Source organism: Streptosporangium sp. NPDC049248, from assembly GCF_040678965.1.
In the GTDB taxonomy this organism is placed as follows: domain Bacteria; phylum Actinomycetota; class Actinomycetes; order Streptosporangiales; family Streptosporangiaceae; genus Streptosporangium; species Streptosporangium fukuiense.
This window is the reverse complement of record NZ_JBFAQY010000030.1, coordinates 57672-115342: the sequence shown is the minus strand read 5'-3', so window position 1 is coordinate 115342 and position 57671 is coordinate 57672. Positions and strand designations below refer to the sequence as shown.

Below are 57671 nucleotides of genomic sequence, written 5' to 3'. Positions count from 1 at the left end.
CAGCAGCACGACCAAGAGGTTCGTCCCCGAGCCGCTGCGCTACAGCTACCTGTACGAAGGCCAGCTCGGTGAGCTGGACCACGCCCTGGTCGGAAAGGACCTGCTCAAGCGGGTGACCAGCGCGACGATCTGGCACATCAACTCCGATGAGAGCCGGATCTACGACTACAACCTCGAGTACAACCCGCCGGGCCTGTACAGGCCCGACGCCTTCCGCGCCTCCGACCACGACCCCGTGATCGTCGGCCTCACCCTGTAGACCGGAGGGAACCGGCGGATGGTGGCCCGGTGCCGATCGGCACCGGGCCATTCGTCCGTTCTCACCCCCGAGAGGTCGGCGAGCCGGACAGCTCCGCGGCGACCATCGTGTTCCCGTACAGCTCGGCGAAGCGCGGGGAGCGGCTGTCGGTGAGCACCTGGGGCGGCGACCTCCCGGCTCACCCGGTTCGAGAGGGGGGCAGGCCGCGGGGATGGAATGCGCGTGGACGGGAAGTGGTTATGCCAGCCACACAGACGTGAACGACAGAAGGAGCCACCGGTGGCCACCATCGAGGTAACCGAGAAGAACTTCAACGACATCGCCGATGAGGGGATCGTCCTGCTGGACTTCTGGGCGGCCTGGTGCGGACCGTGCCGCACCTTCGGGCCGATTTTCGAGAAGTCCTCCGCGAAGCACACGGACATCAAGTTCGGCAAGATCGACACCGAGGCCGAGCAGGCCCTCGCTCAGGGATTCGAGATCACGTCGATCCCGACGATCATGGCCATCCGGGATGGCATCGTCGTCTTCGCCCAGCCGGGCGCGCTGCCCGAGCCCGCTCTCGAGGACCTCATCGGCCAGGTCCGCGCACTCGACATGGACGCGATCCGCGCCGAGCTCGCCAACGAACTCGGCGTCCAGAAAGGCTGACACGACACGGGACAGCCCCGCGCCCGTCCGGCGGCGCGGGACTCGCCTCTGCTCGAAGACCGCCTCCGCGGGCCGGGAACGGCCTCGCGGTTTCTCGATCGTTCGGGTGGCCTCGACCTCCGCGCGGCCCGGGACCCCGTAAGAAGGCCGGGACCGCGCGGGGGCGGGGGTCAGACCGAGCGGTAGAGCTCGGCCACCCGGAAGGCCAGGTCGAGTGACTGGCCGCGGTTGAGGCGCGGGTCACAGGCCGTCTCGTAGCGCCGGGCCAGGTCGTCCTCGACGATCTCGGCACCGCCGCCCACGCACTCGGTGACGTCGTCGCCGGTGAACTCGATGTGGACGCCGCCCGGGTGGGTGCCGAGCGCGCGGTGCACCTCGAAGAAGCCCGCCACCTCGTTCAGGACGTCGTCCAGGCGGCGGGTCTTGTGGCCGCTGGGCGCCTCGAAGGTGTTGCCGTGCATGGGGTCGCAGATCCACGCCACCTGGGCGCCGCTCGCGGTCACCTTCTCCACCAGCTCGGGAAGGTGGTCACGGATCTTCGACGCGCCCATCCGGGTGATGAAGGTCAGACGCCCCGCCTCGTTGTCGGGGTTGAGCTTCTCGATCAGCGCGAGGGCGTCCTCGGCGCTGGTCGTCGGGCCGAGCTTGACGCCGATGGGGTTGCGGATGCTGGCGAAGAACTCGACGTGCGCGCCGTCGAGCTGGCGGGTACGCTCGCCGATCCAGACCATGTGCGCCGAGACGTCGTACGGCCGGCCGGTCCGCGAGTCGATCCGGGTGAGCGCCTGGTCGTAGTCGAGGATCAGCGCCTCGTGCGAGGAGTAGAACTCCACGGTGTGGAACTCCTCGGGCTCCGCCCCGCAGGCGCGCATGAAGGCCAGCGCCTGGTCGATCTCGCGGGCGAGCTGCTCGTAGCGCTTGCCGGCCGGGGACTCGCCCACGAAGTCCTGGTTCCAGGCGTGCACCTGGCGCAGGTCGGCGTAGCCGCCCTTGGTGAAGGCGCGGACCAGGTTGAGCGTCACCGCGGAGGAGTGGTAGGCGCGCAACAGCCGCCCCGGGTCGGGGATGCGGGAGTCGGCGGTGAAGTCGAAGCCGTTGACCATGTCGCCCCGGTAGGCGGGCAGCTCGACGCCGTCACGGATCTCGGTGTTCTTCGAGCGGGGCTTGGCGAACTGCCCGGCCATGCGGCCGATCTTCACCACGGGGACCTTGGCCGCGTAGGTGAGCACGATCGCCATCTGGAGCAGTGTCTTGAGCTTGTTGCGCACGTCGTCGGCGGTGGCGCCGGCGAAGGTCTCGGCGCAGTCTCCGCCCTGCAGGACGAAGGCCTCGCCCCGTGTCACCGCCGCCAGGTCCGCCTTGAGGTTGTCGCACTCGCCCGCGAAGACGAGGGGCGGGAGTCCCTTCAGCTCGGTGACGACCTTGTCCAGCTCGCCACGGTCAGGCCACACGGGCTGCTGCGCCGCAGGCAGCTGCCGCCAGGAATCGAGGTTGATGCTCACGACATACCAGGCTATTGCAACCGGCTGTGCGAACGGACCCGATTGTCCACATGGTGAGAAGGTCTTTATGCCTGGTGAGACCCGGCGGGATCGGCGACGTGCTCGGGCAGGACGCCCAGGCCGATGAAGCGTCTGGCCAGCGGGCCCAGCACCGGAAGACGGGAGACGTCGCGCGGTAGCCGCACCGGGCGGGTGCGCTCGGTCAGTGCCGGCCGGATCAGCCTGTTCTGGACGACACGCTGGGCGAACTGGGTGATCACGGTGGGCGGGGTGCGCCGCCGCTGGACCCTCGCGAGCAGCGACTCGGGGATCTCGGCCCCGGCGGCGAGCGGTCCGGCCAGCAGGTTCGCGGCGGCGACCGCGTCCTGCACGGCCAGGTTGATGCCGACGCCGAAGACCGGCGACATGGCGTGCGCGGCGTCGCCGATGACCAGCAGTCCCGGCCGGTGCCAGCGGCGCAGCCGGTTGAGCGCGACCGACAGCACACTGACGTCCTCGAAGCCGGACAGCAGTCCGACCCGGTCCGCCAGGAAGGGCAGGAGCCTGGCGACCTGCTCGCGCAGCGTCGCCATCCCCGCCGAGCGCAGTGCCTCGAAGCCGTTCTTGGGGATCACGTAGGCGAGCTGCCAGTAGGTCTCGCGGTTGATCGACACCATCAGGTGACCCGCCGACATTCGCAGGAACGTCGCCTCGGAGTCGGTGGGCTCGCGCGGCAGCCGGAACCAGACCACGTCCATCGGGGCACCGTGCTCCACGGGGACCAGCCCGGCGGCCTCACGCACGTCGGAGCGGCGGCCGTCGGCGGCCACGGTGAGCGTCGCGCGCAGCTCGTGCTCGCCGGAGGCGTCCCGGTAGCGCACCCCGCGCACCGTGTCGCCTTCGCGGATCACTCCGTGCACCTCGGACTCCATGAGGAGGTGGAAGTTCGGATACCTGGCGGCGGCACCGGTCAGCAGGTCGAGGAACTCCCACTGTGGCACGAAGGCGATGTACTGATATTTGCCTTTAAGTCCTGACAGGTCAGCGATCGGCACCGTGGTGTCGTCGGTCTGGATCTCCAGCCCGTACGCCTTGCGGTGGGGGAGCCGGTGGAATTCCTCGGCCAGGCCGAGCTCGTCGAGGATCTGCAGGGTGGACGGATGGATGGTGTCGCCCCTGAAGTCGCGCAGGAAGTCGCCGTGCTTCTCCAGGAGCGTCACCTCGACGCCGGCCCTGGCCAGCAGTAGCGCGAGCATCGCCCCGGCGGGACCGCCACCGGCGATCACACATGTGTTCCGAGCCATAATTCATCACCCCATGAAATTCTGGCACGGGATGCCGCCGAAGAGAACAGCGGGCGTGGTCTTTTCCTCGTGGGCACGCGGCCGGTCCGGCTGGGCCAAAGTTGGCATATGACCATTTATCAGACCGAACGCCTCGTCGTTCGCGAGTGGACCCACGACCGGGCCGACCTCGACCGGATCACCGACATCTACACCCGTGACGAGGTCACCCGCTGGCTGCCGCCCCGAGACTTCGAGGCGACGGCGACGGTGGATCGCTGGCACGCCCTGAACCGGCGGGACCACGGGTTCGGGGTCTGGGCCGTCGAGGTCCGGCGGAGCGGGGTCGCGGTCGGAACCGTTCTGTTCCAGCCGATCGTCGGCGGGGACGGTGAGATCGAGGTGGGCTGGCACCTCCACCCCGACTCGTGGGGGAACGGCTACGCGACCGAGGCCGCCAGGGGTGCGGTGGAACGCGGCTTCGCCTCCGGAATCAAGGAGGTGCACGCCCTCGTCATGCCGGGCAACGACGCCTCCATGGCCGTCTGCCGCAGGCTCGGCATGACCACGGTCGGCCGGACCGGCCGCTTCTACGGCGTCGAACTGGAGATGTTCCGCCTCGGCGCGCCGGCCGGGATCTCCTCCGGTCAGCGAATGCCGACGTAGAAACGTGTCTGGTCGCTGCGGTGCAGCGCGTAGTAGGCCTCGAACCGTGTGCCGTCGGGCATCCAGGCGACCGACTCGATACCGAGCAGCGGCGTCGAGATGGAGACCTCGAGTAGCGCGGCGTCCTCGCGGTTGGGAAAGGCGGCCTCGATCCACCGGTCGGCGGCGGCGGGCTCGATCCCGTAGCGCCGCCGCAGCAGGTCGTACAGTGACTGGTTCTCCAGCACGGCGCGCTCCAGGCCGGGCACCAGACGGGCGGGCAGAGCGGTGTCGACGAGCAGCCAGGGCTGCCCGTCGACGCGCCGGAGCCTGCGCAGCCTGACGACCTGTTCCCCGGGCGGGATCCGCAGCAGGGCGGCCTCCCGCTCGTCGGCCTCGCCGAGCGACTGGCGGATGGTCCGGGTCGTCACGCGGCGGCCGGACTCCCGCAGGTCGTCGGCGGAGCCGGACATCGACCCGATGAAGTTCAGTTCGGTCTTGCGCGGTGAGACGAAGGCGCCCCGTCCCTTGATCTTATAGATCAGGCCCTGCTGCACGAGCTCGCGCAGGGCCTCCCTGACGACGGTTCGGGAGACCCCGAACATGTCGGTGAGCTCGGCCTCCGACGGCAGCGGCCGGTCCGCGGCGAACTCGCCGCTCTCGATGGTCGCCCGCAGTGCGCGCATCAGCTGCATCCACAGCGGCTCCGTTCCGTCGCGGTCGAGGCGCGGATACGTCATCGTCACGGAAACCTCCTCGGGGGGCGTCCAGGAAAGCATTTCATATGGGCAGACCTGTCATGACAGGGTGGTGATCCTGTCGTGACAGGAATCCGGCGGCGCCGCACAGATTCCCGTCTATCTACCTACTGAGCAGGAACGAAAGAGGCCCTTGACATCCACGTAACGTGGATTTAGCGTACCTGTCACTACAGGTCTGTAATGACTACGCCGCTACGCCCCCTATTGAGCGATGAGTTCACGGCCTCGACTCGCACCGCCTCGGCGGACCTGCCTTCTCTGGAGACCATGATGCGTATCCGTCCCACATCCCGGCACTGGCGTGCGGCCTCGGCGGCGTCACTGACCGCCCTCGCGGTCCTGGCGGCCGGTTGCGGCGCCGACGACTCCGGCACCTCCGGAACCTCCGACACCGCCGCCGCGCAGACCGCCGGCGAGAAGCCCTTCATCGCTCTGAGCAACGGCTTCATCGGCAACGGCTGGCGCCAGACGATGATCGCCAAGTTCGAGGAGGCGGCGGGCAAGGCCCAGGCCGACGGCCTGATCAGCAAGTACAAGGTCGTCAACGCGCCGGGAGAGAACTCCGCGACCGAGCAGGTAGCCCAGATCAAGAGCCTCCTGCTGCAGAAGCCGGACGCCCTGCTCATCGACCCGGCCTCGCCCACCGCGCTCAAGCCGGTCATCCAGCAGGCGTGCTCCGCGGGCGTCACCGTCGTGGTCTTCGACTCCGCCATCGATTCCGAGTGCGCCTACGTGCTGCAGAACAGCTTCGTCGACTGGGCCACCTACGCGGCCAAGCCGCTGCTCGAGGGCATCGGGGGCAAGGGCAACGTCATCGTCAGCCGGGGTGTCGTCGGCTCGCAGCCCGAGGCCGAGATGCTGGAGACCACCAAGAAGATCCTCGGCGAGTACCCCGGCGTGAAGACCGTCGCGACGGTGAACGGGATGTGTGACGGCGCCACCGCGCAGAAGGCCGTGCTGGGTGTGCTGTCGAGCGTGCCGAAGGTCGACGGCGTCGTTGGCTGCGGCGACGGCTACGGCGTCGCCCAGGCCTTCACCACGGCGGGCAAGCCGGTTCCCGCGGTGACGTTCGAGACCAACGGCCGCGCGCTGAACTACTGGAAGGACAACAAGATCGACAACGGTTCGGTGGCGGTCATGTCCGACCCGGGCCAGTCGGTCGCCGCGCTGTGGCAGGCGCTCGACCTGCTGGAGAAGCGGGACATCCCCAAGCAGATGACCTTCCCGATCGTCCTGGTCGAGCAGAAGGACCGTGACACCTGGGCGAGCATCCTCAAGCCCGACGAGTACGCCGCCTGGCCCTGGACGCGCGAGCTCTTCCGCGAGCAGGTCAAGGCCGTGCAGACCGGCGGAGCGCCGGTGCAGCCGCCGATCCCGACGGCCGCCGGATAGGCGGGGAAGGCACAGGGGAGGCTGCCTCATGCACGTCGACAACTTCGCCGCGAAGCCGCACGCGGCCTCGCGGAAGGAAGGCGGGAGACCGTCCGGGCAGCGGCCCGTCGTGATCGCGAGGGGCGTGACCAAGACGTACGGGCGCACCCGGGCTCTCACCGGTGTCGACCTTGAGGTCCGGGCCGGCGAGGTGCTCGGCCTCGTCGGCCACAACGGAGCCGGCAAGAGCACGCTGATGCGGGTCCTCGCCGGGCTGGAGGCCTGCGACGAGGGCACGGTCACGGTGTGCGGGCGCGACGCCTCCTCGGGCGAGGCCGGGCCGCGGGCCGGGGACTTCCGCGGCGTGCGGATGGCCTACCAGGAGACGTCGCTCTGCCCCGATCTCACGATCGCGGAGAACATCTGGGTCTCCTCACGGCACTGCCTTCCCCGGATGGGCTGGCGGCGGGCGGCCGGTAACGGCGCCCGGCGCAGGCTCGACGAGATGTTCCCCGGCCACGGGGTGACACCGGGCGACCGGGTCGAGGACCTGTCACTGGCCCAGCGCCAGATGGTCGAGATCGTCCGGGCCAGCCTGGTCGACCGGCTCGACCTGCTGATCCTCGACGAGCCCACCGAGTCCCTCGGCCCGGACGCCGCGCGCTCGCTGTACGACTACGTCCGAACCCTCACCGCGGACGGTGTCGCCGTGCTGCTCATCTCGCACCGCATCCGGGAGATCCTCTCGGTGGCCGACCGCGTCGCCGTGCTGCGCGACGGGGCGGTCATCGCCGAACGGCCCGCGAGCGGACTCGGCGAGCACGACGTACTGGCCCTGATGGGGGCCGAGGTCGCCGCCAAGACCGAAAACGAGCGGGTCACGGCCGAGGGCGCCGCCGGGGACCGGCCGGTGCTGGCCGAGATGCGCGGCACCACCGCTCCCGGACTGCGCGACGTCTCCCTGCAGGTCGGCGTGGGCGAGGTGGTGGGCCTGGCCGGGCTGGCCGGTCAGGGCCAGCAGGAGGTGCTCGAACGCCTGTGGCGCCCGGTACGGCGCGACACGAAAGTGCGCGGCACCCGGGCCTACGTGCCGGGTGACCGGCAGCGCTCGGGGGTCCTGCCGCTGTGGAGCGTGGCGGAGAACCTCGTGGTGAGCGCGATGCGCGGTATCGCGCGCCGTGGCCTGCGCCGCCCCGCCGAGGAGCGCGCGGTCGTGCGCGACTGGGTCGAGCGCCTCGCGATCCGGGGCGGCCCGGACGCGGCGATGACCGACCTCAGCGGCGGCAACCAGCAGAAGGTGATCGTCGCGCGGGCCTTCGCCTCGGCGGCCGACCTCGTCCTGCTCGACGACCCCTTCAGGGGGGTCGACGTGCACACCAAGACCGATCTCTACGGCCTCATCCGCCAGGAGGCGGCCCAGGGCCGGAGCGTTGTCTGGTACTCGAGCGAGAACGCGGAGATGGCCCACTGCGACCGGGTCTACGTCTTCCGGGCCGGCCGGGTGGTCGCGGAACTGACCGGGGCGGAGATCTCCGAGGAACGGATCATCGCCGTCTCGTTCGCCGAGTCCGATGGAGCGCAGAACCATGAGTGAGACCCTCGTGCCGGCCCTGCTGCCGAGCCGGGCGCGGATGCGCCGGACGGCCCCGGCCGTGGTCAGCGCCGTCGCCATGATCGCGATGATCGCCGTCTGCGCGTCGCTGCAGCCGGACGTGCTGAGCGTGTCCGGGCTGTCGCTGGTCCTCTCGGCGACCGTGCCGCTGGTCATCGCGGCCCAGGCCCAGATGACGCTGATGGCGGTCGGTGACATCGACCTCGGCATCGGCAACTTCGTCGGCCTGATCACTGTGATCACGGCGACCAAGCTGGTGACCGACCCGCTCGTCGGGGGCTTGATCCTGCTCGGGCTCGTCGCCTCCTACGCGGTGCTCGGCGTTCTCATCCACCTGCGCAAGGTGCCGTCGCTGATCGCCACCCTCGGCGCGTCGTTCGTCTGGCTGGGGCTGGGCATGTTCGTCCTGCCGACACCCGGCGGAACGACCCCGGAGTGGCTGGCGGCCTTCGGCATGTGGCAGCCCGCCGGGTTCCCGGCGCCGCTGCTGCCGATCCTCCTCGTCGCCGCGCTGGTCTACCTGCTCAGCGCGCGCAGCACCCTCGGGGTCCGGATGCGCGCCCTGGGCAGCAACCCGGTGGCCCTGGAGCGGGCGGGCCTGCGCCCGCTGGCGTCGCGGGCCATCGCCTACACCGCCGCGGGCGCGCTCGGCGTGCTGTCCGGTCTCGTGCTGGCCTCCCAGACCGGGGGCGGCGACGTGTCGTCGGCCTCCAGTTACACCCTCATGACGGTGGCGGCGGTGATCCTCGGCGGCGGCTCCTTCTACGGCGGCAGCGCGGTGCCGTGGGGAGTGGTGATCGGCGGCGTGACCCTAGGCCTGGTCAGCGTGGTCCTCAGCCTGCTCGATGTGCCGACCAACATGCAGTCGGCGGTTCAAGGCGTGATCGTCCTGGCCGTGCTCGCCGGACGTGTCCTGGTCGGAAAGGTGCTGCGATGAACATCCGCGCGCTCGTCGCGCGTCCGTGGATCTGGGGGTTCGCCGCCGCGGCGCTCGTCTGGCTGATGATCTTGGCCATCTCCGGGCAGGGGGGCGGCCAGACGGTCTCCCTGGCTCTGTCCCTGGCGCCCTACCTGGTCATCGTGGGACTCGGGCAGATGCTCGTCGTCACCGCCGGCCCCGGCAACATCGACGTCTCCGTGGCGCCGATCATCTCCCTCGCCGGATTCGTCTCGGTGCTGGCGGCCTTCTCCACCGGCTCGGCGACGGTGGGCGTCCTGGCGGGTGTCGGTGCGGGCCTCGTCATCGCGGCGATCAGCACGGTGGCGATCCTCGGCCTGTCCGTTCCGCCGATCATCGCCACGCTGGCCGCCGGGCTCATCGCCTCCTCGGGCACGCTGTCGCTGGCGAACGGTTTCAGCGCGGTGCCCGACCCGGGGCTGCGGAGCCTGCTCAACCTGCGACCGGCGGGCATCCCCGTCCTCGCCGTGGCCATCGTGGTCGTGACCGTCCTGGTCATCGCGCTGCTGCGCGGCACGACCTACGGCCGTTCGCTGATCGCGGTGGGACAGAACCGCCGGGCGGCCGAGCGCGCCGGAATCCCCGTCGCGCGGATCATCGCGGTGACCTACCTGGCCAGCGGTGCCCTGGCCGGCCTGACCGGAGCCCTGCTGGCCGCCTACATCGCACCATCCGCGGACCTCGGCACGCGCTACCTGCTCGACTCGGTGGCCGTCGTCGTGATCGGCGGAACGCTCATCTCGGGCGGACGGGCCGTGCCCGTCGGCGTCTGGGGAGCCGCACTCTTCTTCATCCTGCTGGACGGCCTGGTCAACCTCGTCGGCTGGAGCAGCGCGGCGCAGAACATCCTCAAGGGCGGTCTGGTGCTGCTGGTCCTCTTCCTCGCCGGTGGCGGTGACCGTGTCGCCGGCGCACCCTCCCGTTTCCGACGACGGCCGCGACCCGCGGCCGTCACCACCACAACCACTGGAGAGAACACCCATGGCTGACACCGACGGTCTGCTCGACGCCCGCGACTTCGGCGGCGCCGCCTCCGGGACCGGCGGCTTCCACGTCAAGGGCGCACAGGCCCAGGACTGGGGCCTGCAGAACCGGCTCGCGCGCATCTTCAAGGCCGACACCGGCCGGACCGTGATGCTCGCGTTCGACCACGGCTACTTCCTCGGCCCGATGGCCGGCCTTGAGCGCATCGACGTCAACATCGCCCCGCTGGTGCCCGACGCCGACGCGATCATGCTGACCCGGGGCGTGCTGCGCACCAGCATCCCGCCGGCCACCGACGCCGGCATCGTGCTGCGCGCCAGCGGCGGCCCGAGCGTGCTGCGCGACCTCTCCGACGAGCACATCGCCCTGGACATGGAGGACGCGGTACGGCTCAACGCCGCGGCCGTGGCCATCCAGGTCTTCGTCGGCAGCGAGAACGAGTCGCGGTCGATCGCCAACCTCGCCGCGCTGGTGGACGCCGGCCAGCGGCACGGTGTCGCCGTGCTCGGCGTCACCGCCGTCGGCAAGGACATGGTCCGCGACGCCCGCTACTTCCGGCTGGCCACCCGGATCAGCGCGGAGATGGGCGCGCACATCGTCAAGACGTACTACGTCGAGGAGGGCTTCGAGACCGTCACCGCGAGCTGCCCGGTGCCGATCATCGTCGCGGGTGGCAAGAAGCTGCCCGAGCTCGACGCCCTGACGATGGCCTACCGGTCGATCCAGGAGGGTGCCGCCGGTGTCGACATGGGCCGCAACATCTTCCAGAGCGAGAACCCGGCCGGCATGCTCGCGGCGATCCGCGCCGTCGTGCACGACGAGGTGAAGCCCGAAGAGGCCTACCAGCTCTTCAAGGACCACTCGGCCGCCGGCACCGCGTCCTGACCCTCTCTGGGGCTCGGGCCCCGGCGTGAGACCGCCGGGGCCCGGTCCCGTCATCTCCCGGGAGCTCCCATGTCGCAACAACCAGCCGGATCTGACGACGTCGTAGACCTCGCCGTCATCGGAGCCGGTATCAACGGGCTCGCCATAGCCCGTGACGCCGCCACCCGTGGCCTGCGTGTCGTCGTCGTCGACCGCGCCGACGTGGGCTCGGGAACGTCAAGCACGTCCAGCCGGCTGATTCACGGCGGGCTGAAGTACCTCGAACGCTACGACTTCAACCTCGTGCGGGAGTCGATCCGCGAGCGGCACCTGCTGTTCCGCAACGCCCCGCACCTCGTTCGCGACTACCCCATGCTGATCCCCTCCTACGCGGGTGACAGCAGGCCCGGCCCGCTGATCCGGCTCGGGCTGGCCGCGTTCGACGTCCTGTCGGCGGGGCGCAGGAAAGGCCGCAGCCGCAGCGTGCCCCTCCGCACGGTGGCCCGCAGGTGGCCCACGCTGTCGAGGCGTGGCCTGCGCGGGGCCTCGCTGTTCCGCGACGCGCAGGTGCCGTGGGCCGAGCGGCTCTGCGTCGAGTTGCTCCTCGACGCCCGACGGCTCGGCGCGCGGGTGCTCACCCACACCACGGTCACCGGGCTGGTCGTGGAGAACGACCGGGTCGTCGGGATACGGGCCGAGGACAACACCTCCGGCGCGCGAACCGAGATCCGGGCCGCGATCACGGTGAACGCGGCCGGTCCGTGGATCGACAGGATCCTCGACGGGCAGGTGGCCAGCCGACGCCTCAACGGCGGTACCAAGGGCAGTCACATCATCGTCGACGCCTTCCCCGGCGCACCCGACACCTGCATCTTCTTCGAGGCGGCCGCCGACCATCGGCCGATCTTCGTCCTCCCCTGGGAGGGCCGCTACATGCTGGGCAGCACGGACCTGACCTACGAGGACGATCTCGACGAGGTCGTCACCAGCGACGAGGAGATCGACTACCTGCTCGCCGAGACCAACCGGATCTTCCCGAGCGCCGGCCTCACCCCCGGCGACGTGCTCTACAGCGTGGCCGGCGTCCGGCCCCTGCCGTACACCGCCGGGGTCTCCGACAACGCCAAGATCAGTCGTGGGCACACGGTGCACAGCCACGCCCCGGCCCACCCGGGGCTGTTCACGGTCATCGGCGGCAAGCTGACCACCCACCGCGCCCTCGCCGAGGACGTCACCGACGCGGTGCTGCGCGTGCTCGGCCGCACGCGCCGGCGCTGCCTCACCCGCTCCCGGGCCTTCCCCGGAGCCGACACCGCCGACTGGCCGACCTTCAGCGCGGACTTCATGCGCTCCTCGCCGCTCACCCCGGCGCAGTCGCGCCGGCTGCTCGACGTCTACGGCGTACGGGCCCGCAGGGTGCTCGAACTCGCTGAGACGGACGACACACTCGCCGAGGTCGTCGACGAGGAGACCGGCGCGCTCGCCGCCGAGGTGGTCCTGGCGGTGCGCGAGGAGGGCGCCGTGACGCTGGGGGACATCCTGCTACGACGTACCCTGATTGGACTCGGTCCCGACATGGGCCTGAAGGCGGCCGCGGCCTGCGCCGACATCGCGGTACGCCACCTCGGCTGGGACGAGGGGCGGGCCCGCGCCGAGGTCGCCGGCTACGAGGCCGAACTGCGGCGCTTCAGGCCCAGGGTCCTGGACACGCCGGTCAGGACGGGAAGCAGCGACAGGAGGACCTCGTGACAGCCCCGGGCACGTGCTACATCGGCGTCGACATCGGCCTGACGGCCTCGAAGGTCGCGGCCTTCGACACCGAGGGGCGGGAGCTCGGCGTCGTGCACGCCCGCACCCCCCGCACCAGCGTGACCGCGCACCGCCACGACGTCGACATGCTCGGGCTGGCCGACACGGTCATCTCGCTGCTCGGCGAGCTCACCGGGAAGCTGGCCGCCGACGGATACATCCCGGCGGGCATCGGAGTGGCGGCCCACGGTAACGGACTGTATCCGGTCGACGCCGCGCTGAGGCCGGTCGGGCCGGCCATCGCGTCGTCGGACAGCCGGGCCCAGCGGATCGTGGACGCGATCCCGGAGCGGGAGGCCAAACGGCTGGCCAGGGAGACCGGCTCCATCCCGTGGGCCGCGCAGCCCGCCGTGCTGCTGCGCTGGCTGCACGACGTCGAGCCGGAGAGCTACCGGGCCACCCGGTGGGCACTGTCCTGCAAGGACTGGGTCACCGCGCAGCTCACCGGCGTGCCGAGCGCCGACTACAGCGACGCCAGCGCCTTCGGCATGGTGGCCCTCGACACCCGCGCCTACACCCCGACGGCGCTGGAGCTGGTGGGGCTGCCGGCGAGCGACCTCGACCGGTTCCCCTCGCTGCGCCAGTCCAGTGACGTGGTCGCCGGGCTGAGCGCGGCGGCCGCGGCGCGCACCGGACTCCCCGAGGGACTGCCGGTGATCGCCGGTTGCATGGACTGCGTGGCGGCGACGCTCGGCGCCGGGGGACGCGGCCTCGGGGACGTGACGATCATCGTCGGGACATGGGCCATCAACGGGGCCGTGGTGCCCGCCCGCACCCCGGCCCCCGAGGTCACCTTGAGCGCGCTGATGCCCGACCCGGCCACGATGCTGGCCATGGAGGTCGCGCCGACCTCGGCCGCCAACCTCGAATGGCTGGCGTGCGCGTCGGCGCCGCACGACCAGGTCGGCGGCCTGCTCGCGGTGGACCTTCTCAGGGAGGCGGCCATGGTGCCGCCGGGCGCGGAGGGCCTGCTGTTCCTGCCCTTCGTCAACGGAGCCCCCGAACACCCCGCGGCGTCGGGGACGTTCCTCGGCATCTCCGGCGTGCACCGCCGCGGGCATCTCACCCGCGCGGTCATCGAGGGGGTCGCCCAGTACCACCGGGTCCAGCTCGACCGGGTCCTGGCCAGCGGAGCCGACATCGGGGACCGGCCGTGGCGGCTGGCCGGTGGCGGTGCCCGATCCGAGGTCTGGGCGCAGATCTTCGCCGATGTGCTGGGGCGGCCGGTCCGCCGTCAGCTCACCAGCGAGCTGGGAGCACGCGGCGTCGCGTCGCTGCTGCCCGCCGCGCTCGGCCACGATCTCCAGCCGTGGTCGGTCAGTGACGAGGACGACCTGTGCGTGCTGCCGGGCCCCCGGCGGGAGGCGTACCTGCGGCACTCGCAGGTCTTCGACCGGACGCTGGCCGGCATGTCGTCCGCCTGGTCGGAGGTCGATCGGTACCGTACCGCCGGTCCCGCCGACGCCGAGTAAGGCCGGCCGGTCACGGCCGCCGCGGGGAACCCGCCCGGGGACACGGGCACCGGGCCGTGACCGGGTCAGGGTGAGGCGCGGAGCCGCCGGGACGCGGGCGGGGCGGTGGAATCCCACGGCCCCGCCCGCGTCGTCGTGCTACCGGCCGAGGCCCGACTCCGACTCCGTCCCGCCCGGCTCGCCGAAGGGGCCGCCTCAGGCGGAGGACCGCTCGACCAGGTGGGTGTCGAGTATCACCACCGGCTGCTCCAGGTGCTCGCCGTTGATGCGGGAGACGAGGAGGTGGGCCATCTGCCGGCCCATCGACTCGGTGGGCTGGTGCACGCTGGTCAGGGCGGGGGAGGAGTGCGCCCCGGCGGGCGAGTCGTCGAAGCCGATCACCGCGACGTCGCCGGGAATGCTCTTGCCCTCCTCGCGCAACACCCGCATCGCGCCCAGCGCCATCGGGTCCGAGGCGGTGAAGACGGCGTCCAGGTCGGGGTTCTCGGCGAGCAGCTTGCGCATTTCGGCCATGCCGCTCTCCTCACTGAAGTCGCCGTACGCCACGATCTCGCTCAGGCCGGTCGCGAGCAGCGCGTCGCGGTAGCCCGCGAGCCGGTCCACGCCCACGCCCATGTCCTGCGTTCCCGCGATGGTGGCGATCCGGCGGCGACCCCTGCCCAGCAGGTACTTGACCGCCTGTCTGGCTCCGGCCCGGTTGTCCACGTCGACGTAGCTGTAGGGGGTGAGGCCGACAGGGCGGCCTCCGATGACCGTCGGCACGCCCATCGCCTCCAGCCTTCCCGGCAGCGGGTCGGCGCCGTGCAGGGAGATCAGCAGCACCCCGTCGACGTGCTGTCCGGTCAGATAGTGCTCCAGCCGCTCGTGCTCCTGCTTCGACTGGGCCATCGCGAGGATCAGTTGCAGCCCGGTCTCGGACAGTGCGGAACCGATGCCGCGGATGGTTCCCGCGAAGTACGGCTCGTCGAAGACCCGCAGCTCGGACTCCGAGACGACCAGCGCCACGGTGTCCGTACGCCGGGTGACCAGCGCGCGCGCAGCCCGGTTGGGCACGTAGCCCAGTTCCTGGATCGCCTGCAGCACGGCGTCACGGGCCTTCTCGCTCACCTTCGGTGAACCGTTGATGACCCGTGACACCGTTCCTCGGCCGACTCCGGCCAGGGCCGCGACCGCCTCAAGCGTCGGACGACGGTCGCCGTTCATGTGTTTCAGCCCCCCGTGGTGAATTCGCCGGCCTCTATTCTGTCGGACCGTTCAGGCCTCCGCGCCTGATGGTCCCGGCATACCAGAGAGCGCTCTCTTTGGGAACTCTAGTTTGCGTCTCATAGTCGACATGCACCAGTCCGAACCGCTTTCCGTACCCCCACGCCCACTCGAAGTTGTCCATCAGGGACCAGGCGAAGTAGCCCTCCAGCGGGATCCCCGCCTCGATCGCGGCGTGGCAGGTGCGCAGGTGGGCGTCGATGTAGTCCACCCGGTCGCGGTCGTGGACGACGCCGTCGGGTCCGACGATGTCGTCGAAGGCCGCGCCGTTCTCCGAGATGACCAGTGGGACACGCGGGTACTCGGCGGCCAGCCGCTGCAGGATCTCCAGCAGCCCCGAGTCGTCGATCTCCCAGCCCATGGCCGTCACGGGACGTCCGCCCTCGACGAACGAGACGTGCTCGCTGCCGACCCAGGGGGACCCGGTGTCGGTGGGCGCCGCCGCGGCCGACGCCGCGCCGCCGGGGGTACCGGAGACGGTGAAGCGGCTGTAGTAGTTGATCAGCAGCTTGTCCAGCGGCGTCGAGATGATCTCCATGTCCCCGTCCTGGACGAGCCCGGCCGGTCGGCCGAGGTCCTCCAGCACGTCGGCCGGGTACTCGCCCTTGAGCAGGGCGTCCAGGAAGAAGCGGTTCTGCAGCCCGTCGATGCGGCGGGCGGCGTCCTGGTCGGCCTCGGAGGCGGTCTGCGGCGTGATCGCGTACAGGTTGACGCAGCCGCCGATGACGGTCTCCGGGCGCTGGGCCCGCATGGCCTGCGCGGCCAGGCCGTGCGCGAGCAGCAGGTGGTGGGCGGCGTACACCGCCTTGTCGGGCTCGCGCCGCCCGGGGGCGTGCTCACCCGAGGCGTACCCGAGGAACGCCGAGCACCAGGGCTCGTTGACGGTGCTCCAGTTGCGGACCCGGTCGCCCAGCGCGTCGTGCACGGCCGCCGCGTAGTCGGCGAAGCGCTTCGACGTCTCCCGTGACGGCCAGCCGCCCGCGTCTTCCAGGGGCTGGGGCAGGTCCCAGTGATAGAGCGTCACCCACGGGTCGACGCCCCGGGAGAGGAGCTCGTCGACCAGGCGGCTGTAGAAGTCGACGCCCCTGAGGTTGACGGGGCCGTGCCCCTCGGGCTGGATCCGGGGCCAGGAGATGGAGAACCGGTACGCGCCGAGGCCGAGTTCGGCCATCAGCCGCACGTCGTCCCGGTAGCGGTTGTAGTGGTCGATGGCGACGTCGGCGTGCTCGCCGTTCACCACCCGGCCCGGCTGCTTGACAAAGGTGTCCCAGATGGAGATGCCGCGGCCATCCTCCGAGACGGCGCCTTCGATCTGGTAGGCGGAGGTGGCCGCGCCCCAGACGAAACCTGTCGGGAACACCAGATCCGAGGTCTGAATCTGCGTCTCTTGCGTGGTCACGCTTTAACCGCACCTTCCATGAGTCCGCCGACGATCTGACGGCCGAACGCGATGAAAACGATGAACAGGGGGAGGACCGATGCCGCGGTGCCGGTGAACAGCATCACGTAGTCGGTGCCGTGGGCCTGGTTGAGCGCCGCGATCGACGTCTGGACTACCGGGTTGTCCGGGTTCAGCACGATCAACGGCCACATGAACTCGTTCCAGGTCTGCATGAAGACCAGCAGTGCCAGCACGGCCATTCCCGGTCGTAGCGCCGGCAGGATGACGTTCGCGTAGATGCGCATGGTGGAGGCGCCGTCGACGCGGGCCGCCTCGACCAGTTCGTCCGGCACCGCCTGGGTGGCGTACTGGGTCATCATGAAGACCCCGAAGCCGTTGACCAGGAAGGGCAGGATCACCGCCTTCAGCTGGCCGGTCCAGCCGAGCGTGACCATGAGCTCGTACAGCGGCACGACGCCCATCTGCTGGAGCGGGACCATCATCGTCACCAGGATCAGGCCCAGCAGGATCTTGGCGCCCCGGAAGCGCAGCTTGGCGAAGGCGAAGCCGGCCAGGGTGGAGATGAGCACCACGGAGAGGGTCACGGTGACCGAGACGATGGCCGAGTTCACCAGGCCGGTCATGAAGTAGGCGTCCTCGGTGGCCAGGAGCCGCGAGACGTTCTCGCCGAGGTGGCCGCCGGGGAGCAGCGGCGGCGGTACGTCGATGGCCTCCTCGTTGGTCCGGGTGGCCATGATGAACATGTAGTAGATGGGGAACGCCGACAGCACGAGCGCGAAGGCCAGGACGACCTTCGTCAGCGGGCCGGCGTCCCAGATGCGGTTGCGCGCGGCCGGCTGGCCGGAAGACCGTCGTGAATGCGCCGGGGGCCGCCTGGACTGGATGGCCGTCACTTGGAACCCCCGATACGGCGGGTGAAGGAGTAGTTGATGAGCGTCCCGACCAGGATCAGTGCGAACAGCATCCACGCGGCGGCCGAGGCGTAGCCGAAGTCGAAGTCGCGGAACGCCTCCTTGACGATGAACATGGCCACGGTCTGGTACTGGCCGGTGGCGCCGCCGCTCATCGTCGGGTTGCCGTCGAACATGACCGGCTCGGTGAACAGCGTCAGGCCGCCGATGGTGGAGATGAACACGATGAAGATGAGCGTCGGGCGCAGCATCGGGATGGTGATCTGCCAGAACTGCCGCCTGGCCGTGGCGCCGTCGATGGAGGCGGCCTCGTAGAGATCCTTGGGGATGGTCTGCATGGCGGCCAGCAGGATGATCGCGTTGTAGCCGGTCCAGCGCCAGTCGATCATGGTGGAGATCGCGATCCACGCGGACCACTTCTCGTTCTGCCAGTTGATCGCGTCGGTTCCGAAGAGGCCCAGGAACCAGTTGATCATGCCGTAGTCACGCCCGTACAGCTGGGTGAAGACGACGGCGACGGCGACGACGGAGGTGATCAGCGGCAGCAGCACGCCGAGGCGGAAGAAGAGCCGTCCCCGGATGCGCTTGTTGAGCGCGTTGGCCAGCACGAGGGCGAGGACGAGCTGCGGGATCGTCGACATGACGAACATGCCGAGAGTGTTGATCACCGCGTTCCAGAAGGCCTCGTCGGTGATCAGCTCGATGTAGTTCTCGAGGCCGACGAAGGACTTGTCCCCGGCGAGCTCCCAGTCGTGCAGCGAGACCCAGAGGGTGTAGCCGAGCGGGAAGACGCCGAAGATCGCGAAGAGGAGGAAGTACGGGGAGACGAGGAAGTAGGGGGTCGCCCGGAGGTCGAACCGGGCCCATCCACCGCCTCGCTGCGGTCCGCGCGCCCCCGCCGACCGGCGGGGGCCGGGCTGTGGAGGGGCGGCCGGGGAGTCGACGTGCAGTGTCATCAACGGAGCCTTTCAGCGGGGGCAGGCGACCGGCCCGGCGGCGGGATCACCGCCGCCGGGCCGGTGCGGGTCGGTACGGGGATCAGCCCGCTGCCTTGACGCCGGCCTCGACGAACTTGGTCCAGGCCTGGTCATAGGGGACCGAACCCTGGTCCATGCCCTCGAGGACCTTCTCCACCGCGGTCTTGACCTGGGCGTGCTTCTCGCCGAGGAAGACGGGAAGCAGGTCCTTGACCGACGCGCCGAAGATCTGGCCGGTCGGCGCGTCGTTGAAGAACGGGTTCTTCAGGTCGGCGACCGCCGGGTCCTGCTGCGCCGGGATGGAGCTCGGGAAGGCCGCCGCCTCCTGGAAGGCCATGACGTGGCCCTCCTTGCCGGTGAGGTAGTTCAGGACCTCGGCGGCCTCCTTGGGGTGCTTGCTCTGCTTGGGAACCGCGAGGTAGGAACCGCCCCAGTTGCCCGCACCGCCGGGCACGGACGCGACGTCCCACTTGCCCTTGTTGTCGTCACCGGCCGCACCGGAGACCACACCGAGCATCCAGGCCGGGCAGCCCATGGTCGCGAAGCCGCCCTTCTTGATCGCGGCGTTCCACGGCGGGGTGAAGGAGGCGAGCTTGGCGGTCAGGCCCGCCTCGCTGAAGTCCTTCACCGTGTCGAAGGAGGTCTTGATGGCGGGGTTGCTCTCAAGGACGAGCTGGTTGCTCTTGTCGAAGTAGGCGATGTTGCCGTTCTTCGGCGCCTCCTGCGACAGGATCACGTTGTAGAGCGTGTTCGGGCCGTCGAGGAACTTGGGGTCGCTCTTGCCGGGGTTGGCGGCCTTGAACTTCTCGCCGATCGCCTTGAAGGCGTTCCAGTCCGGCCAGAGCTTGCCGACCTCGTCGCGCTCGGTGGGCAGGCCCGCCTTCTCGAACAGGTCCTTGCGGTAGCACATGGTCATGCCGCCGATGTCGGTGCCGAGAGCGAAGAGCTTGTTGTCGGCGTTGATGCCGTTGTCCCACTTGGCCGCGGGGAAGTCGGCCTTGCGGCTCTCCAGCCCGTACTCGGCCAGGTCGGTGAAGAACTGCGGGCGGGCCTTCATGAGGCCCATCGCGCCCTCGTCCAGGGCGATGATGTCGGCCGCGCCGCTGCCGGCCTGCAGGCGCTGGAGCAGTTGCGGGAGGTAGACGTCCTCGAACCGGTCGGTCAGGTTCTGGTACTTGACCTGGATGTTCGGGTGTGCCGCGTTCCAGGTCTCCACGGCCTTGTCGTAGCCGAAGTTCTCGCCGCCGCCGAAGGTGTGCACGGTGATGGTCACCGGCTCGGCCGCGGCGGAGGCACCGCCGTCGCCCGCGGCGGGCTTGGCGGGCTCGCTGGAACTGCACGAGGTGATGGCCAGGGCGGTGGCCGCCATGACCGCTACGGCGGCGAGCTTGCCGTGCCGCTTGTCGTTCAACATTTCCGGACCCCTCTCAGGTGGTCGCCCGAATCATTGGGAGGTGACACCGGGGGCCGGTCCCCGACAAACACGGCCTCGCGGTGCGGTAGTTCCTCAATGTGCTTTGGGAGCGCTCCCACGAAGAGTGGACGATGGGCAACCGGGACGTCAATATGCCGAAACTCAACCGTTACATCTGACTGGTTTGCGGGGGACTAAGAGCTTGAAAAGGTGATATACCTCGCATGAGGGCATTTGGGAGCGCTCCCATCCCACGGACATACAGTCGGGGCATTAGTGCCCGGGTCAGGCGGCAGGGCGCCGGGGGCGGAACGCCGTCAGGGGCGCCGCTCGGTCGAGCGGCGCCCCTGACGGCGTTCGAGCCGTCCGGTGGTCGCCGGACGGCGCGCACCGCCTGGATCGGGCGGGTCCAGGCGGTGCGGAGTGGCCGCGTCACCGGGGGACGGCGCGGGCGAGGGGTGGATCAGTCGGCGTAGACCGGGTAGCCGTAACCCACGACCTGCGAGGTGGGCCGGACGCGCTGCTCGACGTTGCCGTTGCCGGTGTTACCCTCGATCGTGGTGATCGTGCCGTCTCCGTTGTCCTTCTTCACGAAGCCGACGTGGTCGATGCCGTCGAGGTCCTTGCCACCGGCCCAGTCGAAGTAGACGACGGCGCCGGGGGTGGGGGTGGTGCCCCAGTGCTGGTTGTTCTTGAACCACTTGGCGTGGGTGACGGTGTAGGCGTCCCAGCCCATCGTGGGCCGGATGCCGGCCATCTCGCCGACCCAGGAGACGAACATCGCGCACCAGGGGGCGTTGGCGTAGCCCTGGATGCTGCCGCCGTCACGGGCGACGGTCTCCTTGGCGCGCGGGGAGGACATGTACCACGAGTGGAACTTGGTCCCGCCGCCCTGGGAGTTCTCGCGGACGCCGATCTGCTTGGCGGCGAGGTCCAGGACCTGTGCGGCGGAGACCTTGGGCAGCCTCTCGGCCGCGATCTCGAGCGGGGTGCTCGCGGGCCTGTTCTGCGAGACCTCGGAGACCTTCGCGTCGGCGGGCGGCGTGTTCAGGGCGGGACGGCTGTCGGCCAGGGCGGCGGAGCCCACGGAGCCGGTCGCCAGGACGACGCAGGCGCCCAGGAGGGCGCTCGCCACGCGGGGGGCGCTGAGGGTGGGGGTGAGGCGGTGCTTGGTCATACCGGGGTCGACTCCTTGCTTCGCTTCCATACCGCCTACCGGGTTAGCTGACGGGTTCGGGCTGGGAAGTGCCCTACGGCGCGAGAACGCGCTGATTCACCCCAGGAACGTGGTTCCCCGGTTCCGCAGACTTCGCGGATTCGGCGGCCGTGCTCACCGCGGGCGGAGGGGCTCCGCCCAGGTGGAACACGGTCGGGCAATGTGACGGCAATGCTTAGACCTATACAGACCCAGACATTTGCCACGAACAGGACGAACGTACGTCACTCGGACAGACGATTACAAGTAGGACACATTGCCCTGACTTGGTAGTACGTCCAGATCGAGGGGGTAGGACGGGGGGTCGCTTGGCCCGGGGAGGGGGTGGGGTGCGCCCGTCCTCCGGCCGGCCGCCGCGGCCGGGGTCGCGATCTCGCCGCGGGCGGAATCCCCTGTTCCCTCGGCGATCCGGGCGAGTGGTACCCGCTGATGGATCGCCTGACCTGGGATGATATGTCGTGATCCGAGAGGCTCGCCGGCGAGAGCGTTCGACTCCAATTACTTAGAACAAACATTCGATGGTAAAAAGTATGGAGCGAGTGCGTCCCTCTACCCCAAAAGCCCGAACGAGGCTCGGCGACCGCCGGTGGGAGGGCGAGCCCTCGGCTCCCAGCCGGATCGGGAGCCGGCCGTGTCCTCGACGGGCTTCCGATGACGAACTCCCGATCCGGTGATACGCCGGCGCCTTGATGTCCTGAGGTTCGGAAAGGCCGCGCGAGCACGCGTGGGCGGCTGTTCACCCGTGGTTCCCCGGCGCTTAAGGCCACCGGGTTAGCTTGGGTCAGTCGTGAACGGGTCATCACCCGGCGTGGAGGACGGTCGAGACCACGCGCGGGATCAGGGTTCGGCCATCGCCTGGGTGGAATCCCCGCTGCAGATGCTCTGCGCCGTGGAGGCCCACCACGCGGGGCTGCTCGGTGCCCGCAGCCACCTCGTGCCCAGGGCGAGCCTCCGCCCGCTGGCCGCCACCGGGCGCGAGCTCGGGCGTCTCACCCTGCCGCCGGGCCTGGAGCTCACCGCCGCGCGGCCGGACATGCCCAGGCCGCGCCGGGGCGTGACCTGGGTGGTGGGCGACGCATTCTCCGGCAAGGTCCAGTTCCGCTGGCTCACCGGGCGTCCCGGTCGCATCGTGATCGTCGACGACGGGCTGGCCACCATCAGGCTTCTGGAACTGCTCGTCGGCCACGTGGGTACGCCCCTGCTGAGGGCCCGGGGGAAAGCGGGACGGCTCAGAACCGCCCTCGGCGCGGCGGCCGGGCTCAGGTTGCGCGCCGCGGCCCGCTCGGGGCGGCTGTCGATCTTCACGGCGCTGCCCGTTCCGGCGGACCTGGCGAAGGCCGTACGGGCGAGAGGGGCCGAGCTGGTCACCCACGACTTCGCCTGGCTGCGGTCGCAGCCGCTGCGCGTGCCCCGTCCCAAGGAGCTCACGGTCGTCCTCGGCACCTCGCTGGTCCGCAACGGCCTGATCCACCGCGACCACTACCTCGGCTGGCTGGCCGCTCTCGGCTCGGCCGGGCCGGTGGCCTACTTCCCGCACCGCAGGGAGGACCCCCACGATCTCGTCAGGGTCGGGGAGCAGCCCGGCATCACCGTCTACGGCGGCGGGGTCCCCGCCGAGATGACCCTGCGCGGGCTGGCCGCCGGGCAGCGGGTACTGAGCCTGCCGTCCACCGCGGTCACCTCCCTGCGGGTCCTGCTCTCGGCCAGGGGCGTCCCGGTCGAGACGGTGGACGTCCCGGACGAGTGGTGGACGGGGGAGGCGGCCCCCTCGCTCCGCTCCCACCTGTCGATGTTCGCCCATCACGACACGGGAGCCACCGGGGCATGACCTCGTGAACTCGTGACCCCGCGGCCGGAGGCCGGCGGCGTGCCGCCCAGGGACGCGAGCCGTGCCGGGTCCGCCCATGTGAAATCGGATATGAAGCGGGGGATTCCCGTTGGAGGTTCTCGTTGAAGGTCCTGGCCGTGGCCGACTCTGACTCCTACCTGAAGTGGGCGGCCTGCCTGCTGCGGGACCTGCCCTCGGGATGCACGAGGGAGCTGGCGGTCATCCGCACCCCCATCACCCCGTCCCCGGGGCAGATCAGTGCCGCGGTCGCGGGCTCGGCGGCGGATCCGCCCGTGCTCTCGGCCCGCGCGCTGCGCCGGGCCGCCGAGCGGTTCGGGCCCGACGTGGTGCTCGCCGCCTGCACGGGGCCCGTGGTGGACGTGCTGGTCGGCGAGGTGCTGGCCGGGTTGCGGCCGCGGCCGGTGTTCGTCTCGGGCCTGCCGGGCATCTCCGTCCCCGCCACCGAGAAGGCCTGGCTGTTCCGCAGCGGATGCGAGCTGTTCGTGCTGCACAGCGGGCGGGAGGTCGAGGAGTTCTCGGCGATGGGCCGCGAGCTGGGCGGGGGCGGCCAGGTGGGGCTGGCCCGGCTGCCGTTTCTGCGAGGTCAGGAGGAGGTCGCCCGCATCGGGCCGCGGGACCGGGTGGTGTTCGCCACCCAGGCCAAGGTGCCCAGGCGGAGGCAGGAGCGCGAGAGCGTCCTGCTCGCCCTGGCCGAGCTGGCCGGGCGGCGGCCGGATCTGGACGTCGTCGTCAAGCTCCGTGCCCTGGACGGCGAGCGGCAGACCCACAACGAGCGTCACCACTACCAGCGCCTGTGGCAGTCGCTCGTGGCGGAGGGCAGGGTGCGCGCCGGGACCGTGCGTTTCGCGGCGGGGCCCATGCACGAGCACCTGGCCCACGCGGCCGGGTTCGTCACCGTCAGCTCGACCGCCGCGCTGGAGGCGATCGCCCAGCAGGTGCCCCTGCTGGTGCTGTCGGACTTCGGGGTGGGCGCCGAGATGATCAACCTGGTCTTCGAGGGCAGCGGCCTGCTCGGCACCCTCGACGATCTTTCCGCGGGGCGCTTCCTGGAGCCGGACGCCGCCTGGTGCAGGGACAACTACTTCCATCCCGGTGACGAGAGCGACTGGGTCTCACGGATGGTCTCCCTGGTCGGGCAGGCACGCTCGGGGCGCCTCGTCCCTGCCAGGTCCCTGCTCGACGGCCCCGAGTACGCCGCCGCCCGCCGTCGCGCCCGGATGCGCGTGGAGGTCCCGCCGAACGTGCTGCGCGCCGGCTACCGCGCCAAGCGCCGGATGCGCCGCTACCTGAGGGCGCTGGGCTAGCCGTACGGCCCGGAGAGGTCAGGTGCGCGGCCGGCGGGTGGTCGGCCGTTGAGGGCGGTGTGGCCGCGGTGATGACCGTGGTCGTGTGGCCGCCGCGGAAGTGCTCGGTGGTGTTCGGTCTCCGAGGCCGGGTCGCCGGGTCGCCGGAGCGGCGGTGGCCGTCGGAGGCGAGGGCGGTGGCGTGCTGCCCGGCGGCCCGGTAGTGGCCGCGCGGCGGGTACGGCCCGCGAGACGGCGGTTCGCGGGCCTCGCCGTGCCGGCGGGGGCAGGGTTTCCGGCGGGAATTCGCGCCGCCCGATTGTGCGGCACGGGTCCGCAAGATTAAGTTAGGTCAGGCTAACCAAACTTTATTTAGGTTAGCCTACCCGAATAATAATCTGCCCTGTGGTCGCCCGGAGGTCTCCAGATGTCCCAGCGTCCTTCCCCCTCCCCCCGGTGGGCCGGCGGAGGTTCCTTCGGGGGAAGCGGCCGTCGGCGCGGGCCTTCTCCGCACCGCCTGTGGAGCCACGACCGCCGACGCTGCTTCGGCCTCCTCGCGGAGCGCGACCGTACCCCGGCCCGTCCACGCCATCGAGCAAGCAAAGGACACCTCACTTCATGCTGACGATCGACGATCTCCGGCAGATGGCCACCGAGTTGCTCGGTCCAGGCACCACCCCGCCAGGCGACCACGAGGATCTGATCGCCTTCGGACTGGACTCGATCCGATTCATGCAGATCGCCAACCGCTGCCGGCAAGCCGGCTTGACCGTCGGCTTCGGCGACCTGGCCCGTACCCCCACCCTGGCCGAATGGGCACGCCTGATCGCTCCCTCGCCCGGCTCCGCCTCCGAACCCGAGCCCGAATCCGGACCGGCCCCGGTGCTCGTGGACGCGAGCGATGCGTTCCCGCTGGCCTCGATGCAGCACGCCTACTGGGTCGGCCGGGGCGGATCGGCCGACCTCGGCGCGGTCGCCGCCCATCTCTACACCGAGTTCGACGGCCACGGCGTCGACCCGGCCAGGCTCGGTGCCGCGGTCGCCGCGCTGGCCGACCGGCACCCGATGCTGCGCGCCCGCATCACCGACGACGGCCGGCAGGTGATCGAAGCATGGAGCCGAGGGGAGGAGCTGGAGGTTCTCGACCTGCGCGAGGCCCCTCCGCAGGAAGCCGAACGCCGCCTGGCGGAACTGCGCGACCAGCTCTCCCACCAGCTCCTCGACGTGGCCGCCGGGCGCATGTTCGACATCAGGATCACCCTGCTGCCCGGCGGCGGCACCCGGGTACACGTGGACGTCGACATGCTCGCCGCCGACGCCCGCAGCTACCGGGTGCTGCTGTCCGACCTGGTCGCCCTGTACCGGGACCCCGCCGCGCGGCTTCCCGAGATCGGCTGCACCTTCGCCGGCTACCAGGCGGTCCGCAGCGCCCAGCGCCCGGCCGAGCGCGACGTCACCTGGTGGCGCGAGCGGGTGCCGAACCTGCCCGGTGCGCCGGCCCTGCCCCTGCGCGCCGACTCCGCGGAGCCCGACCGGGTCACCCGGCTGCACCACTGGCTCTCTCCGGCCGAGCGCGACCGGATCACCACCTTGGCGCGCGCCCGTGGCCTCACCCCCGCGGTCGCCGTGGCGACCGTGTTCGCCGAGGTCGTCGGGGCCTGGAGCGGTGAACCGCGGTTCCTGCTCAACGTGCCGCTGTTCGACCGCCGTCCGCTGCACCCGGATGTGGACAACCTGGTCGGTGACTTCACCAGCTCGATCATGCTGGAGGTGGACCTGACCGAGCGGCGCACCTTCGCGCAGCGGGCCGCCCAGGTCCAGGAACGCATGCACGAGGCCGCGGCGCACTCCTCCTACACGGGGCTGGACGTCCTGCGCGACCTGGCCCGCGAGCAGGGCGCGCCGGTGCTGGCCTCCGTGGTGTTCACCAGCGCCCTGGATCTGGGCGAGTTGTTCGGCCCCGAGGTCGAATCCTGCCTGGGCGAGTCGGTGTGGATCGTCTCCCAAGGGCCGCAGGTGCTGCTCGACGCGCAGATCACCGAGTTCCACGGCGGGCTGCTCGCCAACTGGGACGTACGCGCCGGGGCGTTTCCCGACAATCTGCCCGAGGACATGTTCGCCGCCTTCCGCACGCTGCTGGCCAGGATCGGCGACCCCGAAGCCTGGGACGAGCCCGTCGGGCCACTGCTGCCCGCCGCCGCCCTGAAGGTCCGGGCCGAGACCAACGACACCGACGGTCCCCTGCCCACCCTCCCGCTGCACCGGCTCTTCTTCGACCAGGCCGCCCGCACCCCGCAGGCGCCCGCCCTGCTCGGCCCCGGAGGGCCGGTCGGCTACGGCGAGCTGGCGGAACAGGCCCTGCGGGTGGCGGGGGCGCTCCGCGCGCACGGCGTACGCGACGGCGACCCGGTCGCGATCCGCCTGCCCAAGGGCCCCGAACAGGTGGTGGCCGTCCTCGGCGTGCTCGCCGCCGGGGGCCACTACGTGCCGATCGGCGTCGAGCAGCCGCAGGCCAGAGCCGAACGGATCACCGTCCGGGCCGGGGCCGCCGTGGTACTCGGCCAGAGCCTGCCCTACCGGGACGCGGTGAGCTGGCCGGAGCCGCTGGCCGAGCCGGCCGCGACCGCACCCGAGGCGATCGCCTACGTGCTGTTCACCTCGGGATCGACCGGCGAGCCGAAGGGCGTGGAGGTCTCCCACCTGGCCGCCGCCAACACCGTCGCCGATCTCGCCGACAGGTTCGCTCTAGGCCCGGCCGACCGGACGCTCGCGCTGTCGGCGCTCGACTTCGACCTGTCGGTCTTCGACATCTTCGCGCCGCTGTCCACCGGCGGCGCCGTGGTCACCATCGGGGAGGAGGCTCGCCGTGACGCCGCCTCCTGGGTGCGGGAGGTGCGCGCGCACCAGGTGAGCGTGCTCAACTGCGTGCCGAGCCTGCTCGACATGCTGCTGACGGCCGCCGAACGCGACCCGCTCGGCCCGAGCCCGCGTGCGGTCCTGCTCGGCGGCGACCGGGTCGGCGTCGACCTGCCGGCCCGGCTCGCCGCCCAGGTGCCCGGCTGCCGCTTCGCCGGTCTGGGCGGCACCACCGAGACCGCGATCCACTCCACCTTCCAGGAGGTCACCGCAGGCCGCGTCCCCGTCGGCTGGACCAGCGTCCCGTACGGCACGCCGCTGCGGAACGTGCGCTGCCGGGTGGTCGACGCCCAAGGCCGGGACTGCCCCGACTGGGTGCCCGGGGAACTGTGGATCGGCGGCGCGGGCGTGGCGGACGGCTACCGCGGCGACCCCGAGCGCACCGCCGACCGGTTCGTCTCCCTGGGCGGTGTGCGCTGGTATCGCACCGGTGACCGGGCCAGGTACTGGCAGGACGGCACGATCGAGTTCCTCGGCCGCGCCGACCACCAGGTGAAGATCCGTGGTTTCCGGATCGAACTCGGCGAGGTCGAGGCGGCCCTGGGCGCCCACCCCGCCGTGCGCCAGGCCACCGCCCTGGTCCTCAGGACCGGCGCACCGCGGCTGCACGCCGTCGTGGCCGCGGCCGGCGGCCTCACCGAGGAGGAGATCACAGCGCACGCGGCCGAACGGCTGCCCGCGCACATGATCCCGGACCGGGTGGTCGTCGTCGACGCGCTGCCGCTGACCGGCAACGGCAAGGTGGACCGCCGTGCGCTGGCCGCCCTGGTCACCGCCCGGGCGCAGGCCCCCGGGCAGGCCGAGCCGGTCACCGCGCTGGAACGGGTGGTCGCCCTCGTCTGGGCTCGGGCGCTCGGGCTGGAGAAGGTGGGCAGAGACGACGACTACTTCCTGCTCGGCGGCGACTCGGTGCTGGCCACCGTGATCGTCGGCAGACTACGGGACGCGCTGGACACCGACGCGGTCTCGGTTCACGACGTCCTGCGGCACCCGACGGTGGCGCGGCTGGCCGCCCAGGTCCATGACGACCGCACCGCTCAGGTCGCCGAGATCTACCTGGAGATCGAGGCGATGACCGACGACGAGCTCGACGGTGAGTTCGACGGTGAGCCGGGCGTCGGGGAGACGGGGGCGAGCCGTAGCTGATCTGGGACCGGTGGCCCGGAGGCGCCCCGACACGGTGCCTCCGGCTCAGGGGGACGTTCTCGACAGGCGGCTGCGGAGCCTGCCGAGAGGGCTCCGTTCCCGGGGGGCGGCGACCGGGGCGGGGGCCGGGGCGGTGATCAGCTCCAGGGCGGTGAGCCGCCGGTGCTTGAAGTAGCGGTCGGGACCGCAGGTCCGGAGGTAGGCCGCGGCCTGCTCGCGCAGCCCCGGATACGCCTCGCTCCGCATGCAGTAGCCGACCGCGCCCACCAGGGCGGAGAGGTCCACCGGCGGGGGTTCCCACAGCGAACCGTCCGTCGACAGGCGGGGCAGCAGGGCGTCGGTGATGGTCGCCGGGATCCGGTTGCTGTTCTCGTACGGGGAGAGCCGCTCCAGGATCAGCTCGCCGCCCACCGTCGCCACCGGGAGTCCGAAGTACCGTCCGGCGGTGATCAGAGCGGTGGAGAAGCAGCCGACCACGAGCTCGGGCCCGCGGGTGGCGAAGCACGACTCCGCCGGGACGGTCTCCGCCACCACGTCCAGCTCGACGCCCAGCTCGGCGGCCGTCTCGCGCAGCCGCCGGGCGTGCCGCCGCCCGGCGGCCGGGTGCGGCTTGAACAGCACGCGCGAAAACCCCCGGGCGACGAGGCCGCGCAGCATGTCGGCGTGGAGCTCCGCCTCCTCCTCGGAGGTGAGGATGCCGAGGGCGGACAGGTACTGGCCGAGGATCATCGCCCGGCCCGAGGGCGGGTCGTCGGCCCGATGGCCGACCACGTCGAGGAAGGCCCGGTCGGGAAGAGGTTCGGCGGGCACCCCGTACTCGGAGAGCAGCAGCGGCCGAAGACCGGGCACCAGGTCGAGATGGAGCAGGCGGGTGATCCGCCCGTGGATCTCCTGCGGCAGCGGGTCGCGGGTCGGGCCGTAGCTCATCAGGCCGTCGGAGTAGACCGAGATCGGGCAGTCCCTGACCAGCCCGGCCAGCGTCCTGGCAGGGGGAACCACGACGGATTCCAGAACCAGCTCGGCGGGCCCGGCCCCCAGGGACAGGTGCGAGCGGAGCAGGCGGCCCAGCATCGGCACCTCGACGACGCGTGCCTTCCAGTCCGCCGGATGCAGCGGGGCCACGATCTCGTTCCACGAGTGGATCTCGTCGAAGCGCGGACGCAGCGTGGCGAAGCCCGGGGTCTCGTCCAGAGCCGGGGTGATCTCCGGGATGGCCGCGTTGTTGGAGACCAGCAGGATCCGGCGCCCCCGGCGGGGACCGAAACGGCCGTCGTCGATCGCCGCCGCCAGCGTCATCGCGCCGAACAGGGTCGAGGCGTAGAACAGCTGCGTCATCGGCGCTCCAGGAGATCGAACAGGATCTGATCGCGTTCGGGGTCCAGGGCGGTCCCGGCGAGCAGGTCGGCGGGGAACCGCCTCAGCGCCGTGGCACCGCGCTCCTCGAAGCGGGCTCGAAGCTCGGGGGAGAGGCGCTCGCCCAGCTCCAGGTGGTGGGCCAGCAACGCGCGGAAGGTACGCACCGCCTTGGGCACGAACTCCTCCTCCAGGTCCGCGAAGACCAGGTCGAAGGCGTCGAAGAAGTGCAGTTGCCTGGCGTCGCCGGTCCGCGTCAGCGAGCCCGCCACCATCCGCCGGTAGAACAGCCCGGCCAGTGACACCACCGCGAACGAATCCGCGTCGCGGTGCAGCCGCCAGATCCACGGCCTGTCCTCGGCGGTGTGCAGGTGCCCTGGGAAGGTCAGCAGGTCGCCGAGGTCCCGGCGGTAGATTCCGGCCCAGGCGTAGGGGTAGTCCACCATGGTCTTGGCGTGATCGGGCAGGATGTGGTCGCGCGGCTTCAGCACCACCTCGCGGGTGGCGAGCGGGGCCCGGTGGATCGTCCGCTTGCGGCCCTCCACCTGTACGTGGTCGACCCGGACGAAGTCGCAGTCCAGCCGCTCGATCGCGCCGACCAGGTCCCCGAGATATCCGGGCGCGAGCCAGTCGTCGCCGTCCATGAACGTCAGGTAGCGGCCGGAGGCCAGGGAGATCCCGAGGTTACGCGCGTCGGCCAGTCCGACCGGGGCGTCGTTGCGGACCACCACCAGACCGGGCAGATCACGGCAGAAGTCCTCGATGATCTGCCCGGTGGCGTCCACCGACCCGTCGTCCACCACGATGAACTCGAAGTCCCGCCGCGCGTTCCTGGCCAGCGACGCCAAGGCGTCCCCGACGTAGCTCTCCGCGTCCCGCACCGGAACCACCACCGACAACTTGATCAACTTCGCCCTCCCATCCCGAACTCAGATGAACGAACCAAGAGGCCCATGTCGAACCCCCTCGCCTTGTCCTCCGGGGGACTCCCCGTGAGGCCGCGCCGGCGACCGGACCGAGGAGCCCTCTGGGGGCGTGCCCCAAGCTCCCCCTTGAGGGACTCCCCGTGAGGCCGCGCCGGCGACTGGACCGAGGAGAGCGGGGTCGCGAGGAACGAGCGGCCCCGGTCGACGAGGGAAGGAGCCGGACAAGAGCGGCCTCACCGCGACGCGCAGCGTCGCAGTCAACACAGCGTCGCCATCGACACAGCGTCGCCATTCACACACCAACGCGGCGGAGACGGGACTTGGGCGCCTGCTCGCCCGGGAAGACCCGCTTGACGCCGTCGCCCAGGGCGGTCTCGATGATGCGGATGTCACGGACCAGGTGCTCAAGCCCGGCGGGCTCCAGCGAGGCGGCGTGGTCGGAGCCCCACATGGTGCGGTCGAGCGTGATGTGCCGCTCCACGGTCACCGCGCCCAGGGTCACCGCGGCGAGCGAGATCTGCAGGCCGCGCTCGTGGCCCGAGTAGCCGACCGGCACGCCGTACCGCTCCTGGAGTGTGGTGATCGTGCGGAGGTTGGCCTCCTCGGGGGGAAGGGGGTAGGTGGAGGTGGCGTGCATCAGCACCAGCTTGGAGGTGCCGAGCAGCTCCACCGCCCGGTCGATCTCCTCCAGTGTGGACATGCCGGTGGACAGGATGATCGGCTTGCCGGTCGCGGCGAGCGCGCGGAGCAGCTCCAGGTCGGTCACGCTCGCCGAGGCGACCTTGTGGGTGACCACGTCCATGGACTCCAGGAAGTCAACGGACGGTACGTCCCACGGCGAGGCGAACCAGTGCAGACCCCGCTTCCGGCAGTGCTCGGCGATCTGGGAGTACTCGTCCAGGCCGAACTCGGTCCTGAGCTTGTACTCCATGTAGGTCATCTCGCCCCACGGCGTCTGCCGGATCTGGTCGCGCTGCTCCAGCGGCACGCAGATCTCCGGTGTGCGCTTCTGGAACTTGACGGCCTGACAGCCCGCCTCGGCCGCCACGTCGATGAGCCGACGCGCGATGTCCAGGTCGCCGTTGTGGTTGATGCCGATCTCACCGATCACGTAGACCGGCTGTCCGGCGCCGATCAGCGCGTCGCCGATCTGGACGGGCCTGGCGACCGGGGCGAGCCTCAGTTCGGCGCGGGGCGGGGTCCCTCCGGTGACCTTCTCGTCCGCCGGGCGGGCCGCGAGGACCCGGTCGCACAGCTCCCGTACGGCCCCGGCCCCGCCGGGCCTGGTCAGCACGGTCCTGGCGGCGGCGCGGACCTTCGGGTGGGCGTCGGGGACGGTGACGGGCCAGCCGACGTCGCTCATCGGGCCCAGGTCGTTGACGTCGTTGCCGACGTAGGCGACGCGGGCCGGGTCGATTCCCTCGATGGCCAGCCAGTCGCGCAGCACGGTCCGCTTGTCGGTCAGGCCCTGCAGGACGGGCACGCCGAGCTTGCGGGCGCGGGCCGCGACCACCGGGTTGTGCTCGGTGGACATGATCATCAATTTGACGCCGGAGCTGCGCAGCAGTGAGATGCCCATGCCGTCGGAGCGGCTGACCGCGACCATCTCGCGGCCGTCCTGGTCGACGTAGGCCCGGTCGTCGGTGTGCACGCCGTCGAAGTCGGTGATCACCGCGTCCACGTCGATCGGCTCGGGCCGGTCCACGAACGGTGCCAGCGCCCGTACGATCTCCAGGTCCTCGGGGGTGTCCACCTCGACGGCGTGGTGAGGGGAGACCCGCTGCACGGCGACGGCGCCGAAGAAGCGGTGGCCGTGCTCGCGCAGACCCTCGGCGCGCATCACGTAGAAGGCGCCGGTCTCGCGGAACTGCGGTTCGCGGTCCTGGCGGCGCGGCCGGTGGGAGGGGTCGTGGTTGACGCCCGCGCCGTTCACGCTCCACAGGAACTCGTGCGTCTCCAGCCCGGAGAACACCACGTCGGCGCTGCCGTCCAGGACCTTGGCGATGGCACCGTCCAGATCGGCGGGGTCGATGAACGCGCTGGTGCACTGCACCAGGATGACCACGTCGGGGACGTCGGGGGTGTGGTCGAGCGCGTGCAGCACCGCGGACTCGCTGGAGGCGGTCCCGCCGCTCAGCTCCTCCGGCCGGTCGATCACGGTCGCGCCCGCGGCGCGGGCCACCTCGGCGATCCCGGCGTGGTCGGTGCTGACCACGACCTCGTCGACCAGCTTGGCCCGCACACAGGCCCGTACCGCGCGGGCGACCAGGGGACTGCCGCCCACCGGGGCCAGGTTCTTCAGGGGAACGCCCACCGAACCTCCGCGGGCGGGGACAACGGCCAGGACTCGCAAGGTGGCTCCTCGTGACATACGACAAACGCCCCTGAACTGGGGTGTTTGACGAACGCTAGTCACGGGGGTGACCGGCCAGGGGTGCCTGAGCTGAACGCCCAGAGTCATCAGCCTTAACTTTCGGCGCCCCGGCACCCGGGTGGGCACACCTCCGAGAAGGTGTCCCAGGTCGTCAGGGAGCGGCGCCGATGGAGCCCATCAGCATGGGGAGCGCGCGTTCGAGGCCGCGGCTCCAGTAGGGCCAGCTGTGGGTACCGGGACCGTAGAAGTCGACGGTCACGTCGACGCCGTTGGCCCTGGCCCGCTCGGCGAAGGTCACGGCCTGGCCGAGCAGGGCGGCCTCGCCCTCGTCGCGCTGCTCGGAGGCGCCGTCCAGCGGGCCGGGGGAGCCGTCGCCGCTGGAGACGAAGAGCCGTACCCCGCGCAGCGCGCCGGTGAGATCGGCAGGGTTGTGGGCGGCCCACTCGGGGTCTCGCGGGGGACCCCAGAGCTTCGCGGAGTCCTCACCGTTCCGGTCGAGCAGCCAGTCGACGCCGCCGTTGCCGTCGCGGGTGTGCAGCACCCCGGAGAAGGAGGCGGCCGCCTGGAACATGCCGGGATGGCGGGCCGCGTACGACATGGCCCCGAACCCGCCCATGGACAGTCCCGCCACCGCCCGCCGGTCCCCGGCGCCGTAGTCGCGCTCCAGGATCCGCCGTACCTCGGTGAGGTGGAAGGTCTCCCAGCCGGGGCCGTCGCGCCAGTCGGAGTAGAAGCCGACGGCGCCGCCCTCGGGGATGACCACGATCGCCCGATAGCCGGAGGTGAGGCTCGCGGCCTCCCCCTTGGTGACCCAGGTGTCGTAGTCGGACTGGCAGCAGCCGTTCAGCAGGTACAGCACCGGCCACGGACCCGAGTCCGGCGTCCAGCCCTCGGGCAGCAGGACCCGGACCATGCCCTCGCGGCCGAGCGCGGTGGAGGTCACGGTGAGCTCGTGGTCGCGGCCGCCCAGCTTCTTCACCGCGACGGCGGGGGTTCGCGAGGACCCGCTGTCACGGCTGCCGGGCGAGGACGGCGGCAGCAGTGCCATCAGCACCGCCACGACCGCCACGGCGGCCAGCAGGAACACTCCCAGACGTACAGCTGTGCGGTTCACGCCGCCAATACTCCCGCTTCCCGCCGATCACGTGAAGCCCACTCGACGCGTCGAGAGCCGGTGGGACGGACAAAGTTCCCCGCGAACGGGGGCACAGGCCACTTTTGCGACGGGCAGCGGCGGCGGGTACGTCATGATCCACCGGGCCGTCCGGCGCCGGCTCAGAGAACCGGGCCCGATGGAGCGTTCCGGTCAGGGGAGGCCCATCGGGCCCGAGTGGACGCGCGGACCACGAGTTCGGGCTGGAAGAGGTACTCGGCGGCCCTGGCGGGGCGCCCCTTGATCTCGTCGAGCAGGGCGCGTACGGCCGCGACCCCCATGGCCTGCACCGGCTGGCGGACCGTGGTGAGCGGCGGGTCGGTGAAGGACATGAGCGGGGAGTCGTCGGCGCCCACGACCGAGACGTCCTCGGGCACCCGCAGACCGTGCCGCCGTACCGCGCGCACCGCGCCCAGCGCCATCAGGTCGCTGCCGCAGACCAGGGCGGTGGCGCCCCGCCGCACCAGCAGGGACGCGGCGCTCTGACCGCCCTCGACGTCAAAGGGCGACAGTTCGACCAGGTCGTCGGTGTCGTGCCCCAGGCCGAGTTCCCGCAGCGAGGCACGGAATCCGGCGAGCCGCCGCTGGACCGTGGAGTAGCGCAACGGGCCGCTGAGGAACCCGATGCGACGGTGGCCCAGTTCGACGAGGTGGCGCGCGGCGATACGGCCCGCGGTGACGTCGTCGCAGGAGACGCAGGGAACGCCGAGGCCCGGGATGTCACCGTTGACGAACACGATGGGCAGTCGCCGCCGCCTGAGGCCGTGGTAGCGGGAGCGGTCGATGGTCGTGTCGGCGTGCAGCCCGGAGACGAAGAGAATGCCGGAGACGCCACGGTCCAGCAGCATCCCGACGTATTCGTCCTCACCGGCCCCCTCGGGGGTCTGTGTGCACAGGACCGCGGTGTACCCGTGGCGTGCCAGTCCCGTCTCGATCACCTGGGCGAAGAACGGGAAAACCGGATTCTGTAACTCGGCGGTGATCAGCCCGACCAGCCCTGAGCTTCGCGGGCGCAACCCGTTCGGACGCTCGTAACCGAGCACGTCCATGGCGGTGAGCACCGCGCTCCTGGCCCTCGGGCTCACTCCGGGGCGCTCGTTGAGCACCCGGGAGACCGTCGCCTTGCTGACCCCGGCCTGCCGGGCGATCTCGTCGAGTCGTGCCGCCATGGTCAGTGATTGTGGATCAGCTTTCTGAAACTCTGCAAGACATCCTGAAACATTGCCGCAATTTCCTGCAACACATTCCAGGCTGGATGAACCCTCTGTTAACTTCGGCGCACATCACGGTGCACCCCCTGAAAACCCCCTCCCACCTGGAGCTCAAGCGTGCGCAGACCCATGAAGACCCTTGCCGGAGCCCTCGCGCTCGGCCTTGTTCTGACCGCCTGCGGTGGAAACACACAGGCGCAGGGGCAGCCCTCCTCGGCTCCGGTCGCCGCAGGCGACACCACCCTGCTCATCTGGGCCGACCAGATGCGCTCGGACACCCTCAAGCCCTTCGCCGAGGCCTTCGCCAAGGAGAACGGGATCAAGGCCGAGGTCGTCGTCGTGGCCCAGAACCAGCAGCAGACCTTCACCACCGCCTCCCAGGCGGGCAAGGGCCCCGACGTGGTCGTCGGCGCGCACGACTGGATCGGCAACCTGGTGCAGAACGGCCTCATCGACCCGATCCAGATGACGGAGGACCAACTCGCCGGGTACGTGGACGTGGCCCGCAAGGCCGTCACCTACGACGGCCAGGTGTACGGCGTGCCGTACGCGGTCGAGAACCTGGCGCTGTTCCGCAACACCGAGCTGGCGCCGGAGGCCCCGGGAAGCTTCGACGAACTGGTCGAGACGGGCAAGAAGCTCAAGGCCGCGGGGAAGGTCGAGCAGATCGTCGGCTATCCGGTCAGCCAGCAGGACGGCCAGTCCGGCGACACCTACCACCTGTACCCGCTCTACACCTCGGCGGGCGCCCACCTGTTCGGCACCACCCCGAGCGGCGACCCCGACCCGTCCCAGCTGGGTGTGGGCGAGAAGGAGTCCGTCGAGGCCTTCGAGCGGATCGCCAAGCTCGGTGAGAAGGGGGAAGGGGCGCTCAAGCGCTCCTTCACCTCCGACAACTCGGCGGCCGCCTTCAACGAGGGAAAGACCGCGTTCATGGTCGCCGGGCCGTGGCGGCTGGCCGACGCCCGCAAGGCGGGTGTGAAGTACGACGTCACCCCGGTGCCCGGTTTCAAGGGGGCCGAGCCCGCCAAGCCGTTCGTGGGCGTGCAGTCCTTCTTCGTGGCGAGCAAGGGCGGGAACAAGGCGATCGCCCAGGAGTTCGTCACCGGCACCCTGGCCTCGGCCGAGGTGGCGCGGGCACTGTTCGACGCCGAGCCGCGGATGCCCGCCCTGAACGAGGCCCTGACGTACGCGGCGGGCAAGGACCCCGATGTCGCCAAGTTCCAGGCCGCCGCGGAGAACGGCACGCCGCTGCCCGCGATCCCGCAGATGGTGGCCATCTGGGGGCCGTTCAACACGCTCATCCACGCCGCGGTGAAGGGCGAGCCGGTGCCTCCGGCGGTCGAGGCGGCCGCCAAGGCCATCGCCGAGCAGCTCGAGCAGTGAACACGAGACGACTCCGGAGCGGGGAGGGGCGCCGCCCTCCCCGCGAGGGGGATGTCCTCGAAATCGGGCGCGGGCGCGCGGCCCAGGAGGGCCGGGGGGCTCGGTCGCGCCAGGCGGCGCCTCCACCCGAACGGCCCCGCCGCGGACGCGGGTGGGCCGTGGCGACCGGGGTGTGGCCGGGAAGCGCGGGCGGGATCGCGCTGCGGGTCCTGGTGCTCGGGCTCATCGTCGCCGTCGCGCTCTGGGCGGTCGCGCCGCTGGTGGCGGCGGAGAACTGGATCGGGGTGGGGATCGTCGCGGTCGTCACCGCCGCAGGCCTCCTCGTCTACCTGACGCCGCGGCGGCTGCCCGCCAAGTACCTGCTGCCCACCACGCTCCTGGTCCTCGCCTTCCAGGTGTTCCCGGTGGTCCACACGATGTCGCTGGCGCTGACCAACATCGGCGACGGTCACCTGGGGAGCAAGCAGGACGCGATCACCGCGATCGAGACCTCCTCCGTCAAGCGCCGGCCCGGTTCCGCCGAGTACCGGCTCACCGTGGCCGAGAAGGACGGAGACCTGGTCTTCCTGCTGGCGGCGGGAGGACGCGCCTACACCGGCACCGCCGAGGGGCTGCGCCCCCTGGAGGGCGCCACCCTCGGTGCCGGCGGCCGGATCACCGCGGCCGGCGGCTACACGGTGCTGACCGCCGCGCAGGCCTCCGCCAGGGGCTCGGAGATCACCGAGCTGGTCGTGCCCGTCGAGGGCGGGGCGATCCGCAGCCAGGGCCTGTCGAGGGCCTATCGGGGTACGGCGACGCTCGCCTACGACGCGGGCTGCGACTGTGTCACCGGCCAGGACAGGATCTGGCGGGCCGACGAGAAGCTGGGCAGGTTCGTCTCCGCCGACGGGCAGGCGCTGGCGCAGGGCTGGAAGGTCGACGTCGGCCTGGCCAACCTCACCGCCGCGCTCACCAACCCGAAGATCAACGCGCACTTCCTCGGCGTCTTCGGCTGGAACCTGGTCTACGCCACGTCCGTCGTGGTGCTGACCGCCGCGCTCGGGGTGGCGGTCGCGCTGGTGCTGCACCATCCCCGGATGCGTGCCGTACGGGCCTACCGGACCCTGATCGTGCTGCCGTACGCCATGCCGGCCTTCGCGATGCTGCTGGTCTGGCGGGACATGTTCAACACCGACTTCGGGTTGATCAACAAGATGTTCGGGCTCGACGTCGACTGGCTCGGCGCCCCGCTCACCGCCCGCCTGTCGGTGCTGCTGGTCCAGCTCTGGCTGGGCTTTCCCTACATGTTCCTGATCGCCACCGGGGCGCTGCAGACGATCCCGTCGGAGTATCTGGAGGCGGCCCAGGTGGACGGCGCGACCGCCTGGCAACGGTTCGTGAAGGTCACGCTGCCACTGCTGATGCTCGCCCTCGCCCCGTTGCTGGTCTCGTCGTTCGCGTTCAACTTCAACAACTTCAACGGCATCTTCCTGGTCACCGCCGGAGGCCCGTTCCCCGCCGACAACCCGACGGTGGGCGCGACCGACCTGCTGATCACCTACACCTTCCGGCTCGCCTTCGGGCAGCAGGGCGCGCAGTACGGCCTGGCCTCCGCGATGTCCATCTACGTCTACCTGATCGTGGCGGTGCTCTCGATCATCAGTTTCCGGCGTACCCGGGCCTTCCAGGAGGTGGACCGATGAGAAGCGGACTGGTCCTCCGGCACCTGGTGGCGATCACCGTCACCGCCTTCGCCCTCTTGCCGATCCTGTTCGTGGTCTCCTCGGCGCTCAACCCGCTCGGCACGCTCAGTTCGGCGACCCTGTTCCCGAGCGGCGCCGGCCTCGCCAACCTCACGGACCTCTTCGAGACCACGGCCTTCCCGACCTGGTACCTCAACTCCGTTCTGATCGCCGGGCTCACCGCCGTGCTGTCGGTGACGGTGTCGGCGGTCTCCGCCTACGCCTTCAGCCGCTTCCGCTTCGCCGGTCGCCGTACCGGCCTGGTAGCGCTGCTGGTGATCCAGGCGTTCCCGCAGTTCCTGGCCATCGTCCCGCTGTACGTCATCTTCAGCGTGATCAGTGACAACTGGCCCGTCTTCGGGCTCAACAGCATCTGGGGCGTGGTCCTGCTCTACATCGGCGGCCAGGTCGGCGTGAACACCTGGCTGATCAAGGGGTTCTTCGACACGATCCCCCGGGAGCTCGACGAGGCCATGCTGATCGACGGCTGCACGCCCACCCAGGCGTTCCGCAAGGTGATCCTGCCGCTCTCGGCGCCCATCCTGTCGATCAGCGCGCTGCTCGTCTTCATCGGGACGATCAACGAGTTCCTCATCGCCAGCGTCTTCCTCACCGGCGACGACGCCCGCACCCTCGCGGTCGGGCTGTTCAGCCTGCTGGCCGACCAGCGCAACGCCAACTTCGGCATGTTCGCGGTGGGCACGTTGCTCACCGCGATCCCGACCGTCGTCGTCTTCCAGTTCCTGCAGAGATACATCGTCCACGGGCTCACCGCGGGCGCGGTGAAAGGTTGATCATGATAGACCGGGGATTCCATCACGACGGCTCGCCCGACCACGTCAGCACGGCGGCGCCGGAGCCGGGGGAGACGGTCACCGTCTTCGTTCGCACCCCGCGAGGCCACCGCTCCGGCGTGCACGTGCGGACCACGCCGGACGGCGAACCGCACTTCACCGAGGCGGTGATCGACCGCGAGACCGAGCGGGAGACCTGGTGGCGGGCCGACATCGTGGCCCGCAACCAGGTGACCGGCTACCGCTTCCTCATCGGCGGCCCGGACGGCTACCGCTGGCTGACCGCCTCCGGCCTGGCCGCCCACGACGTTCCGGACACCACCGACTTCAAGCTGGTCACCCATGCCGCCCCACCCGAGTGGGCGGCCGGCGGTGTGATCTACCAGATCTTCCCCGACCGGTTCGCCTCCTCGGGCACGGCACGCGACCTGCCGCCGTGGGCGATCCCCCGCGGCTGGGACGACCCCGTCGCGGGGAGCGGGCCCGACACCTCGCGGCAGGTCTTCGGCGGCGACCTGGACGGCGTGCGCTCCAGGCTGGACCACATCACCGCCCTCGGCGCGGACATCCTCTACCTGACGCCGGTCTTCCCCGCGGCCTCCAACCACCGCTACAACGCCTCCTCCTTCGCCGAGGTCGACCCGCTGCTCGGAGGCGACGCGGCCTATCGCGCGCTGATCGACGAGGTGCATCGCAGGGGCATGCGCATCCTGGGCGACCTCACGACGAACCACTGCGGCGACACCCACGCCTGGTTCCAGGCGGCGCTGCGGGACAAGGGCGCCGCCGAACGGGAGATGTTCTTCTTCACCGACGACGACCTGGGCTACGAGGCATGGATGGGCGTTCCCTCCCTGCCCAAGCTCGACTGGTCGAGCGAGCGGCTGGCGGGGGCGATGGAGGAGGTCGTCCGCGGCTGGCTCCGGTTCGGCCTGGACGGCTGGCGCATCGACGTGGCCAACATGACCGGCAGGCTCCGCCAGGCGGACCACACGCACGAGGTGGCCAGGCGCATCCGGCGGGCGATGACCGAGGAGTGCCCGGACAGGCTGCTCGTCGCCGAGCACGCGCACGACGCCACCGGCGATCTCGACGTCGGCGGCTGGCAGGGGACGATGAACTACGCCGGTTTCACCCGCCCGGTGTGGAGCTGGCTGCGAGGCCCGGAGGTCCACCTGCCGTTCCTCGGGGTTCCGGCGGAGGTGCCCAGGATCGGCGGCGGCGACGCGGTGGCGACGATCCGTGCCTTCTCCGGCCACATGTCGTGGCGCTCGCTGGTCCACTCCTGGTCGATCCTCGGCTCTCACGACACCGCCAGGATCCGCACGATATGCGGAGGGGATCCCGCCCTGGTGGAGGTCGCCGCCGGGCTGATGCTCACCCTGCCCGGCACGCCCATGGTGTTCGCGGGCGACGAGATCGGCCTGGAGGGCGCGTGGGGAGAGGACTCCCGCCGGACCATGCCCTGGGACCGGCCGGAGAGGTGGGACCGGGGCACCTTCGGTGTCTACCGCGACCTGATCGCGTTGCGCCGGGGCGAGGCCGCCCTGCGCCACGGAGGCCTGCGCTGGCTGCACGTCTCCGAGGACGCCGTGGTCTACCTCCGGGAGCGCGCGGGCGAACGCCTGCTGATCCTGGCCGCCCGTGCCGCCCACCGGCCGGTGCGGCTCCCGCTCGGCGCCCGGTGCCTGCCCGTGTACGGCGACGCGGAACTGTCCCCCGAGGCTGACGGCACCGTCACGCTGCCCGCCGACGGCCCGGCCTTCCACATCTGGCGCCTGGCCCGGAGCTGAGGAACCGGGGCGGGCAAAGTTCTCGCCAAACGGCGTTACGGGCCTTATGGGGCCGGGGATTTGCGATAGTACGTCGTAATTCACGGAGGCTGTCATGGTCAAGGGAACCGCCACCGCACTGGATGGCAGAGCGGGCGGGTCGGAGCGGCCGCACATCAGCCTGCCGGTGATCGGCACGCTGGCCGTGCCGCCGCCGGATCGACTGGTCTTCTACGGCGTGCTGGGCGTGCTGGGCGCGCTCGGAGTCGTCGAATGGCCCCTCGTGCTCGTCGTCGGGATCGGTCACTATCTGACCGAACAGCGGTTCTCCCCCTTCCTGCGGGAAGCCGGGCAGGCCGCGGAGGCGGCGTAGCGAGGACAGAGACGCCGAGCGGCGGCCCGGCCCGTCCCGGCGGACAGCGGCCGGGGACCGGACCTGCCGGCCCAACCTGGAGGTGGTGGCGCTGGCACCTCTCGGTGACCTGGCAGGACAGGGCTGGACGCAGCTCGGCGAGCTGGCCCTGGCATTCGTGCTCTCGGCCGCGATCGGCCTGGAGCGGGAGATCCGCCAGAAGAGCGCGGGACTGCGCACCCACACCCTGGTCGGCTTCGCCGCCGCCCTGATCATGCTGGTGTCGAAACACGGCTTCGCCGATGTGCTGGGAGAGCACGTCTCCCTCGATCCGTCCCGGGTGGCCGCCCAGATCGTCTCCGGCATCGGCTTCATCGGTGCCGGCCTGATATTCGTCCGCGGTGACGCGGTCCGGGGCCTCACCACCGCCGCGGCGATCTGGCTCACCGCGGCGGTGGGCATGGCGGCGGGAGCGGGACTGTGGCTGCTGGCGGTGGCCGTGACCGTGGGACACTTCGCGACGGTGTTCGTGCTCACCCCACTGGCCGACCGGCTCCCCCGGTCCAGGCACGCACCCTCGCGGCTCCATCTGACCTACCTCGACGGGCGGGGCGTGCTCCGGCTGGTGCTGGCCGAATGCACGCGCCGGGGGTTCGTCGTGGACGAGCTCTCCATCGACCAGCGCGGCGAGCGCCGCCCCCCGGCGACCGTCTCGCTCTGGCTCACCGTGCGCGGCGCCGGCCTGATAACCGAGCTGACCACCGTGCTCTCCGAGATCGACGGGGTGCTCGCGGTGGTGAGCCAGGACGCCAACGCGCCAACGCTCTGAGCGGGATTTTCGGGTGATGTCCCGGTACGGACCGGCCGCCCCCGGGCGAAACGGCGGGCGGTGCGCCCGCCCCGGCCGCCCGGGGCGGGCGCACGGCCGGCTAGTCCCAGCGGAAGAACACGGCCGCGACGACGCCGCCGAACACGAGGCTGGCGGCCAGGCCGATCAGGTTGGACGCCTCGATGGGCGCACCGATCCAGGCGGCCGACAGGGCCTGGCTCCCGGCGCCGAACGGCAGCCACTGCCCGATCGTCGTGATCATCTCCGGGAGGCTGTCACGCCCGCCGAACATGCCGCCGGTGGCGCCCAGGGCGAAGAAGACGCTCAGGCCGATCGCCACGGAGGAGTTCGGGGTGGGCGACAGTGCGGCGACGATCAGGCCCACGGCGTACATGGTGGCCACCGTCAGCGACAGCACACCGAGCGCCGCGCCGACGCGCACCGGAGGGTTGGCGTCGAACGCCAGCATGGCCAGCATCCAGGCGGCCGCGATGCCGACGGCGATCTGCAGCACACCGGCGGCCGCCTGGGCGACGAGGACCAACGCGGGCGAGGCGGGCGTCACCCCGAGGCGGCGCAGGATGCCGCTGCGCCGGTAGTAGGCCAGGAAGCTCGGCATGTTGACGATGCCGGTCGTGGCCGCGACCATCGTGAACACCAGCGGCAGCACGTAGACGTCGAAGGCCGTGCGGCCGTGCGCGATCGTCTCCCGGCCGGCGGACGAGGCGTTCATCACCAGGATGAGCATGGGCAGGCCGATCGGCACGATCAGCCCGGCGGTGTCGCGGGCGACCATCTTGAGCTCGCAGATCAGTAGTCCGGCCCAGGCGCGCGGGCCGGGGCGGTGGACGGTGATGTCGGTCAACGGATCGTCTCCTCGGTGTCGAGCCGGTGTCCGGTCAGGGCGACGAAGGCGTCGTCCAGGCCGGCCTGTTCGCTGCGTGTCTCGGTCGCCACTACGTCGGCGCGTACGAGCGCGACGCTGACGGCCTGGAGCAGGTCGCCGCGGCCTTCGACGACGACGCGGTCGCCGTCGGCGCGTACCCGCTCGGCCTCGTCGAGTCCTTCGAGCAGCCCGTCCGGCACGGGGGTGGCCGCGCGGAAGATGACCCGCTGGGCGAAACCGGCCCTTCGCACGAGCCCGGAGGGCGAGTCGAGGGCGGCGACCCGTCCCTCGTCGAGCAGCGCGACCCGGTCGCACAGCCGTTCGATCTCCTCCATGGCGTGGCTGACGAGCAGGACGGTCACGCCGGACTCGCGCAGCCGCTCCAGGGTCGTCCACATCTGGCGGCGTGCCTCGGGGTCGAGCCCGGTGGTGAGCTCGTCGAGGATCACCACCCGGGGTCGCCCGACGAGGGCGAGCGCGATCGACAGCCGTTGCCGCTGGCCGCCGGAGAGGTTCTCGAAGCGGGTGCGATGGGAGGCGGTCAGGCCGACCGACTCGATCAGGTCGCCGGTCGGCAGCGGGTCGCGGTAGAAGCTCCCGTACAGGCGGACCAGCTCGGTGACCGTGAGCGCGGAGTGCAGGGTGGCCTCCTGCGGCTGGACTCCGAGGACCTGGCGCAGCCGGGCCCGGTCGCGCCGGGTGTCCAGGCCGAGCACGCGGACGGTGCCGCGGTCGGGCCGCCTGAGCCCGGCGATCAGCTCGACGGTGGTCGTCTTGCCGGCTCCGTTGCGTCCCAGGATGCCGAAGATCTCGCCGACGGCGACCGAAAGGCTGACCTCCTCGACGGCGACCTTGGAGCGGTAGCGCTTGTGCAGGCGGTCCGCTTCGACGGCGGGAGATGACGTTGTCGCATGCATGCCGTCGAGGTTAGGAAGGGCGAGCCTCTGGCGCCTGTGCCGATGGTCAGCATCGGCACCCATGACTTTCGGCACCTCAGCGCGGATGGGAGCGTCAGTAGAGTGACGGTATGCGGCGAATCGAGCCGGACGCGTGGGCGGGGCTGGCGGCACTGCTGGTGTGCCTCGCGGTGGGCACCCCGACCCTGCTCGGCGTGGCCGAGACACGGGTGCCCCGGCCGGTGTGGGGTGTGCTGTTCGTGGCGCTGCTGGCCACGTCGCTGACCGCCGCGGTCTTGGAGGACCGCCGGCCGAGGCCGACGTGGGTCTGCTACGGCGCGGCCGTCGTGCTGGGGTGGCTGACGATCCTGACGGCGCCCGGCGCCGGGTGGCTGCCGATCCTGCTGGTCTTCACCGCGACCTTGAGTGCGTACGTCGCGCCGCGGTGGACGGGCCCGGTGGTGGTCGTGCTCAACACCGTCGTCATCGCCGTGGCCGCGGGCCTCGCCGGCGCCACCTTCACCGAGATCGGTCTCAGCGCGCTGCTGTACCTGCTGATCCAGACCGCGACGCTGCTCAGCTCACTGGCGAGCCTCCGGGAGCAGCGGATGCGCCGTGAGCTGAGCGAGGCGCATCTGGAGCTGCGGGCGGCGAGCGTCATCCTGGCCGACACCGCGCGCGCTCACGAACGCCTGCGCATCGCCCGGGAGCTGCACGACCTGATGGGGCACCAGCTCACGGCGCTCACCCTGGAGCTGGAGGTCGCCCGGCACCACGACGGCCCCGGCGCGCGGGTGCACATCGAGCGCGCCGACCGGGTGGCGCGGGACCTGCTCCGCGACGTGCGCGCGACCGTCGGGCAGCTGCGCGTCGACGCGCCCGATCTGCGCGAGTCCCTGAGCGCCGTGGTGCGCGACATTCCCGGCCTCGACATCGGTGTGTGGATCGACGACGACGTACGTCCCACCGAGGAGGTGACCATGACGCTCATCCGTGTCGTCCAGGAGATCGTCACCAACACCATCCGGCACGCGAACGCGACCTCGCTGCGCATCCGGATCGAGAGCACACCGGACCAGGCCGTGAAGCTCACCTCCGTCGACGACGGGCGCGGCAGCCCCCAGCTGCGGCCGGGCAACGGGCTGCGCGGCCTGAGCGAGCGGATCGACGCGATCGGCGGCGACGTGCGGCTCGACGGCAGCGACGGTTTCCGCGTCACCGCCATGGTGCCCGCGCGGTGATCCGGGTGATCGTGGTCGACGACCAGACCCTGGTGCGGCAGGGCATCCGCAGCCTGCTCGACCTGACCGACGACATCGAGGTGGTGGGGGAGTCCGACGACGGCATGTCCGCGCTGGCGGCGATCGAGGAGCACGCCCCCGACGTCGTCCTGCTCGACCTGCGCATGCCCCGCCACGACGGCATCTGGGTGCTCAAGGCGTTGCAGGAGCGCGCGGACGACGCGCCACCGGTGCTCGTGCTGACCACGTTCGACAACGACACCCTGGTGCTGGACGCGATGCGGGCGGGGGCATGCGGCTACCTGTTGAAGGACGTGACGCTCGAACGGCTGACCCGGGCCATCCGGGTCCTGGCCGACGGAGGGACGCTGATCTCGCCGTCGATCACCGATCGGCTACTGCGCGCGGTGCACCGCCGCCGGCCGGCGGATGACGGCGACCTGCCCGCGATCCAGCAGCTCACCGAACGAGAGGTGGAGGTGTTGCGGCTCGTCGCGGAGGGTTACAGCAACCGTGAGATCGCCCAGGCCCTGTTCCTGGCCGAAGGCACGGTGAAGAACCACGTCTCGACCATGCTGCTCAAACTCGGGGCGCGCGACCGCACCAACGCGGTGCTGCGCGCCCTGCACGCCAACATCCTCGACTGATATTTAGTAGGCATTTGGTCTAATTTGCCGATACTGGCATGCTCTTTTCCGGGACTCGGCTGCCCGGAACCCGGCGCGTGCGGCAGGGCGTTGGCCGCCGGACCACTCGGGCGGGCTCGTGACGGGGGAGGAGCACGATGGCCGGTACGGAGCTCAGATCCGGCGATCCCACGGCCTTCGGGCCGTACGCGATCGAGGCCAGGCTCGGTGAGGGCGGGCAGGGAACGGTCTACCTCGGACGCGATCCGGCCGGTGGGAGCGTCGCGGTCAAGGTGCTGCACCCGAAGTTCGCCGCCGACCAGGCCGCGAGGACGCGCTTCCAGCGGGAGATCGCCGTCGCCCGGCAGATCGCCGAGTTCTGCACCGCCCGGGTGCTCGACGCGGGGGAGAGCGGCGACCGCCTCTACGTGGTGAGCGAGTTCGTCGACGGGCCGTCGTTGCAGCAGGCGGTCGAGAGCGAGGGGCCGCGCGACGGCGCCGCCCTGCAGCGCATCGCGATCAGCACCGTCACCGCGCTCGTCGCCATCCACCAGGCGGGCATCGTGCACCGCGACTTCAAACCGGCCAACGTGCTCCTCGGCTTCGACGGCCCGCGGGTCATCGACTTCGGCATCTCCAAGACGCTCGACGCGACCGCCCACACCAGCGGCGCGATCGGAACCCCGGCCTACATGTCGCCCGAGCAGATTCGCGGCGAGCCCGCCGCCGCCCCCTCGGACGTGTTCAGCTGGGCCGTGACGATGGTGTTCGCCGCGACCGGAAGTCCCGCGTTCGGCCAGGACACCATCCCGGCCGTGCTGCACCGCGTCCTCAGCGTCGAGCCCGACCTGTCCGGGGTGCCCGAAGGGCTGCGGCCGCTGCTGCGCGACTGCCTGGCCAAGTCACCCGCCGACCGTCCCGTGGCATCCGAGGTGCTGTTCAGGCTGATCCGCCAGCCGTCGACGGGCGCCGCCGCCGCGCCGCCCCGGCAGCCGTCGCAGGCCGAGCGGTCGCCGGAGTCCCGGCGACCGCCCGCCCACGACCTGCCGCCGTCCCCCCAGCCGCCACCGTGGCGCCCTTCTCGTGCCGAGCAGCCGCCACCCGGCCGGAGCACGGCGCCCCAGCAGTGGGAGCCGGCCGGTCACGGAAGGGCGCCCGCACCCGCTGGGCCGGTCCCGGCCGGGACCGGTGTGCCCGCCGGGCAGGGCGGCCCGGGAGGCGGCGCCCCGGCCGTGACCGTGCCGGTAGCGGCCGGTCGGTCGCGCCTGTGGTGGATCGGGGCCGTCATCGCCGCCACCACCCTCGTGATCTCCGCGGGAGCCTTCGTGCTCCCGCCGCTGCTGTCGGGAAGCGAGAAGGGGGATGCGGACCCCACCCCCGTGGCACTGACCGGCTCCCCGCCATCGGTTTCTCCGCCGCCGGTCTCGGACGTCTCCCCGTCCCCCGACGGGTACCCGTCTGGGGACGGGTCGTCGCCCCCGCAGAGCACGGGGCAGCCCTCTCCCGCGGCCACCCCCACCTCGGTCACCGGAGACTGGAAGAGCGCGCCGGTGGGCGGCCCGCTCCGGGGCCACCGCGACGACCTGCAGGCGGTGGCGGTCGCCAGGGTGGGCGACAGGTCCGTGATCGTCTCCGCCGCCTACGACCGCACCGTCCGCCTCTGGGACCTGGCCACCCGCAGGCCGCTGGCCACGCTCACCGGGCACACCAACTGGGTGCGCTCCGTCGCCGTCACCGAGCTGGACGGCAGGACGATCGCGGTGTCAGGCGGTGACGACGGGACCGTACGTCGCTGGGACCTCGCCGCGAGGAAGGCGGTCGGCAAGCCCATCGCCGCCGCCGAGCCCGTCTTCTCCCTGGCCGTGGCCACCCTCGACGGTGAGCCCGTGGTCGTGACCGGCGGCCGCGACGGGGGCCTGCGGCTGTGGAACCTGAGAACCGGCGCCGCGATCGGCAAGGTCCGCCGTGCCTCCAGCGGGGCGCTGTTCGGCCTGGCGACCGCCGAACTGGACGGCGAGCCCGTCGTGTTCACCGGGAGCGAGGACGGAACGGTGCGCCGCTGGCCGCTCCGCTCGGGCCGCGGCGAGACGATCGCCACCCAGCGCGCTCAGGTATCGGTGGTCACCACCGCCGAGCTGGACGGCAGGCTGGTGGTGCTGTCCGCCGGCGGTGCGCAGGACATCCACATCGACGACGCCGCCGGCGCCGGTGAGGCACGCCCGCCCATCCGCGACCACAGCGGCTGGATCTACTCACTGGCCGTCGGGAGGGTGGGGTCGCTCACCGTCGTCGTCTCCGGCAGCAACGACGGCACCGCGCAGGTCCACGACCTCGACACCGGAGCGTCGGCCGGGCGGCCGTTCAAGGGCCACGACCACAACGTGTTCGGCGCCGCGGTGGCCGAGCTGGACGGGCGTCCCGTCGCGGTCACCGGCGGCGGCGACGACACGGTCAGGATCTGGCGCCTGGGCTGACCGGCCACCACCGTGGCGAGCTCCACACGGAGAACGCCCTGGTCCCGGGCGCCATGGGCTGGAGGGGCGCCCGGGAACCCAGAGCCTGTCCCTTGGTCAAGCAGCGAGGTGCGTTCGTGCGACCACTTCCCCGATCGCCTGGTCGAGCATCTCCAGGCCGAGGGTGATCTCGGCTTCGGTGCTGGTGAGAGTGGGGGCTATCCGGAACGTGCCGCCGATTCCCGGCAGCTGCACGATGTTCATGTGGAGGCCGAGTTCGAGGCAGCGGCGGGTGATGGCCGCTCCGAGCTCGTCCGAGCTCTCCTCGGCGCCGGGGGCGGGCGCGAGTTCGATTCCCTGGAGGAGCCCGCGGCCCCGCACGTCGCCGACGACGGCGTGCCGGTGCTGGATGGACAGCAGACCGGCGCGCAGGAACGCCCCCAGCTCGGCCGCCCGCGCATCGAGCGCGTCACGTTCGAGCACGTCGAGCACGGTGTTGCCGACGGCGGCGACCAGGGGGTCGGAGACGTGCGTGGTGAAGAAGAGGAACCCCCGTTCGGCGGCGGCCTGTTCGATCTCGGCCGAGGTGACGACCGCGGCAAGCGGCAGGCCGGCACCGAGCGTCTTCGACAGGGTCAGGATGTCGGGAACGACACCGTCGCGCTGAAAGGCGTACCAGGTACCGGTACGGCACAGCCCGGTCTGAGCCTCGTCGAGGATGAGGAGCATCCCGCGCTCGGCGCACTTGCGCTTGAGTGCCGCGAGGTAGCCGAGCGGCGGTTCGATGACCCCCCCGGAGCTCAGGATGGGTTCGACGATGCAGGCGGCGAGGTTTCCCGTGGACTGCGCGTCCACGAGCCCGAAGGCGACGTCGAGCTGACGCCGCCAGTCGAGTCGTCCCGCCGCGTCGACGAAATCGGGCCGATACTCGTAGGGGACCGGGATCGGGATGTTGCCCGGGGCGGCCGGCCCGTATCCCCGGCGTCCCGAGCTGTAGGTCGCCCCGGCTGCGGCCTGGGTCATGCCATGCCAGGACCGCGCGAACGACACGATCTCATGCTTTCCGGTGACAAGCTTCGCCATCCGGATCGCCGCCTCGTTCGACTCCGCACCCGTGCTCAGCAGCAGACTCTTGGTGAGAGGGGCGGGCAGCGTCTCGGCCAGGCGTCGTGAGAGCTCGACGACCGGCCTGGAGAGCATGCCGCTGTAGAGGTGGTCGAGACCGGCGACCTGGCGCCGCACGGTCGCCACGATCTCCGGGTGCGAGTGGCCGAGGATGGAACTCATCTGCCCCGACGTGAAGTCGAGGATCTTCCGTCCCCTTTCGGTGTAGACGAAACTCCCCTCGGCGCGCGCGATTATCTCCGGCACGAACGGGGCGCCGTACCGGATGACGTGCTTGTCAACATCTGACCAGAACGCAGCATCGGAGGCGAGCGGGGGATCGGAGGCGATGGGCGACATGGTTCGACGGTACTGACGCCAGACTGTGCATGTCCATCGCAGCATTTCCATCATTCTGTTCGGTTCCATCGAACAGTAGGCTGCCTGTCATGACCCTGAACCCGTGGCGACTTCGGCTTCTCGATGTGTTCGAGCGGGTCGGCACCGTGCGCGCCGTGGCGGCGGAACTGATGTTGAGCCCCTCGACGGTGTCGCAGCAGTTCGCGGTGCTGGAGGCCGAGACGGGAGCGCAGCTCTTCGAACGGGTCGGCCGAACCCTCACCCTCACGCCGACCGGTGCGACGCTCGTGGAACGGGCGCGCGAGCTGCGCGACCACATGGATTCCATCGAGGCGGAGCTGGCCGAGGTCACGACCGAACCCGCGGGACAGTTACGCGTGGGCGGGTTCGCCAGCTCGATCGCCCCGATCCTGATCAAGGCGGTGACGGCTGTGGCGCGCGCGCACCCGCGGCTGAGGCTGGAACTGCTCGAGATCGAGCCGCGCGAGAGCATGGCGGCGCTCCATCAGGGCCGCTGCGATCTCGTGGTCACCGTCGACGAGGCCGACGGCGCGCTGCTGAGCCCCACCATCACGGTGATCCCGCTCGCGACCGACCCGCTCCTGCTCGTCGCGCCCGCGGCCCACGAGGTGGGGAAGCTCGACGTCGTCTCGCTCGCCGATCTCGCCGCGGAGCGGTGGGCGCTTGACCACTCGGGCACGTACCTGGGTGAGCTCGTTCCTCGGCACTGCCGGCTCGCCGGATTCGAGCCGATCGTCGCCGGTCGCTTCTCCAGCTACGGCGTGCTGCTCTCCCACGTCGCCGCGGGACTGTCCGTCGCGGTGCTCCCCGAGCTCGCGGTCGAGCCCAGGGCCGGCGTCGTCGCCCGCCCGATCGTCGGTCTCTCCGATCGGAGGATCGTGGCCGCCGTTCGCTCCGGCAGCGCGCGGCGGCCCGCGATCACGACCGTGATCGAAGCACTTCGGCGGGCCTCCGCTCACCCCTCATAGTTCTGTGGAAGTGAGGCCGGATCCCGGTACGGGCTCACGGTGCGAGCCCCGGCGGGGGTGACCTCGGATCACCCGGCTCCCAGCAGGGCGATGACGGACAGGGTCACCAGGGACAGGAGGCTGGAGACGAGGATGGCGTCGCGGGGCAGTTCGGTGGGGCGGCCGTGCTCGGCGGCGTAGATATAGGTGTTCTGGGCGGTGGGAAGTCCCGCGAACAGGACCGCCGCGAAGAGTGCGGGGCCGTCGAGGTCGAGGAGGAAACGTCCGGCCAGGAGCGCCACCAGCGGCTGGAGCAGGAGTTTGAGCACCACCACCGGCCCGATTCCGCGCCAGGCGACGGCCGAGCCGCTCAGGGACATGCCCAGTGAGAAGAGCGCCAGGGGCACCGCGGCGCCGCCGAGGATCTCCAGGGGCCGCAGCGCGAGGTCGGGCGGTTGCCAGCCGAGGGCGGACACGCCCAGGCCGAGGATCGAGGCCGCCACGATCGGCGTCCGCAGCGGGGCGAGGAAGGACGAGCCGCCGGCCCCGAGGCCGAGGAAGAGCAGCGGGGAGACCACCAGGACCTGGAACATCAGGACCGACACCACGAACGTCGCGTCGTGCAGGACGTAGAGGCCGACGGGGATGCCGAGGTTGCCGGCGTTGACGTAGCACGACGCCATCGCGCCGGTCACCCGGTCGGGCAGCTTGCCGCGGAGCAGCGCGAGCGCCAGCAGGCCGACGGTGAAGGTGCTGATCGCGAAGGCGAGCAGCGGGCCGGGCTGGACCTGGCTGAGCGGGGTACGGCTGAGCGTGGTGAACAGCACCGAGGGCATCGCGATGGTGAACGCGAATTTCGTCAGCGCCTGCCGGACCTGAACGCTCGCCGATCCGGAACGGGCGGCCAGCCAGCCGAGGGCACCGATGCACCATATCGGGACGAAAGCCGCAATAACCGCCTGCACTCGGCATACCGTATCCGGGCCCCGGCGCCGGAGAGCCAAGGGGGTGCGCGCCTTGTTCGACTGGGGAGAGTGCGGTGAAAGGCGCGACACCGCCCGGATCCGGCCCCGAGCCGGTCCGGGCGGTGCCGCCGGGCGCGGTTACCTCAGGTACGGCCCCGCGGAGCCGATCTTGCCGGGAGCGGGGTTGCCGGGCAGTGCGAGCACGTAGGCCCGCATGTTGCCCTTGCCGCTCAGGGAGACGGTGAGCGTTCCGCCGGTGACGGTCTTGCTGTCACCGGTGACGGCATCGACGTAGGTGCCGTTGGGGATGCCGGTGAAGGTGGCGTTCCCGGAGACCGAGACCAGCACGAAGCTGTCCACGGACCCCTGGGTGAAGCGACGCTTGTAGGCCATGCCACCCGAGACACCCTCGGTGGAGTACTGCCCCTTCTGCAGCGCCGGAACGGCCCTGCGGATCTGGTTGAGCCGCTGCACGTGCTTGACCAGCGGCTTGTCGAGGGTCTGCGCCACCGCGCCCGAGGCACTGGACACCGTGCCGAAACCCGAGGCGGTGACCGATCCCGCCAGGTGGTCACCGAAATAGGCGCGTCCCGTCGTGGCCAGCGGGCAGGTCGGCCCGCAGTCGATCGGCTTGCCCGCCTGGAACTCGATCTCCGAGCCGTAGTAGAGCGTCGGAATGCCGCGGAAGGTCCACATCAGGCTCATGTTCTCCGCCCAGGCGTCGGTGCCGCCGTCGTAGCGGACCGAGGACTTGTTCGGACCGTAGTCGTGGGAGTCGACGTAGACGGTGTTGTAGGTGGCGTCGTTGTAGCTGTCGTCGGAGTCCTTGCCGTTGTGGAACGCGTTGGACGCCTCGCCGAAGTTCATGTGCATGCGCATGTCGATGACGTTCATGCCGGAGAACCTGCTGTGGTCGGGCGCGTGGTAGGTGTTGCCGTTCAGCGTGGCGTTGGTGCTGGTGGGCTGGTTGCCCGAGCCCATCAGGTTCTCATAGTCGTACTGCTCGATCGCCGCTCGGACGTCGTCGGCGCTGTACTCCTTGCGTTCCTTCCAGGTGAAGAACTGGGCGGAGTGGTTCACCGAGCCGCGGTTCCACTTGTCGTGCACGAACGCGGCGACCTCGCCGAAGACGTAGAAGTCCTTGGCCTTCTCCGCGCCGAACTTCGCGGTCGCGTGCTCGCGGATCGCGGGCAGGAAGCGGCGGTTCCAGGTGACCCTGGGGATGTGCACGGCGGTGTCGACGCGGAAGCCGTCCACGCCCATGTCGATGTACCTGTTGTAGACGTCGATCAGGTAGTCCTGGACGGCCTTGCTCTCCGTGTTGAAGTCGGCCAGGTCGTCGTGGAGCCAGCAGCTGCGGGAGTCCTCCCCCTCCCAGTTGCCGATCCAGCACTGGTGGTAGTAGTTCGCGGGGAACATGCCGGAGGTCGGGTTCGGCCACTGGCAGTTGTGGATGCGGTACCCCTCGGGGCTGCTCCACTGGGTGGGAGTGCCCCAGTTACGGCAGGTGTTGCCCGCCGGCTCGGTGGTGGACCACTGGTCGCCGTTGTACGGCCTGCCCTTGGCCATCGCGTTCTGCGCGGCCGTCAGGTTCGGGTCGTTGCCCTGATGCTCCTGCATCGGGTTGTACTCCCGGCCCGCCTCCTTCTCGCTGTAGAGCCACTTCCACTGATCGTCGCGCGCGCCCCACACGGTGGGGGTGAACAGGCCCTTGGCGCCCCAGCGGGAGCTGTGGTTGTAGACGACGTCCTGGTAGATCTTGATGCCCTTGGCGTGGGCTGCGTTGATCAGGTCCTGGTACGACGTGCCCTCGGACTCCAGGCGGGGGTCGACCCGGTAGAAGTCCCAGCCGTGGTAGCCGTGGAAGTCGTAGTCGGAGCGGTTGAGCACGACCGGGGTGATCCACAGGGCGGAGAAGCCGAGGCCCTTGATGTAGTCGAGCTTGTCGACCAGGCCCTTGAAGTCACCGCGGAACATCGGGTCGTTGTTCGCGGCGTTGCCCGACTTCACGTGCTGGCTGCCACCCCGGTTGTTGGAGGTGTCGCCGTCGGCGAACCGGGCGGTCATCACGAAGTAGATGGAGTCCTCGCGCGGGTCGCCGCCGAGCGGGGTGCCACCCTCGGGCGCCTCGGGCTTCTTCCCGGTGGTGGCGCCGGCCTCCTCGCTCGCCCCGGAGAGGTTGCCGGCGGCGTCCCTGGCCTGGACGGTGTAGCGGTAGAGGGTGTTCTCCACCAGACCGGTGTCGGAGTGCGCGGTGGCCGTCACGTCGACGACCTTGGTTCCCCCGGTGCCGCCGGTGCGGGTGACCTTGTAGCCGGTCACCCCGACGTTGTCGGTGGCGGCGCTCCAGGCCAGTGCGATCGAGACGCCGGTCGCGGCCGCTGTCACACCGGTCGGCGTGCTGGGCTTCTCGGTGTCCGGGGCCTCGGGGACGCAGGGGTCGGCGGCGTTGCCGGTCACGACGCCGTTCTTGACGGTGCTGACCCCGGTGCCGATGGTGTGGTCGGCGCCGCCGTTGTTGTCCCAGGTGCCCGAGCCGTTGTTGAAGGCGGCCTTGAGTCCGGTGGCGGTGCCAAGGTTGACGGTCTTCTTCTTCCAGCCGGTGCAGGCGGTCTCGTTCATGCCGACGCCGGGGACGGTGGTCCAGGCGCCGCCGGTGGGCTGGTAGTGGATGTTGGCGGTCGTCCAGGTGGTGGAGTAGTAGACGGTGACGCTGTTGGCGGCCAGTGCCGCGGACAACGGGACGAGGGCGGAGGCCAGGCCGAAGATCGCGACGACGAGCAGCCTGAGCACGCGTTGGGGGGATGAACGCATGGGGATTCCTCTGTGCGAGGCGGAGAGGGGAACCCCGGGCGTCGGCGGACGCCCGGGGCGGATGGGCCGGATACGGCCCGAAGGTCAGCGCCAGGCGTCGTTGCGTGTCGCGGTGCCGCTCGCCGGGGTGGTGAAGGACCGGTTGGGGTCGCTCTCCCACGCCACCGAGCCGTCGGGGTTCTTCTTGATGTACTTGTACTGGATGGTCGTGCTGGGCGGCAGGTTCACCGTCGCCTTCCAGATCGGGTAGGAGGCCGAGGACAGGGCGATGGAGTTCGCCGGGTTCCAGGACCCCAGCTCGGCGACGTTGCCGACGACGAAGACGTTCTGGCCCCAGGTGGTCGTCACGTTCGCGTTGAACGAGGTGGCGACCTGGCCGGGGTCGACCGTCGGCGTCGGGGACGGGCTGACGCCGCCGGTGTGGATGGCGACCGCGCTCTTGCCGGGGACGGTCACCGAGGCGGAGCCGTTCGAGCCGACGGTCACCGAGCCGCCGCCCACGACGTTGGCGTAGGTTCCGGCGGGCAGGCCGGTGGAGAAGGTACGGGTGACGCTGCCGCCCTCGTTGTTGATCGCGACCCAGCCCTTGTCGCCGCGGCTGAAGGCGATCACGTTGTTGCCGTTGTCGTACCAGTTGCCGACCGAGGTGCCGGCGACGGCGCGGTTGAAGCCGACCATGCCGCTCATCTGGCGGTGGAAGCAGGTCCACTGGCCGTTGCCGCAGTTGGCGTCGGTGGCGAAGCCGCCGTTGGCGGACGGCGGCCCCGCCTCGCTGTTGCTCCAGGTGAAGCCGGAGTAGACCCTCGGCGTCCCGTACGGCCAGGCGAGCATGAAGACGTTGGCCAGCTTGTAGGCGTCGCCGTACTTGTAGTTCATGGTCGAGCCGTTACGCTCGGTGTCGTGGTTGTCGATGAAGACCACGGCCTTGTCGCTGGGCACCGACAGCCCCCAGCTCTGCCCGAAGCTCTGCAGGTTCTTGATCTGCCCTGAGAACTGCTCCTTGAGCTTGCGCCCGTACACGAACTCGTGCACGTCGCCGATCCCGGTGTACTGGCTCGGTGTGATCGCCTCCTGATCGCCCTGGATGACCTCCTGGTGGATGTAGGGCGAGCCGGTCAGCTTGCCCTTGATCGCGGCCAGGTCGCCCGGGTTGATGTGCTTGGCGGCGTCGATGCGGAAACCGTCCACACCCAGGGAGGTCAGCTTGTTGAGGTAGCCGGCGATCTGGTTGCGGACGTACTCGGAGCCGGTGTTGAGGTCGGACAGGCCGACCAGCTCGCAGTTCTGTACCCGCCAGCCGTCGTTCCTGTAGTCGGAGTCGTTGATCCCGCAGGTGGGCGTGTGGAAGTCCCAGGAGGAGTAGAGCCCCGGATAGTTGTACTTGCCGAAGCCGTAGCCGCCGTAGCTGGTGCTGCCCTGGCCGGTCATGTGGTTGATGACGGCGTCGGCGTGGACCTTGACGCCCGCCGCGTGGCAGGCGTTCACCATGTTCCTGAACGCGTTCTCGTCACCGAACTTGCTGGTGAGGGTGTAGCGGGCGGGCTGGTAGATGTCCCACCAGACCGAGCCGCCCTTGGACATCGAGTCACTCGGCGGCGAGACCTGCACGGCGCTGTATCCGGCGGGGCCGAGGACGTCGGTGCACTCCCTGGCGACGGAGTTCCAGTTCCAGTTCCACAGCTTGACGATCGGGCCGGGGGTGGGCGGTGCCGCCTGGGCGGGGGTGCTCAGTGCGACGGGCACCACGACCGCGGCGGTTGCCAGCGCGCTTAACGCCGTGGCAACGATGGCTCTGTAGGGTTTCATGAGTGGGGGCCTCCAGGATCGATGGACGGGTTCCCTGGCCGGGCCGGGTGCTGCAACACCTGGCCCGGCCGTCTTTCCGGGGTATGCGGGTTCAGGGCTGGACGAAGACGGCGACCGTGCGTGCCGGGACCGTCAGCGTGCCCGTGGCGGGGTCGAACGTCGACTGCTTCACGACGGCGTCGTCGCCGGTCGTCTGGACGGGGTGGAGCGTCACCTGGGCGCCCTTCAGCGCGGCGACCGTCTGCGGTCGCGTCTCGGGGGTCGCGTTGAGGACGACGGTGATCGACTTCCAACGCGGGTCGATCCCCGAGGCGTCCAGGTGCATGGTCACCACACCCGGGGTCTCCGAGGTGCCGCTGGTCGGGAAGGTCAGGCGCTTCTGCACCTCGGCCAGGCTGGCGAGGCCGAAGGCCGGGGAGGACGAGCGGATCTTCAGCAGCTCGCCGTAGCGGGCGCGGGCCGCACCGATCGCCGCGCAGTCCGGCTTCAGCGCCGGGTCGGCGAGCAGCGGCCTGGCGTACTGCCACTTGTCCTCGTTGTCGGCCTTCGGGGGGAGCCCGGCGCCGAAGCCGTTGCCCGCCGAGCAGTCCCAGAGCAGCCGGTTGAACCAGTCGCCGGAGTCGTAGGAGTTGCGGTCCAGCGACTTGGAGCGGAGCCGCTCGCTGCCGGCGTGCACGAACGAGGTGCCCTGCCCGAGCACGGCCGTGGCCAGCGAGAGCGACTGCATGCGCACCCGGTCGGCCATGGTGGTGGCCTGCGGCAGCTTGTAGGCCAGCGCGTCGAACAGCGTCTCGTTGTCGTGGGCGTCGACGTAGGTGACGACCTCGCCCGGTGAGGCGGTGTATCCGGCGGGGGAACCGTTGTAGTCGACCTGCGAGCCCTTGACCTCCTTGCCGTTCGAGGCGGTGAAGGTGTAGTCGCGGAGGTTGCCGGCCAGCCCGACCTTGATCAGATCCTGGTAGCCGAGCAGCCGGGCCCGCTGCTGCGCCTCGTCGCCGTTGGCGGGCGACCCGTTGGGCGCCCCGGCCAGCCCCGAGCCGAAGCCCTGGACCCGCGGGTCGGGGTCGAACGGGCTGCCGCCGCGGACCGCGTCACGGAGCCGGTCGCTGAAGGTGCCGATCCCGGTGCCCGCCATGTTGGCCTGGGTGGCCTGC

General features: G+C 70.8%; 44 protein-coding genes and 1 riboswitch (2 of these 45 cut by a window edge). Of the genes, 23 read left to right on the top strand and 21 right to left on the bottom strand.

Annotation, left to right across the window (positions count from 1 at the left end; translation table 11 throughout):
• Both AB0K21_RS36695 and trxA read left to right on the top strand, forming a co-directional pair.
• A protein-coding gene (locus AB0K21_RS36695; protein WP_364156541.1) for an ExeM/NucH family extracellular endonuclease crosses the window boundary here: on the top strand, nt 1-259 show its 3' portion. The gene continues 2129 nt to the left of window position 1, outside the view; 259 of the gene's 2388 nt are visible here — the last part of the coding sequence; its start codon lies off the left edge, out of view; the stop codon is at nt 257-259.
• Nucleotides 260-538: 279 nt separating this feature from the next.
• Nucleotides 539-910 carry a thioredoxin gene (trxA, locus tag AB0K21_RS36690; protein ID WP_030908921.1) on the top strand — a complete coding sequence of 124 codons (372 nt, stop codon included), beginning with the start codon at nt 539-541 and terminating at the stop codon, nt 908-910.
• A 170-nt stretch (nt 911-1080) separates the two neighbouring features.
• Here the strand turns inward: trxA and AB0K21_RS36685 are convergent, their stop codons facing one another.
• Together AB0K21_RS36685 and AB0K21_RS36680 are read right to left on the bottom strand one after the other, a co-directional pair.
• On the bottom strand, nt 1081-2412 hold the full coding sequence (locus AB0K21_RS36685) for a class II 3-deoxy-7-phosphoheptulonate synthase (RefSeq protein WP_343966042.1): 1332 nt from the start codon (nt 2410-2412) through the stop codon (nt 1081-1083).
• A 65-nt stretch (nt 2413-2477) separates the two neighbouring features.
• Nucleotides 2478-3695 (bottom strand): FAD-dependent oxidoreductase, encoded by a 1218-nt coding sequence (locus AB0K21_RS36680; RefSeq protein WP_343966044.1) that lies wholly within the window; start codon nt 3693-3695, stop codon nt 2478-2480.
• 108 nt (nt 3696-3803) lie between these two features.
• Between AB0K21_RS36680 and AB0K21_RS36675 the strand changes: the two genes are divergently transcribed.
• Nucleotides 3804-4340, top strand: a complete 537-nt coding sequence (locus AB0K21_RS36675; protein WP_364156538.1) for a GNAT family N-acetyltransferase — start codon at nt 3804-3806, stop codon at nt 4338-4340.
• Here the strand turns inward: AB0K21_RS36675 and AB0K21_RS36670 are convergent.
• Nucleotides 4322-5059, bottom strand: coding sequence for a GntR family transcriptional regulator (locus AB0K21_RS36670; protein WP_343966114.1), 738 nt, complete (start codon nt 5057-5059; stop codon nt 4322-4324). The two genes, AB0K21_RS36675 and AB0K21_RS36670, sit on opposite strands and share 19 nt — an antisense overlap.
• Nucleotides 5060-5350: 291 nt before the next feature.
• On the opposite strand from AB0K21_RS36670, the gene AB0K21_RS36665 reads away from it, so the two are divergent.
• The 7 genes from AB0K21_RS36665 (at nt 5351) to AB0K21_RS36635 (ending at nt 14150) form a co-directional block, all read left to right on the top strand.
• Nucleotides 5351-6472 carry an ABC transporter substrate-binding protein gene (locus AB0K21_RS36665; protein ID WP_364156535.1) on the top strand — a complete coding sequence of 374 codons (1122 nt, stop codon included), beginning with the start codon at nt 5351-5353 and terminating at the stop codon, nt 6470-6472.
• Between the two features lie 28 nt (nt 6473-6500).
• Nucleotides 6501-8045: a sugar ABC transporter ATP-binding protein gene (locus AB0K21_RS36660; protein ID WP_364156532.1), complete on the top strand. Its 1545-nt coding sequence runs from the start codon at nt 6501-6503 to the stop codon at nt 8043-8045.
• Nucleotides 8038-9000, top strand: coding sequence for an ABC transporter permease (locus AB0K21_RS36655; RefSeq protein ID WP_343966052.1), 963 nt, complete (start codon nt 8038-8040; stop codon nt 8998-9000). The genes AB0K21_RS36660 and AB0K21_RS36655 overlap by 8 nt, the downstream gene beginning before the upstream one ends.
• The gene (locus AB0K21_RS36650; RefSeq protein ID WP_343966054.1) at nt 8997-10010 is read left to right on the top strand and encodes an ABC transporter permease; all 1014 of its coding nucleotides are present in this window, start codon (nt 8997-8999) and stop codon (nt 10008-10010) included. Before AB0K21_RS36655 ends, AB0K21_RS36650 begins: the two co-directional genes overlap by 4 nt.
• Nucleotides 10003-10890, top strand: a complete 888-nt coding sequence (gene lsrF / locus AB0K21_RS36645) for a 3-hydroxy-5-phosphonooxypentane-2,4-dione thiolase (protein WP_343966056.1) — start codon at nt 10003-10005, stop codon at nt 10888-10890. Before AB0K21_RS36650 ends, lsrF begins: the two co-directional genes overlap by 8 nt.
• A 69-nt stretch (nt 10891-10959) precedes the next feature.
• On the top strand, nt 10960-12618 hold the full coding sequence (locus AB0K21_RS36640; RefSeq protein WP_364156527.1) for a glycerol-3-phosphate dehydrogenase/oxidase: 1659 nt from the start codon (nt 10960-10962) through the stop codon (nt 12616-12618).
• Nucleotides 12615-14150 (top strand): FGGY family carbohydrate kinase, encoded by a 1536-nt coding sequence (locus tag AB0K21_RS36635; RefSeq protein WP_364156524.1) that lies wholly within the window; start codon nt 12615-12617, stop codon nt 14148-14150. Before AB0K21_RS36640 ends, AB0K21_RS36635 begins: the two co-directional genes overlap by 4 nt.
• 195 nt (nt 14151-14345) lie before the next feature.
• On the opposite strand, the gene AB0K21_RS36630 is transcribed toward AB0K21_RS36635, so the two are convergent.
• The 6 genes from AB0K21_RS36630 to AB0K21_RS36605 all read right to left on the bottom strand — a co-directional run bounded on the left by AB0K21_RS36630 (nt 14346) and on the right by AB0K21_RS36605 (nt 21294).
• Nucleotides 14346-15353, bottom strand: a complete 1008-nt coding sequence (locus tag AB0K21_RS36630; RefSeq protein WP_030908950.1) for a LacI family DNA-binding transcriptional regulator — start codon at nt 15351-15353, stop codon at nt 14346-14348.
• Nucleotides 15354-15387: 34 nt separating this feature from the next.
• Nucleotides 15388-16812, bottom strand: a complete 1425-nt coding sequence (locus tag AB0K21_RS36625; RefSeq protein ID WP_343966063.1) for a GH1 family beta-glucosidase — start codon at nt 16810-16812, stop codon at nt 15388-15390.
• Nucleotides 16809-17708 carry a carbohydrate ABC transporter permease gene (locus AB0K21_RS36620; RefSeq protein WP_364156520.1) on the bottom strand — a complete coding sequence of 300 codons (900 nt, stop codon included), beginning with the start codon at nt 17706-17708 and terminating at the stop codon, nt 16809-16811. Before AB0K21_RS36620 ends, AB0K21_RS36625 begins: the two co-directional genes overlap by 4 nt.
• Nucleotides 17705-18682, bottom strand: coding sequence for a sugar ABC transporter permease (locus AB0K21_RS36615; RefSeq protein ID WP_343966067.1), 978 nt, complete (start codon nt 18680-18682; stop codon nt 17705-17707). Before AB0K21_RS36615 ends, AB0K21_RS36620 begins: the two co-directional genes overlap by 4 nt.
• Nucleotides 18683-18764: 82 nt before the next feature.
• On the bottom strand, nt 18765-20117 hold the full coding sequence (locus tag AB0K21_RS36610) for an extracellular solute-binding protein (protein WP_343966069.1): 1353 nt from the start codon (nt 20115-20117) through the stop codon (nt 18765-18767).
• Nucleotides 20118-20580: 463 nt separating this feature from the next.
• Entirely contained in the window at nt 20581-21294 is a 714-nt protein-coding gene (locus tag AB0K21_RS36605) for a CHAP domain-containing protein (protein WP_343966071.1), read from the bottom strand.
• A 17-nt stretch (nt 21295-21311) separates the two neighbouring features.
• Nucleotides 21312-21450: riboswitch (cyclic di-AMP (ydaO/yuaA leader) on the bottom strand.
• A 670-nt stretch (nt 21451-22120) separates the two neighbouring features.
• Between AB0K21_RS36605 and AB0K21_RS36600 the strand changes: the two genes are divergently transcribed.
• The 3 genes from AB0K21_RS36600 to AB0K21_RS36590 all read left to right on the top strand — a co-directional run bounded on the left by AB0K21_RS36600 (nt 22121) and on the right by AB0K21_RS36590 (nt 28527).
• Nucleotides 22121-23161: a hypothetical protein gene (locus AB0K21_RS36600; protein ID WP_343966073.1), complete on the top strand. Its 1041-nt coding sequence runs from the start codon at nt 22121-22123 to the stop codon at nt 23159-23161.
• 137 nt (nt 23162-23298) lie between these two features.
• Nucleotides 23299-24486: a DUF6716 putative glycosyltransferase gene (locus AB0K21_RS36595; protein WP_343966075.1), complete on the top strand. Its 1188-nt coding sequence runs from the start codon at nt 23299-23301 to the stop codon at nt 24484-24486.
• Nucleotides 24487-25083: 597 nt separating this feature from the next.
• A complete protein-coding gene (locus AB0K21_RS36590; protein ID WP_364156513.1) occupies nt 25084-28527 on the top strand; it encodes an amino acid adenylation domain-containing protein in 3444 nt (1147 codons plus the stop codon).
• 45 nt (nt 28528-28572) lie between these two features.
• Here the strand turns inward: AB0K21_RS36590 and AB0K21_RS36585 are convergent, their stop codons facing one another.
• The 5 genes from AB0K21_RS36585 to AB0K21_RS36565 all read right to left on the bottom strand — a co-directional run bounded on the left by AB0K21_RS36585 (nt 28573) and on the right by AB0K21_RS36565 (nt 35502).
• Nucleotides 28573-29862, bottom strand: coding sequence for a polysialyltransferase family glycosyltransferase (locus AB0K21_RS36585; protein WP_343966079.1), 1290 nt, complete (start codon nt 29860-29862; stop codon nt 28573-28575).
• On the bottom strand, nt 29859-30788 hold the full coding sequence (locus AB0K21_RS36580; RefSeq protein WP_343966082.1) for a glycosyltransferase family 2 protein: 930 nt from the start codon (nt 30786-30788) through the stop codon (nt 29859-29861). The genes AB0K21_RS36585 and AB0K21_RS36580 overlap by 4 nt, the downstream gene beginning before the upstream one ends.
• A gap of 310 nt (nt 30789-31098) precedes the next feature.
• Nucleotides 31099-33177 carry an N-acetylneuraminate synthase family protein gene (locus tag AB0K21_RS36575; protein ID WP_364156509.1) on the bottom strand — a complete coding sequence of 693 codons (2079 nt, stop codon included), beginning with the start codon at nt 33175-33177 and terminating at the stop codon, nt 31099-31101.
• A 154-nt stretch (nt 33178-33331) separates the two neighbouring features.
• On the bottom strand, nt 33332-34294 hold the full coding sequence (locus AB0K21_RS36570) for an alpha/beta hydrolase family protein (RefSeq protein WP_343966086.1): 963 nt from the start codon (nt 34292-34294) through the stop codon (nt 33332-33334).
• A gap of 161 nt (nt 34295-34455) precedes the next feature.
• The gene (locus tag AB0K21_RS36565) at nt 34456-35502 is read right to left on the bottom strand and encodes a LacI family DNA-binding transcriptional regulator (RefSeq protein ID WP_343966088.1); all 1047 of its coding nucleotides are present in this window, start codon (nt 35500-35502) and stop codon (nt 34456-34458) included.
• Between the two features lie 159 nt (nt 35503-35661).
• Between AB0K21_RS36565 and AB0K21_RS36560 the strand changes: the two genes are divergently transcribed.
• The 6 genes from AB0K21_RS36560 to AB0K21_RS36535 all read left to right on the top strand — a co-directional run bounded on the left by AB0K21_RS36560 (nt 35662) and on the right by AB0K21_RS36535 (nt 42398).
• Entirely contained in the window at nt 35662-36930 is a 1269-nt protein-coding gene (locus AB0K21_RS36560; protein ID WP_343966090.1) for a maltose ABC transporter substrate-binding protein, read from the top strand.
• A gap of 158 nt (nt 36931-37088) precedes the next feature.
• A complete protein-coding gene (locus AB0K21_RS36555; RefSeq protein WP_364156504.1) occupies nt 37089-38612 on the top strand; it encodes an ABC transporter permease subunit in 1524 nt (507 codons plus the stop codon).
• Nucleotides 38609-39445, top strand: a complete 837-nt coding sequence (locus tag AB0K21_RS36550; protein ID WP_343966095.1) for a sugar ABC transporter permease — start codon at nt 38609-38611, stop codon at nt 39443-39445. The genes AB0K21_RS36555 and AB0K21_RS36550 overlap by 4 nt, the downstream gene beginning before the upstream one ends.
• A 2-nt stretch (nt 39446-39447) precedes the next feature.
• Nucleotides 39448-41238 carry an alpha-amylase family glycosyl hydrolase gene (locus tag AB0K21_RS36545; RefSeq protein ID WP_343966097.1) on the top strand — a complete coding sequence of 597 codons (1791 nt, stop codon included), beginning with the start codon at nt 39448-39450 and terminating at the stop codon, nt 41236-41238.
• A gap of 94 nt (nt 41239-41332) precedes the next feature.
• Nucleotides 41333-41590 (top strand): hypothetical protein, encoded by a 258-nt coding sequence (locus AB0K21_RS36540; protein ID WP_343966099.1) that lies wholly within the window; start codon nt 41333-41335, stop codon nt 41588-41590.
• A 91-nt stretch (nt 41591-41681) separates the two neighbouring features.
• The gene (locus AB0K21_RS36535) at nt 41682-42398 is read left to right on the top strand and encodes an MgtC/SapB family protein (protein WP_343966116.1); all 717 of its coding nucleotides are present in this window, start codon (nt 41682-41684) and stop codon (nt 42396-42398) included.
• 100 nt (nt 42399-42498) lie between these two features.
• Here the strand turns inward: AB0K21_RS36535 and AB0K21_RS36530 are convergent, their stop codons facing one another.
• Entirely contained in the window at nt 42499-43263 is a 765-nt protein-coding gene (locus AB0K21_RS36530) for an ABC transporter permease (protein WP_343966101.1), read from the bottom strand.
• Nucleotides 43260-44201, bottom strand: a complete 942-nt coding sequence (locus tag AB0K21_RS36525) for an ABC transporter ATP-binding protein (RefSeq protein ID WP_364156498.1) — start codon at nt 44199-44201, stop codon at nt 43260-43262. Before AB0K21_RS36525 ends, AB0K21_RS36530 begins: the two co-directional genes overlap by 4 nt.
• Before the next feature lie 110 nt (nt 44202-44311).
• Here AB0K21_RS36525 and AB0K21_RS36520 point away from each other — a divergent pair, with 110 nt between their 5' ends.
• The 3 genes from AB0K21_RS36520 (at nt 44312) to AB0K21_RS36510 (ending at nt 48521) form a co-directional block, all read left to right on the top strand.
• Nucleotides 44312-45421, top strand: a complete 1110-nt coding sequence (locus tag AB0K21_RS36520) for a histidine kinase (RefSeq protein WP_364156495.1) — start codon at nt 44312-44314, stop codon at nt 45419-45421.
• A complete protein-coding gene (locus AB0K21_RS36515) occupies nt 45418-46068 on the top strand; it encodes a response regulator transcription factor (protein ID WP_343966108.1) in 651 nt (216 codons plus the stop codon). The genes AB0K21_RS36520 and AB0K21_RS36515 overlap by 4 nt, the downstream gene beginning before the upstream one ends.
• A gap of 137 nt (nt 46069-46205) precedes the next feature.
• Complete coding sequence (locus AB0K21_RS36510; protein ID WP_364156492.1) at nt 46206-48521, top strand: serine/threonine-protein kinase; 2316 nt, start codon at nt 46206-46208, stop codon at nt 48519-48521.
• A 96-nt stretch (nt 48522-48617) separates the two neighbouring features.
• On the opposite strand, the gene AB0K21_RS36505 is transcribed toward AB0K21_RS36510, so the two are convergent.
• Entirely contained in the window at nt 48618-49964 is a 1347-nt protein-coding gene (locus AB0K21_RS36505) for an aspartate aminotransferase family protein (protein ID WP_343978870.1), read from the bottom strand.
• Between the two features lie 89 nt (nt 49965-50053).
• Here AB0K21_RS36505 and AB0K21_RS36500 point away from each other — a divergent pair, with 89 nt between their 5' ends.
• Nucleotides 50054-50953 (top strand): LysR substrate-binding domain-containing protein, encoded by a 900-nt coding sequence (locus AB0K21_RS36500; protein ID WP_343978867.1) that lies wholly within the window; start codon nt 50054-50056, stop codon nt 50951-50953.
• Between the two features lie 68 nt (nt 50954-51021).
• Here AB0K21_RS36500 and AB0K21_RS36495 read toward each other — a convergent pair whose 3' ends face one another.
• The 4 genes from AB0K21_RS36495 to pulA all read right to left on the bottom strand — a co-directional run.
• Complete coding sequence (locus AB0K21_RS36495; RefSeq protein WP_343978864.1) at nt 51022-51897, bottom strand: AEC family transporter; 876 nt, start codon at nt 51895-51897, stop codon at nt 51022-51024.
• 138 nt (nt 51898-52035) lie between these two features.
• A complete protein-coding gene (locus AB0K21_RS36490; protein WP_364156487.1) occupies nt 52036-54711 on the bottom strand; it encodes an alpha-amylase family glycosyl hydrolase in 2676 nt (891 codons plus the stop codon).
• A gap of 84 nt (nt 54712-54795) precedes the next feature.
• Nucleotides 54796-56517: a carbohydrate-binding module family 20 domain-containing protein gene (locus AB0K21_RS36485; protein ID WP_364156484.1), complete on the bottom strand. Its 1722-nt coding sequence runs from the start codon at nt 56515-56517 to the stop codon at nt 54796-54798.
• A 91-nt stretch (nt 56518-56608) separates the two neighbouring features.
• Nucleotides 56609-57671: the 3' end of a pullulanase-type alpha-1,6-glucosidase gene (gene pulA, locus AB0K21_RS36480; protein ID WP_364156481.1), read on the bottom strand. It continues 4799 nt past the right edge of the window; the window shows 1063 of its 5862 coding nt (coding positions 4800-5862); its start codon lies off the right edge, out of view — the gene reads right to left on this strand; it ends in the stop codon at nt 56609-56611.

Bases quoted from the DNA above. Each gene is read 5' to 3' on its own strand.
- AB0K21_RS36680 (WP_343966044.1), bottom strand. From the start codon at position 3,695: ATGGCTCGGAACACATGTGTGATCGCCGGTGGCGGTCCCGCCGGGGCG.
- AB0K21_RS36675 (WP_364156538.1), top strand. From the start codon at position 3,804: ATGACCATTTATCAGACCGAACGCCTCGTCGTTCGCGAGTGGACCCAC.
- AB0K21_RS36670 (WP_343966114.1), bottom strand. From the start codon at position 5,059: ATGACGTATCCGCGCCTCGACCGCGACGGAACGGAGCCGCTGTGGATG.
- AB0K21_RS36665 (WP_364156535.1), top strand. From the start codon at position 5,351: ATGCGTATCCGTCCCACATCCCGGCACTGGCGTGCGGCCTCGGCGGCG.
- AB0K21_RS36660 (WP_364156532.1), top strand. From the start codon at position 6,501: ATGCACGTCGACAACTTCGCCGCGAAGCCGCACGCGGCCTCGCGGAAG.
- AB0K21_RS36655 (WP_343966052.1), top strand. From the start codon at position 8,038: ATGAGTGAGACCCTCGTGCCGGCCCTGCTGCCGAGCCGGGCGCGGATG.
- AB0K21_RS36650 (WP_343966054.1), top strand. From the start codon at position 8,997: ATGAACATCCGCGCGCTCGTCGCGCGTCCGTGGATCTGGGGGTTCGCC.
- lsrF (WP_343966056.1), top strand. From the start codon at position 10,003: ATGGCTGACACCGACGGTCTGCTCGACGCCCGCGACTTCGGCGGCGCC.
- AB0K21_RS36640 (WP_364156527.1), top strand. From the start codon at position 10,960: ATGTCGCAACAACCAGCCGGATCTGACGACGTCGTAGACCTCGCCGTC.
- AB0K21_RS36630 (WP_030908950.1), bottom strand. From the start codon at position 15,353: ATGAACGGCGACCGTCGTCCGACGCTTGAGGCGGTCGCGGCCCTGGCC.
- AB0K21_RS36615 (WP_343966067.1), bottom strand. From the start codon at position 18,682: ATGACACTGCACGTCGACTCCCCGGCCGCCCCTCCACAGCCCGGCCCC.
- AB0K21_RS36610 (WP_343966069.1), bottom strand. From the start codon at position 20,117: ATGTTGAACGACAAGCGGCACGGCAAGCTCGCCGCCGTAGCGGTCATG.
- AB0K21_RS36605 (WP_343966071.1), bottom strand. From the start codon at position 21,294: ATGACCAAGCACCGCCTCACCCCCACCCTCAGCGCCCCCCGCGTGGCG.
- AB0K21_RS36590 (WP_364156513.1), top strand. From the start codon at position 25,084: ATGCTGACGATCGACGATCTCCGGCAGATGGCCACCGAGTTGCTCGGT.
- AB0K21_RS36585 (WP_343966079.1), bottom strand. From the start codon at position 29,862: ATGACGCAGCTGTTCTACGCCTCGACCCTGTTCGGCGCGATGACGCTG.
- AB0K21_RS36575 (WP_364156509.1), bottom strand. From the start codon at position 33,177: ATGTCACGAGGAGCCACCTTGCGAGTCCTGGCCGTTGTCCCCGCCCGC.
- AB0K21_RS36565 (WP_343966088.1), bottom strand. From the start codon at position 35,502: ATGGCGGCACGACTCGACGAGATCGCCCGGCAGGCCGGGGTCAGCAAG.
- AB0K21_RS36550 (WP_343966095.1), top strand. From the start codon at position 38,609: ATGAGAAGCGGACTGGTCCTCCGGCACCTGGTGGCGATCACCGTCACC.
- AB0K21_RS36545 (WP_343966097.1), top strand. From the start codon at position 39,448: ATGATAGACCGGGGATTCCATCACGACGGCTCGCCCGACCACGTCAGC.
- AB0K21_RS36540 (WP_343966099.1), top strand. From the start codon at position 41,333: ATGGTCAAGGGAACCGCCACCGCACTGGATGGCAGAGCGGGCGGGTCG.
- AB0K21_RS36525 (WP_364156498.1), bottom strand. From the start codon at position 44,201: ATGCATGCGACAACGTCATCTCCCGCCGTCGAAGCGGACCGCCTGCAC.
- AB0K21_RS36520 (WP_364156495.1), top strand. From the start codon at position 44,312: ATGCGGCGAATCGAGCCGGACGCGTGGGCGGGGCTGGCGGCACTGCTG.
- AB0K21_RS36510 (WP_364156492.1), top strand. From the start codon at position 46,206: ATGGCCGGTACGGAGCTCAGATCCGGCGATCCCACGGCCTTCGGGCCG.
- AB0K21_RS36505 (WP_343978870.1), bottom strand. From the start codon at position 49,964: ATGTCGCCCATCGCCTCCGATCCCCCGCTCGCCTCCGATGCTGCGTTC.
- AB0K21_RS36500 (WP_343978867.1), top strand. From the start codon at position 50,054: ATGACCCTGAACCCGTGGCGACTTCGGCTTCTCGATGTGTTCGAGCGG.
- AB0K21_RS36490 (WP_364156487.1), bottom strand. From the start codon at position 54,711: ATGCGTTCATCCCCCCAACGCGTGCTCAGGCTGCTCGTCGTCGCGATC.
- AB0K21_RS36485 (WP_364156484.1), bottom strand. From the start codon at position 56,517: ATGAAACCCTACAGAGCCATCGTTGCCACGGCGTTAAGCGCGCTGGCA.